Source organism: Umbribacter vaginalis, from assembly GCA_001552935.1.
Classification (GTDB): Bacteria; Actinomycetota; Coriobacteriia; order Coriobacteriales; family Eggerthellaceae; genus Berryella; species Berryella vaginalis.
Genome location: KQ959677.1, coordinates 88,094 through 145,764 on the forward strand (window position 1 = coordinate 88,094; position 57,671 = coordinate 145,764).

General features: G+C 45.5%; 52 protein-coding genes and 1 tRNA gene (1 of these 53 cut by a window edge). 32 read left to right on the forward strand and 21 right to left on the reverse strand.

The features are described 5' to 3' along the window. The 22 genes from HMPREF3190_RS02095 to holA all read left to right on the forward strand — a co-directional run. Positions 1-2,366 (forward strand): molybdopterin-containing oxidoreductase family protein (locus HMPREF3190_RS02095; RefSeq protein WP_066779900.1); only part of this gene is annotated, 2,366 nt, incomplete at its 5' end. A gap of 14 nt (positions 2,367-2,380) precedes the next feature. Then, positions 2,381-2,998, forward strand: a complete 618-nt coding sequence (locus HMPREF3190_RS02100; protein ID WP_066779903.1) for a 4Fe-4S dicluster domain-containing protein — start codon at positions 2,381-2,383, stop codon at positions 2,996-2,998. Between the two features lie 12 nt (positions 2,999-3,010). Further along, positions 3,011-4,219: an NrfD/PsrC family molybdoenzyme membrane anchor subunit gene (gene nrfD / locus HMPREF3190_RS02105; RefSeq protein ID WP_066779904.1), complete on the forward strand. Its 1,209-nt coding sequence runs from the start codon at positions 3,011-3,013 to the stop codon at positions 4,217-4,219. 4 nt (positions 4,220-4,223) lie between these two features. Beyond that, positions 4,224-5,003 (forward strand): molecular chaperone TorD family protein, encoded by a 780-nt coding sequence (locus HMPREF3190_RS02110; RefSeq protein ID WP_066779905.1) that lies wholly within the window; start codon positions 4,224-4,226, stop codon positions 5,001-5,003. Between the two features lie 192 nt (positions 5,004-5,195). Continuing rightward, positions 5,196-5,735 carry a peptide deformylase gene (gene def / locus HMPREF3190_RS02115; protein ID WP_449673965.1) on the forward strand — a complete coding sequence of 180 codons (540 nt, stop codon included), beginning with the start codon at positions 5,196-5,198 and terminating at the stop codon, positions 5,733-5,735. Next, positions 5,735-6,709: a methionyl-tRNA formyltransferase gene (gene fmt, locus HMPREF3190_RS02120; protein ID WP_066779907.1), complete on the forward strand. Its 975-nt coding sequence runs from the start codon at positions 5,735-5,737 to the stop codon at positions 6,707-6,709. Before def ends, fmt begins: the two co-directional genes overlap by 1 nt. Continuing rightward, positions 6,706-8,751: a transcription antitermination factor NusB gene (locus HMPREF3190_RS02125; protein ID WP_066779909.1), complete on the forward strand. Its 2,046-nt coding sequence runs from the start codon at positions 6,706-6,708 to the stop codon at positions 8,749-8,751. Before fmt ends, HMPREF3190_RS02125 begins: the two co-directional genes overlap by 4 nt. Before the next feature lie 228 nt (positions 8,752-8,979). Then, positions 8,980-9,930, forward strand: coding sequence for a class II fructose-bisphosphatase (glpX, locus tag HMPREF3190_RS02130; protein WP_066779911.1), 951 nt, complete (start codon positions 8,980-8,982; stop codon positions 9,928-9,930). A gap of 17 nt (positions 9,931-9,947) precedes the next feature. After that, a complete protein-coding gene (locus HMPREF3190_RS02135; RefSeq protein WP_066779916.1) occupies positions 9,948-11,318 on the forward strand; it encodes a glycosyltransferase family 4 protein in 1,371 nt (456 codons plus the stop codon). A gap of 374 nt (positions 11,319-11,692) precedes the next feature. Next, positions 11,693-12,322, forward strand: a complete 630-nt coding sequence (pyrR, locus tag HMPREF3190_RS02140) for a bifunctional pyr operon transcriptional regulator/uracil phosphoribosyltransferase PyrR (RefSeq protein ID WP_066779920.1) — start codon at positions 11,693-11,695, stop codon at positions 12,320-12,322. A 44-nt stretch (positions 12,323-12,366) separates the two neighbouring features. Further along, positions 12,367-13,311, forward strand: coding sequence for an aspartate carbamoyltransferase catalytic subunit (locus tag HMPREF3190_RS02145; RefSeq protein WP_066779922.1), 945 nt, complete (start codon positions 12,367-12,369; stop codon positions 13,309-13,311). Continuing rightward, the gene (locus HMPREF3190_RS02150) at positions 13,292-14,614 is read left to right on the forward strand and encodes a dihydroorotase (protein WP_066779925.1); all 1,323 of its coding nucleotides are present in this window, start codon (positions 13,292-13,294) and stop codon (positions 14,612-14,614) included. The genes HMPREF3190_RS02145 and HMPREF3190_RS02150 overlap by 20 nt, the downstream gene beginning before the upstream one ends. A 23-nt stretch (positions 14,615-14,637) precedes the next feature. Then, positions 14,638-15,447 carry a dihydroorotate dehydrogenase electron transfer subunit gene (locus tag HMPREF3190_RS02155; protein ID WP_066779927.1) on the forward strand — a complete coding sequence of 270 codons (810 nt, stop codon included), beginning with the start codon at positions 14,638-14,640 and terminating at the stop codon, positions 15,445-15,447. A 108-nt stretch (positions 15,448-15,555) separates the two neighbouring features. After that, entirely contained in the window at positions 15,556-16,494 is a 939-nt protein-coding gene (locus HMPREF3190_RS02160; RefSeq protein ID WP_449676026.1) for a dihydroorotate dehydrogenase, read from the forward strand. Continuing rightward, positions 16,488-17,213, forward strand: a complete 726-nt coding sequence (pyrF, locus tag HMPREF3190_RS02165; protein ID WP_066779930.1) for an orotidine-5'-phosphate decarboxylase — start codon at positions 16,488-16,490, stop codon at positions 17,211-17,213. The genes HMPREF3190_RS02160 and pyrF overlap by 7 nt, the downstream gene beginning before the upstream one ends. 200 nt (positions 17,214-17,413) lie before the next feature. Further along, a complete protein-coding gene (mihF, locus tag HMPREF3190_RS02170; protein WP_066779932.1) occupies positions 17,414-17,722 on the forward strand; it encodes an integration host factor, actinobacterial type in 309 nt (102 codons plus the stop codon). Between the two features lie 9 nt (positions 17,723-17,731). After that, positions 17,732-18,292, forward strand: coding sequence for a guanylate kinase (gene gmk / locus HMPREF3190_RS02175; RefSeq protein ID WP_066779936.1), 561 nt, complete (start codon positions 17,732-17,734; stop codon positions 18,290-18,292). An 18-nt stretch (positions 18,293-18,310) separates the two neighbouring features. After that, positions 18,311-18,571, forward strand: coding sequence for a DNA-directed RNA polymerase subunit omega (locus tag HMPREF3190_RS02180; protein WP_066779939.1), 261 nt, complete (start codon positions 18,311-18,313; stop codon positions 18,569-18,571). 12 nt (positions 18,572-18,583) lie between these two features. Further along, positions 18,584-19,795: a tRNA uracil 4-sulfurtransferase ThiI gene (thiI, locus tag HMPREF3190_RS02185; RefSeq protein WP_066779941.1), complete on the forward strand. Its 1,212-nt coding sequence runs from the start codon at positions 18,584-18,586 to the stop codon at positions 19,793-19,795. A 305-nt stretch (positions 19,796-20,100) separates the two neighbouring features. Then, positions 20,101-20,961 carry a helix-hairpin-helix domain-containing protein gene (locus tag HMPREF3190_RS02190; RefSeq protein ID WP_066779942.1) on the forward strand — a complete coding sequence of 287 codons (861 nt, stop codon included), beginning with the start codon at positions 20,101-20,103 and terminating at the stop codon, positions 20,959-20,961. A 9-nt stretch (positions 20,962-20,970) separates the two neighbouring features. Then, complete coding sequence (locus HMPREF3190_RS02195) at positions 20,971-23,814, forward strand: ComEC/Rec2 family competence protein (protein WP_066779944.1); 2,844 nt, start codon at positions 20,971-20,973, stop codon at positions 23,812-23,814. A gap of 215 nt (positions 23,815-24,029) precedes the next feature. Next, the gene (holA, locus tag HMPREF3190_RS02200) at positions 24,030-25,034 is read left to right on the forward strand and encodes a DNA polymerase III subunit delta (RefSeq protein ID WP_066779946.1); all 1,005 of its coding nucleotides are present in this window, start codon (positions 24,030-24,032) and stop codon (positions 25,032-25,034) included. On the opposite strand, the gene HMPREF3190_RS02205 is transcribed toward holA, so the two are convergent. Further along, positions 24,992-25,909 (reverse strand): DegV family protein, encoded by a 918-nt coding sequence (locus HMPREF3190_RS02205; RefSeq protein ID WP_066779949.1) that lies wholly within the window; start codon positions 25,907-25,909, stop codon positions 24,992-24,994. The two genes, holA and HMPREF3190_RS02205, sit on opposite strands and share 43 nt — an antisense overlap. A 373-nt stretch (positions 25,910-26,282) precedes the next feature. Here HMPREF3190_RS02205 and ileS point away from each other — a divergent pair, with 373 nt between their 5' ends. The 5 genes from ileS to coaBC are packed head-to-tail and all read left to right on the forward strand — an operon-like array spanning position 26,283 to position 33,437. Continuing rightward, positions 26,283-29,141: an isoleucine--tRNA ligase gene (gene ileS / locus HMPREF3190_RS02210; protein ID WP_066779952.1), complete on the forward strand. Its 2,859-nt coding sequence runs from the start codon at positions 26,283-26,285 to the stop codon at positions 29,139-29,141. Between the two features lie 10 nt (positions 29,142-29,151). Beyond that, the gene (gene lspA, locus HMPREF3190_RS02215; protein ID WP_066779954.1) at positions 29,152-29,736 is read left to right on the forward strand and encodes a signal peptidase II; all 585 of its coding nucleotides are present in this window, start codon (positions 29,152-29,154) and stop codon (positions 29,734-29,736) included. Continuing rightward, a complete protein-coding gene (locus HMPREF3190_RS02220) occupies positions 29,733-30,803 on the forward strand; it encodes an RluA family pseudouridine synthase (RefSeq protein WP_066779956.1) in 1,071 nt (356 codons plus the stop codon). Before lspA ends, HMPREF3190_RS02220 begins: the two co-directional genes overlap by 4 nt. An 11-nt stretch (positions 30,804-30,814) precedes the next feature. Further along, a complete protein-coding gene (hemH, locus tag HMPREF3190_RS02225) occupies positions 30,815-31,951 on the forward strand; it encodes a ferrochelatase (RefSeq protein WP_066779958.1) in 1,137 nt (378 codons plus the stop codon). 4 nt (positions 31,952-31,955) lie between these two features. Further along, the gene (gene coaBC / locus HMPREF3190_RS02230) at positions 31,956-33,437 is read left to right on the forward strand and encodes a bifunctional phosphopantothenoylcysteine decarboxylase/phosphopantothenate--cysteine ligase CoaBC (protein WP_449676031.1); all 1,482 of its coding nucleotides are present in this window, start codon (positions 31,956-31,958) and stop codon (positions 33,435-33,437) included. 89 nt (positions 33,438-33,526) lie between these two features. Here the strand turns inward: coaBC and HMPREF3190_RS02235 are convergent. After that, positions 33,527-33,603 (reverse strand) — tRNA-Pro (locus tag HMPREF3190_RS02235). A 480-nt stretch (positions 33,604-34,083) separates the two neighbouring features. Between HMPREF3190_RS02235 and HMPREF3190_RS02240 the strand changes: the two genes are divergently transcribed. From HMPREF3190_RS02240 to HMPREF3190_RS02250, 3 genes are all read left to right on the forward strand, one after another. Then, entirely contained in the window at positions 34,084-34,791 is a 708-nt protein-coding gene (locus HMPREF3190_RS02240) for a CDP-alcohol phosphatidyltransferase family protein (RefSeq protein ID WP_082715094.1), read from the forward strand. Positions 34,792-34,930: 139 nt separating this feature from the next. Beyond that, positions 34,931-36,568 (forward strand): D-alanyl-D-alanine carboxypeptidase family protein, encoded by a 1,638-nt coding sequence (locus HMPREF3190_RS02245; RefSeq protein ID WP_449676034.1) that lies wholly within the window; start codon positions 34,931-34,933, stop codon positions 36,566-36,568. Between the two features lie 129 nt (positions 36,569-36,697). Continuing rightward, complete coding sequence (locus HMPREF3190_RS02250) at positions 36,698-37,138, forward strand: FHA domain-containing protein (RefSeq protein ID WP_066779965.1); 441 nt, start codon at positions 36,698-36,700, stop codon at positions 37,136-37,138. 147 nt (positions 37,139-37,285) lie between these two features. Here HMPREF3190_RS02250 and HMPREF3190_RS02255 read toward each other — a convergent pair whose 3' ends face one another. Beyond that, positions 37,286-38,320 (reverse strand): prenyltransferase, encoded by a 1,035-nt coding sequence (locus HMPREF3190_RS02255; RefSeq protein WP_066779966.1) that lies wholly within the window; start codon positions 38,318-38,320, stop codon positions 37,286-37,288. 246 nt (positions 38,321-38,566) lie between these two features. On the opposite strand from HMPREF3190_RS02255, the gene HMPREF3190_RS02260 reads away from it, so the two are divergent. Beyond that, complete coding sequence (locus tag HMPREF3190_RS02260) at positions 38,567-39,001, forward strand: acyl-CoA thioesterase (protein ID WP_066779967.1); 435 nt, start codon at positions 38,567-38,569, stop codon at positions 38,999-39,001. A 414-nt stretch (positions 39,002-39,415) separates the two neighbouring features. Here HMPREF3190_RS02260 and HMPREF3190_RS02265 read toward each other — a convergent pair whose 3' ends face one another. The 4 genes from HMPREF3190_RS02265 to HMPREF3190_RS02280 form a co-directional block, all read right to left on the reverse strand. Further along, positions 39,416-40,195 (reverse strand): hypothetical protein, encoded by a 780-nt coding sequence (locus tag HMPREF3190_RS02265; RefSeq protein WP_066779968.1) that lies wholly within the window; start codon positions 40,193-40,195, stop codon positions 39,416-39,418. Beyond that, positions 40,192-40,641 (reverse strand): dUTP diphosphatase, encoded by a 450-nt coding sequence (dut, locus tag HMPREF3190_RS02270; RefSeq protein WP_066779970.1) that lies wholly within the window; start codon positions 40,639-40,641, stop codon positions 40,192-40,194. The genes HMPREF3190_RS02265 and dut overlap by 4 nt, the downstream gene beginning before the upstream one ends. Beyond that, a complete protein-coding gene (gene nrdR, locus HMPREF3190_RS02275; protein ID WP_066779972.1) occupies positions 40,638-41,087 on the reverse strand; it encodes a transcriptional regulator NrdR in 450 nt (149 codons plus the stop codon). The genes dut and nrdR overlap by 4 nt, the downstream gene beginning before the upstream one ends. Positions 41,088-41,226: 139 nt before the next feature. Further along, complete coding sequence (locus tag HMPREF3190_RS02280; protein ID WP_066779975.1) at positions 41,227-41,793, reverse strand: hypothetical protein; 567 nt, start codon at positions 41,791-41,793, stop codon at positions 41,227-41,229. A 104-nt stretch (positions 41,794-41,897) separates the two neighbouring features. Here HMPREF3190_RS02280 and lexA point away from each other — a divergent pair, with 104 nt between their 5' ends. Continuing rightward, positions 41,898-42,551, forward strand: coding sequence for a transcriptional repressor LexA (gene lexA, locus HMPREF3190_RS02285; RefSeq protein WP_066779977.1), 654 nt, complete (start codon positions 41,898-41,900; stop codon positions 42,549-42,551). Positions 42,552-42,945: 394 nt separating this feature from the next. Here lexA and HMPREF3190_RS02295 read toward each other — a convergent pair whose 3' ends face one another. The 14 genes from HMPREF3190_RS02295 to recA all read right to left on the reverse strand — a co-directional run. After that, positions 42,946-44,277 (reverse strand): sensor histidine kinase, encoded by a 1,332-nt coding sequence (locus HMPREF3190_RS02295; RefSeq protein ID WP_066779981.1) that lies wholly within the window; start codon positions 44,275-44,277, stop codon positions 42,946-42,948. Positions 44,278-44,304: 27 nt separating this feature from the next. Next, positions 44,305-44,994 (reverse strand): response regulator transcription factor, encoded by a 690-nt coding sequence (locus HMPREF3190_RS02300; RefSeq protein ID WP_066779983.1) that lies wholly within the window; start codon positions 44,992-44,994, stop codon positions 44,305-44,307. Positions 44,995-45,064: 70 nt separating this feature from the next. Continuing rightward, entirely contained in the window at positions 45,065-45,826 is a 762-nt protein-coding gene (gene pstB, locus HMPREF3190_RS02305; RefSeq protein WP_066779985.1) for a phosphate ABC transporter ATP-binding protein PstB, read from the reverse strand. Then, entirely contained in the window at positions 45,823-46,710 is an 888-nt protein-coding gene (gene pstA / locus HMPREF3190_RS02310; protein ID WP_066779987.1) for a phosphate ABC transporter permease PstA, read from the reverse strand. The genes pstB and pstA overlap by 4 nt, the downstream gene beginning before the upstream one ends. Continuing rightward, positions 46,700-47,611, reverse strand: a complete 912-nt coding sequence (gene pstC, locus HMPREF3190_RS02315) for a phosphate ABC transporter permease subunit PstC (protein WP_066779988.1) — start codon at positions 47,609-47,611, stop codon at positions 46,700-46,702. The genes pstA and pstC overlap by 11 nt, the downstream gene beginning before the upstream one ends. Positions 47,612-47,620: 9 nt before the next feature. After that, positions 47,621-48,526 (reverse strand): phosphate ABC transporter substrate-binding protein, encoded by a 906-nt coding sequence (locus HMPREF3190_RS02320; protein ID WP_066779990.1) that lies wholly within the window; start codon positions 48,524-48,526, stop codon positions 47,621-47,623. A gap of 355 nt (positions 48,527-48,881) precedes the next feature. Further along, positions 48,882-50,039 (reverse strand): LL-diaminopimelate aminotransferase, encoded by a 1,158-nt coding sequence (locus HMPREF3190_RS02325; RefSeq protein ID WP_066779992.1) that lies wholly within the window; start codon positions 50,037-50,039, stop codon positions 48,882-48,884. A 15-nt stretch (positions 50,040-50,054) separates the two neighbouring features. Beyond that, entirely contained in the window at positions 50,055-51,002 is a 948-nt protein-coding gene (gene dapF, locus HMPREF3190_RS02330; protein WP_066779994.1) for a diaminopimelate epimerase, read from the reverse strand. Between the two features lie 14 nt (positions 51,003-51,016). Continuing rightward, positions 51,017-51,994: a tRNA (adenosine(37)-N6)-dimethylallyltransferase MiaA gene (gene miaA, locus HMPREF3190_RS02335; RefSeq protein WP_066779996.1), complete on the reverse strand. Its 978-nt coding sequence runs from the start codon at positions 51,992-51,994 to the stop codon at positions 51,017-51,019. A gap of 80 nt (positions 51,995-52,074) precedes the next feature. Continuing rightward, the gene (gene miaB, locus HMPREF3190_RS02340; RefSeq protein ID WP_066779998.1) at positions 52,075-53,442 is read right to left on the reverse strand and encodes a tRNA (N6-isopentenyl adenosine(37)-C2)-methylthiotransferase MiaB; all 1,368 of its coding nucleotides are present in this window, start codon (positions 53,440-53,442) and stop codon (positions 52,075-52,077) included. 37 nt (positions 53,443-53,479) lie between these two features. Continuing rightward, positions 53,480-54,760: an ATP-binding protein gene (locus HMPREF3190_RS02345; protein WP_066780000.1), complete on the reverse strand. Its 1,281-nt coding sequence runs from the start codon at positions 54,758-54,760 to the stop codon at positions 53,480-53,482. 1 nt (position 54,761) lies between these two features. Further along, positions 54,762-56,372, reverse strand: coding sequence for a ribonuclease Y (gene rny, locus HMPREF3190_RS02350; protein WP_066780002.1), 1,611 nt, complete (start codon positions 56,370-56,372; stop codon positions 54,762-54,764). A 450-nt stretch (positions 56,373-56,822) separates the two neighbouring features. Next, on the reverse strand, positions 56,823-57,407 hold the full coding sequence (locus HMPREF3190_RS02360; RefSeq protein WP_066780007.1) for a regulatory protein RecX: 585 nt from the start codon (positions 57,405-57,407) through the stop codon (positions 56,823-56,825). 34 nt (positions 57,408-57,441) lie between these two features. Further along, positions 57,442-57,671 carry the 3' portion of a recombinase RecA gene (recA, locus tag HMPREF3190_RS02365; protein ID WP_066780009.1) on the reverse strand. 811 nt of this gene lie beyond the right edge of the window, so the window shows 230 of its 1,041 coding nt (coding positions 812-1,041); the start codon falls outside the window, past its right edge; its stop codon occupies positions 57,442-57,444.

The following is a 57,671-nucleotide window of genomic DNA, read 5'->3' on the forward strand; positions in this document are numbered from 1 at the left end:
CCCGCCGCTCCCTTTTAAAAGCAGGGGGAGTTTTGGGTTTATTTGCACTTGCAGGTGGTGCTACTTCATGTTCTTTCTTAGGTGCGCACGTAGAAAAACCGCAGCATACTGAAACAGTGGGATATACCTATCATCAGGGACATTGCGGTGGGATGTGCCCGCTTAAGTGCACTGTTCGTGATGGACGCTTGGTTTTGGTTGAACCCAATACATGTTGTCACGATCGTTATGAAACTATTTGCTTGAAAGGCATATCGGAAATTCAGCACATTTATGGAGCAGGACGTGTACAAACTCCTCTTAAACGTGTTGGTAAGCGCGGTGAAAACAAATTCGTTTCCGTGTCGTGGGAAGAAGCGCTTGACGATATTGTTGCAAAATTACAAGCTATTCGCTCGCAATACGGTAATAAAGCAGTGTATGTGCGTACATGCGATGAAACGGGTCCTATCTTTTTGAAAGATATGCTGCAAGCACAAGGCTCAGGAAATACGGGTATTGATGTTGGTAATGGTAACGGACTTGACCCTGCTATTGGGCTTGGTGGCGGATATGCAACCGCAACTGCTGAGGCGCGCGACTGGGTAAATTCGCGTTTAGTTCTTACGGTTGGAAGCAATTTCTGTGAGTCAACACTGCCACAAGTGCGTTTGTTTTTTGAAGCTAAAGAAGCGGGCGCGCGTATGATTACGGTGGATCCGCATTTCTCAACAACAGCAGGTAAATCTGACGAGTGGATTCCTATTGAGCCTGGTACTGATGCTGCGCTTTTCCTCGGTATGATTGTTCATATTCTGGATAAGGGCTTAACCGATCAGCAATTTATGAAGCTGCACACATCGTTTCCGTATTTAGTAGATATATCTACGGGAAAATTGTTGCGTCATCATGAACCTGATCTGAATGCCAAAAAGCCTGAAAAAGGCGATACGAACCCCTTTTATGTATGTGATGCGAACACGTCTGCGCCATGCGCCTATACTCAATGCGCTAACCCTGATCTAAACGCTACGATAACTTTCCAAAATAAAACCTACACCACGGTGTTTAATCTGCTGAAACAAACACTGAAATCGTTTAGCGTTGCCGAAGCAGCGCGCATTACGCATATTCCAGAAAAGAAAATCTGCGAACTTGCAGCCTTATATGCCCAAGGCCCTTCGTCACTGGCGCTTGGTTGGGGCGGAAACGATAAGATGGCAAATGCAGATATTGCTGGCCATGCAGCTGCTGTTTTGACAGCGCTTACCGGGAATGTTGGAAAACCTGGAGCTGGCGTTGGTGTGTATGTTGGAGGCAGTTTTGGTACGGGTTATTCCGCTAAATTCGGCTCGTGGTCGCTGCCATCGTATATGAAGGCTTCAAAAAATGAAATGGCTGCGTACGATTTTCGCACTAAGCCAAATAGTGTTCGTGCTGCTATCGTCTTTGGCGATGATACTGCACAGCACTTCGGAAATATGAATGTTACCAAAGCGTGGTATGAAAAACTCGATTTGGTGGTGCAACTTGATCCGTACTTCACAGAAGCGTGCAAGTGGTCTGATTATGTTTTGCCACTCACAACTCGTTTTGAAAATGACTGTGCATTTTCCAATATCAAAACGGGATATAACAATATTGTCATGCAAAACAAAATCATCGATCCACTGTTTGAAGCAAAAACCGACTTGTGGGTCCAGCAAGAAATCGCGCGCCGTTTAGGATGTGCTGACGTGCTTCCGAAAACAGGTGAAGATTATGTTCGCCAATTGCTTAAAGGATCAAAAGACCCCTCAATCAATACGCTTACACCTGAAAAAATTAACGAAGCGTTTGGTGTGTGGCCTATCAAAGGAAACGAAAAAATTAAACGCTGTTTTGAAGATGGTAAATTTTCCACACCATCGGGCAGAATGGATGTTTATTACGAAGACATGCTGGCATTTAATCAGCAATTACCCTTATGGGAAGCGCCTCTTGAAGCCTACGAAGATAATCCGTTGCGCGAGCGTTTTCCTTTGCAATTTGCAAACACGCGTACACGCTTTAGAATTCACAATCAGTTTAACGATGCTCAATGGCTTCAAAGTATCTATGTGCCAACTATTGCTGTTAATCCAGCCGATTTGGAAAAGCGTGGCATCAAAAATGGCGATGTCGTACGCGTGAAAAACGACCGCGGCCTTATTAAAGTGCATGTACAAGCAAATGAAGCCATTCGTCCTGGTTGTGCACGTTTGTATGAAGGAGCAACGGCTGACTTCACGATTGAAGGTAACATGCAAGAGCTCACCAACGATGCGTATGTTCCCCGTGGTGAAAAATTGATGGTTGGGCCTGTTATTCCATTTTCAGATACCTTAGTTGAAGTTGAGAAAGCGTAAAGGAGGATCGTATCATGACACGTTATGCTCTCGCTATTAGTCAAGCGCGCTGTGTTGGATGTCACACCTGTTCACTAGCGTGTAAAATGCAAAATAATATACCCGATGGTATGTTATGGAATAGAATTTTAACTGAAAATGCCGATGTAATTGATGGTGCACAAGGTACGTATCCGCAGCTTTCACGTGCGTATCTTCCTATGTCGTGCCAACATTGTGCTAAGCCTGCGTGCCAAAAAGTATGTCCAACAGGCGCCACGTATAAAGACGATAAAGGGCGCGTGGAAATTAACTACGATAAATGTATTGGATGCCGTATGTGCATGGCAGCATGTCCCTATAATGCACGTGTGTTTAACTGGGAAGAGCCTGCTCGTGCTACAGGATTCAACTATGGAAGCTCAGACGTTCCTGTGCGCAATAAAGGCGTTATGGAAAAATGCACCTTATGCAAAGAGCGCACCGATAAAGGTGAGTTGCCTATGTGTGTTCGTACTTGTCCTGCTCGCGCCCGTGTTTTTGGCGATCTTGACGATCCGAATAGCGAAATTTCTAAACTGCGCGCCCAAGGCAATGTTCGTACGCTGCTTGAAGATATGGGCACCGAGCCGCAAGTGTTCTATTTGGTGTAAGGAGAAACGGTTATGATTGCTAACGTAATACGTCGTATGGAGCTTAATACCTTACATACATCAACGAAAGTTGTTGCGCTTGTTTCTGTACTTGGAGTGCTTTTTGGGCTTATAAGCTGGGTGTATCAGCAGTGGTTTGGCCTTGGTGCAACGGGCATGAACAATGGAACATCGTGGGGCTTGTACATTGCCGATTTTATGTACTTTGTAGGATTATCGGCAGGAGCACAAGCAATTGCGTGTGCTGGATACGCTTTCAATATTAAATCACTGCGTTCTATTTCGATTCCGAGTGCCATTGTTGCGCTTGTTATGCTTTGCATGGGCGGACTTTCTGTATTAGTTGATCTTGGTGGTATCGAGCGCGTGTTTCATATGTTTTTGAGCCCTAATTTTGCTTCTCCTTTAGTTTGGGATATGACAGCTATTAGCGTATGTCTTATTCTTGACGTGTTGTTTTTAGCGTTTTTGCTCCTGAAAAAAGAGCGTCAAGCAATACTGTTAGCCCGTATTTTAGTGCTTTCATTTTTTGGCTTGCTGTCGGTTGATGCGTGGATTTTTGGTCTTGAAAATGCAAAAGAGGGATGGAACAGCGCTATCCTTGCACCCATCTTTATCTGTTCAGCGCTCGATTCAGGTGCTGCATGTGTAGCTTTGTGTCTTGCCTATCTTGAAAAGCAGCAGCATGTTCGCGTTGAAAAACATATCTATCCAACGCTCGCTTTGATCATGGTGGTTGCAGTAGTATTTGAGTTCTATTTTATCATGTGTGAAGTAGTTACTACCGCTTACGCCCATACTGCAACAGGAACCTTTATTTTAGGTCAAATGTTTGTTGGTTCTACGGCACCGTTTTTTTGGTTTGAAATTATCGGTGGTTTAGTAATTCCATTTTTCTTGATGATTTCTACAAAACGCCGCGCGTCAAAACGCTTCTTTTTCACAGCGGGAGTATTGGTAATGCTTGGTGTATTTTGTAAGCGCATCTGGTTGTTGCTATCGTCATTCGTGAAGCCAAATGTGTATGGTGCACCTGGATTGACGAGCGGTTCTGTAGAAACACAAGGAGTGCACAGCATTGGTATGTGGTCTCCGTTAAGCTATTATGCACCGAGCATTTCAGAAATTGGCGTTACGTGTGCTATGGTTGGAATTGCACTGTTAGCATTAATTATATTGTTTAAGCTTTGTGTGCCATTACATGAACCTATCAAGGACTAATGATATGGAACAGCGCCTTTCATTGCAGCATGTGTCTGCCAACAATAACGATGCTTCCTTAGGTATGCCGCATTCGGCATATCGATGGAGTGTCTATGCAGGCTTGCTTAATTTGCTTGGAAGTTTGCTTATTACGACACCGAATAGACTACCTGCTTCATTATTTGATCCAGAAGCATGGCATGCGAGCGACACGCTTGGTAATGCCTGCTTGCATGATGCGTTTGATCATTTTGCCGCATATCTTGAACAGCTTCAACGTACGCACGGAAGCGCTGCGCTTACTGAAGCAGCCTGTGAGCAAACTGCACTATTTATTGGCCCTCCCAAACCTACCTGTCCACCGTGGGAGGGCTTTTATGCCGAGCAACATAATGAAGTCGGCTATGGCCGCTGTGCTCTTGAAATGCTTCATGCATTGCAGGATGCGCACCTTACGATTGAGGGATCAAATAGGCAATATGCCGACCATATTGGTATTGAGTGCATGTATGCGGCTACTTTAGCGCAGCGTATTGCTGATGCCTTTGACCATACTACTGAGCAGAATAGTAACAAGCATCAGAATACTGACGAGGAGCAGAATACTGGCGATGTGTATACGTCCATGTGCACTTTGAAAGCTTTTCTTGCTGATCATCCGTGTGCATGGATCGATGCCTTGTATGAGCGTGTACAACACCATGCTCCTGATGCGTATTGCGCACATCTGCTTGAACTGGTGCGTGCTGTGCTTAATAATCCGCCGTATGATGAAAACAATATTATAGACGAGTTTAGCTGAGTATACACAGAGTTACACCATGGGATTGGAAATGCTTTTTGTGTCAGCTGTTTCATTGCAGTTATGCTACAGTTTATAAGATGTAACAGGGTCAAGCGCTGTTTTGTCATATACTAGCATAGACAAAGAAAACAAAATCTATACATCAAGCGTAGGTTTTGTAGTGCATTTTGAAATGTAAGGATGGTTTTTATGTTGAAGATCGTACGATCTCCCGATCCATTGCTCAATACGGTGTGTGACGCTGCTTCATTTGACGATAAAAGTCTTAAACGTTTATCAACACAAATGGCACAAACGATGTATAAAAATAATGGTGTAGGTCTTGCTGCACCGCAGGTAGGTGTTCTGAAACGTCTGATTGTTGTCGATTGCGATTGGCCTGATGGTGTAAAAGATCCGCTCGTGCTTCTTAATCCAGAAATTATTGAATTGCAAGGCGATCCTGTTATCGATTATGAGGGCTGCTTGTCGGTACCAGGAGTAAGCGCACCTGTTTCGCGGCCACCGTGGGCGCATGTTCGTTATTTCGACTTAAAAGGCGAAGAGTGGGAAATTGAAAGCGACGGCCTGCTTGGTCGTTGTTTACAGCATGAAATTGACCACCTCAACGGCATCACCTTGTTTGAAAGCTGTGTTCCTACGTACAAATTGAAACTGCTCGATGCGTATGCAAAAGCACGCGCAGCAGGTGCGATGCCTGGTGACGTTTCAATCGAAAGCGCTTCATAATGCGCATTGTTTTTATGGGAACGCCGGCGTTTGCGGCAACTATCCTCAAGCACCTGCTTGCAAGCAAAATGCATGACGTATGCGCTGTTTTTACAGCGCCTGATGCCGTGCGTTCGCGTGGATCGCACCTTGAGACGTCTGCGGTTGGATGTATTGCGCGCGATGCCGATGTGCCGTTGTATCAGCCAGCTTCCTGTAAAAACCCCCAGCTTATCGATACGCTTGCCGCGCTACAGCCCGACGTGATTTGCGTTGCTGCGTATGGAATGTTGCTTCCCGAAGCGCTGCTTAACGTTGCGCGCTATGGCGCCATTAACGTGCATGCGTCGCTTCTTCCGCGCTGGCGTGGAGCAGCTCCGATCGAACGTGCTATTTTAGCGGGCGATACGTATGCTGGCGTGTGTAGTATGCGCATGACAGCAGCTCTTGATGCGGGCGATTTCTGCTTTCCGAAACGCGTTGCGCTGGGCGAACTTTCCTATGACGAACTCAGCGAACAGCTGGCGTGTTTAGGCGCGCAATCACTACTTGAATGTTTAGATGCGCTTGCTCAAAATTCAGTTGAATGGCAAGTGCAAGATCACACGCTTGTTACGTATGCACATAAGCTCACCAAAGATGAGTTGTATCTTTCTCCTGATGACACGGCACTTCAAGCCTGCAGAAAGGTTCATGCTTCAAGCAATGCGCACCCTGCACGCGCGCTGCTTGCTGGGCGTTCTGTTCGCGTAATGAACGCTTCAGTGCTTGATGACGTGGCGCTTAACAGCCCTTTATTGCATGAACGTCTTAACTCGCTTTGCGCAGGTGATATGTGTTTTCATGCAAAACGTCTGTTTCTTGCTTGTAAATCTGGTATCCTTGAAATTCATAGCCTTATTCCCAGTGGAAAACGCGCTATGGATTCTTGCGCATTTGCGTCAGGGATACAAGGAATAAAACATGCTACCTTAGTTTGGGAGAGCGCAAAATGACAGAACAGGCAGGCCAGAGACCTAACAAACCCTCACGTGTACGACAGGCAGCACATCACGCATCGCACACATCTTCGCGAACGCACCAATCAAAACAATCATCTGCATCCGCACAGCACAAATCATTTTCACGAAAAACTTCATCGTTTGCGCATAAGAAAGCCTCATCTGGTTCACACACGGGCGCTCCTGCACACAAGAATTTTACGCCTGCTCATAAAAAAGCAGCATCCTCGCACTCATCTGCGCCGTTTTCACGCAAGAAACCGCATACCGATCGCGCGAAGTCAACTTCTTTTGCATCAGCTACATCTGATCGCATGAAAGCAAAATCCTCGCACCCATCTTCCCGCACGTCTTCGGAAGCTGCCTCACATGATAGTGCATATGCTCGCAAGAAAGCAGCAAGTTCACGTGCACGTGTTACTTCCAGCGAAAAGCACCAGCAAGGATACCGCCCACGCACTATGAAAAGTGTTCGGGCGCGGGAAATTAAACGTATTACGTCAGATACAACGCTTGCTTACAACGGCGAGCTGGATCCAAAAGCAGGAAAGCGCAGCGCTATAGCTCCAGGCAATATTACGCGTGAAAAAAATCGTCGAGAACGTGAGCTTAAGCGCGCAACATCTCACATGGACGACAGCGCCCGCGCACGTGAAAGCAAGCATGTTTCAGGTGACTTTTATCCAAATAAAGCATCCGATGCGCGACTTTTAGCACTTCGTGTAACGCGCTTGGTACGCCTGCGAAAAGCCTATACGCAAGATATTTTGAACGCTCACCTTGATAAGTGCAGCTTATCTTCAAGCGATAAATCGTTTGCAGCGCTGCTTGCATTAGGTGTTGCTACGTGTTATGGCACGCTTGATGAAATTATTGATCGCGCATTGGAAAAACCAGCCGATGCGTTTGAAGATATTCGTGATGCGTTGCGCATCTCAACCTATGAGCTTATGTTCCTGAATAAAGAGGCTCATGCTGCTATTGACCAGGGAGTAGAATTAGTGCGTGCGGTAAGCCCGTGTGCAAGTGGTTTAGGAAATGCCATTTTGCATCGCGTTGAGCGCTCACGCGCATCGTTTCCTTATGGTGACCCGAAGCGCGATACAGCAGCGCTTGCGCGCACTTATGGTTTCCCAAAATGGCTCTGTGAGCGGCTTATTGCCGACATGGGAGCTCAAAATGCCGCACATTTTATGAAAGCAAGTAATGCGCCTGCTCCTTTATATATTGCCATTAATAGTATTAAAAGCAGTATCGAAGAGGTACAATCTGCCTTTGAAAGTGCTGGTAGTAGGCTTTGTGATGTAACGGTCAATGATATGTCTGTTGCCTTGTGTAAGCGCGTTATTAACCCTCAAAGCATTCTTCATCCCAGCATAAAAGCACTTTTTGATGAGGGTAAGATTTTCGTATCTGATGCGTGTGCTCAACATATCGCTCTGCAAGCTGCCTTGTTGCTCAAAGGAGAGAAGTTGCTTGAAATTGGCTGTGGTCGTGGTAGCAAAACACTGTTACTACAAAGTCATTATTATGCAGCTCACAATAAGCAAGCTCAGCTTGATGCTGTTGACTTGCATTCGTATAAACTTGACATTGTGCGCGAGCGTACAAAGTGCTACGGCGTAAACGTTCGTGAATTTTATTGTGGAAACGCAACGCGTCTTTCAAGCTTTGTTCCTGCGAACAGTTACGATGTAGTGTTTGTCGATGCTCCGTGCTCGGGGCTTGGAACACTGCGCCGTCATCCTGAAATTCGCTGGCGTTTAAGTGCTGAGGCTATTGAAGAGATTGCCCAGCTTGAATTGGATATGCTTGCATCTGCTGGCGCCTATGTTGCAGTTGGTGGGTCACTGGTATATTCAACATGTACAATTACGTATGCGGAAAATAACAATGTTGTAAAGCAGTTTTTAGAATCACAGCAAGGCGCGTCATTTGTACTTGCTCCTTTTGGTTCACAATCGTGCATTTCAGTTCAGCTGAATGCCGATGGAGCTGATGCTCATTTTGCTGTTCGCTTTAAACGCATACGTTAAGCATAGCTTTCTTTGCCGGAACGCTTTTTTGTGCTGCGCTGCTCGGTGCGCTTTTTACTTGAAGCTGTTCGTGCACTTTCATGCAGGCTTTGTTCGTGTGCTCTTTACTCATTACTGCTTTGTGTGCCGTTTACTATGCAATTTAGTGCTCTCTGGATATTTTCATACACAAAGGGCTTATACCATGGTAAAACAGTACAAGACCATTCAACAGAAAGAAGGCGTGTTATGAATTCAGCTCGCGTTTTTGAAGTCGTAGAAGTTGCTGAAAAAGCCGCTATTGCATCCGCTGCCTTTAACGGGCGCGGCGATAAAGTTGCGGCAGATCAAGCAGCCACTACTGCTATGCGTGATGCATTTAATGCTATGAACTTTTCTGGGAGGGTTGTTATCGGAGAAGGCGAGCGCGATGAAGCTCCTATGCTTTTCATTGGTGAAGAGCTTGGGCGTGGTGGCGAAGAGATAGATATTGCGGTTGACCCGCTTGAAGGCACAAATTTGTGTGCTGCCAATGCAGCAAACGCTCTCTGCACCATTGCTATTGCCCCACGTGGCGCTCTGCTTTTTGCCCCTGATACGTATATGCAAAAAATTGCAGCAGGCCCGCAAGCTCGCGATGCAATCGACATTGATGCTCCTGTTGCCGATAATATTCATCATGTTGCAGAATCGCTTGGAAAACCGGTATCTGAGATGTGTGTTTGTGTTCTTGAACGCGAGCGCCATACTAAACTCATTGCAGACATTCGCAAAACAGGTGCACGTATCCGCTTAATTGGTGATGGTGATGTATACGGAGCGCTTGCAACAGCGCTGCCTCATACTGGTATCGATTTATATATGGGCTCGGGTGGAGCTCCTGAGGGTGTTCTTGCGTGCTGTGCGCTTAAGGCAGTAGGCGGTGCATTTATGGGTCGTTTGCGTTTTGACTTGGATGTTCATGGTAAAGAAAAACGAGAACGCGCACTGAAAACTGCCCAGCTCGATTTGGATGCACCACTCACGATGGATATGCTCGTGCGCTCTGATGATGCGGCATTTATTGCAAGTGGTGTTACGCATGGCGAATTGCTTGACGGTGTTCGCTTTGACGAAACCAGCGTTACCACATCAAGCATTCTTATGCGTGCGTGCGATCATTCGGTGCGCTTTATTACCACTCAGCATCAACGCAGCTAGAAAGCACATTGCCGTTCGTGAGAATTTTATCGATTACAGCGCAAAAACCCGATTCAACAGGCAGTGGAATTTATCTGAGCCATTTGCAGCATGCGTTTGAAAAAGCAGGGCACGATGTAGCGCTTATCTATGGCTGTGATGTTCACGATGCGTATACCTTTACATACCCTACGTTTCCTGTGGTATTTAATACCTCACGCGTGAACTTTCCTGTTGTTGGCATGAGCGATACGATGCCGTACACTTCAAGCATCTATCGAAATTTAACTCCTGTTCAGCTAGATGTTTTTGAACATGAATTTAGACGTGTGCTTTTGACAGCGCGCAAGGAATTTAAGCCTGATGTTGTTATTTGTCATCATTTGTATGGTGTTATGACGCTTGCTTACGACGTGTTTAAAGCCTGCTCTGCAAGCGCTCCCAGCACTGCGGGTTGTGATGATACGTATGAAACCATGTCAGGTACGCCACACATACCGCATATGATTGCTATTTGTCATGGAAGCGATTTACGGCAATTGCGAACACATCATCTGTTTTATGAACGTGTACGTGCGTGCCTCTCCAAGTTTGATGCTGTTATCGCACTTCATGAGAACCAAAAAATACAGATCACAAGTTTATTTCCTGAAGCTTGCAAATGCGTGTATGCGCTTGGTGCAGCATTTGACAGTGCTCTGTTTCGGTATTCAGACACTCTTCAAGCAGTGCTATCAAGCTCAACGGGTAATTCGCTTTCAGTACACGCTGCGCACCAGCAGCACAGTTCAGGCATAAAACCGCGTACGTTTAACTTGTGCTATGTTGGCAAAATATCCTATAAAAAAGGAGTTCACAGCTTACTTCGATCACTTGCGATAGACGATACATCGCGCATCGCTAAGCTTTCACTTATTGGTGGCAGTGGTAGTACTGACGAATGGCGCCAAGCACGTAATCTTGCGCACTGCTTGCCGTTTCCGGTTCATATGCTAGGAGCGCTCTCTCAAGAACAGGTAGCGTTACACTATCAGTCAAGCGATATCTTTGTACTTGCATCATACTATGAAGGATTACCGCTGTGCGTGATTGAAGCGCTCGCGTGTGGTTGTGCTGTTGTATGCAGCAATACAGCAGGTTTGTATGATTGGATTACGCATCATATTCCGCATGCGCTGTGTTACTTCGTTGATTTACCTGCAGAACGTGAAGTAGGCGTACCAGTGTGCAGTGAACTTCCTGGCTATGAGGTACGTTTCAAAGATGCCATCGATGCTATGATTGACACACTTTTGAACGAAACAGATACTCAGCGCATTCAACGTCTGCACTACACCCAGCAAGAACTTTCTGCTCTTACGTGGGATGCGCTCGCTAAGCGTATTCTCGATGCAGGCAGATGTAAGTGATATTTCGTGTATATTTCATGCGATGGCTCCACATATTCTCGACGCAGGTGGATGTGAGACATCAGCAATCTTCGATGCAGATGTTCGCACAATAATCAGTGGTTGGCATTTAGTTGAACTGCAGTTTCTTTGGTTTTTCGTCGCTTTAGCATTCTTCAAAATAGTAGTTGATAAATCGCTTTCAGCATGGTATAGTTCGTTTAGTCCTTTAAGGCGGTACCGAGAGACCGACAAGGCAAACATACAAGCGAATTTATGTTGTCACCTGTCTTAAAGCTGGTGGCATTTTTTTTGCTGCCGCGCATGTGACATTCGCTTCGTGTAACCTGTCGCTCTCACCTTACGATACGTAGTTATTGAGAAAGGAGAGATGCATGGCAACACGCACGCAGCAATCAAACGACGAAGTGCAATCATCCATCAAGCATGTATGTATGGATGCGCAGGATATCGATCGTTCAATTAACCGTATCGCCCATGAAATTTTAGAGAAAAACTCGGGCTCTGAAAACATGGTCGTTATCGGAATTTTGACACGTGGTGACGTTTTGGCGCATCGGCTGGTTAAAAGCATCCAGGCAATCGAAGGCAAAACGCTTCCTTTAGGCAGCCTTGATATCAGTTTTTATCGCGATGACGTTCTGCACCACATTTCGCCAGAAATTCACTCAACGAATATCCCTTTTTCTATTGAAGATGCAACGGTCATCTTAGTTGATGACGTGCTGTATACCGGCAGAACAGTACGTTGCGCTCTTGATGCGCTTATGGATTTGGGGCGCCCGCGCTGCATTCAATTTGCAGCACTTGTCGATCGTGGGCATCGTGAACTTCCCATTCGCCCCGATTATGTAGGCAAAAATGTTCCCACATCCGATGAAGAAAACGTAATAGTGCTTTTGGATGAAAGCGACGGCAGTTCGTGTGTAGAAATAGTTGCGCTCGACAAAGATGCTCACAAAGGAGCGTTGCCACTGCAAAATACCACTACAGAGCAGGCATAACGCCTCTTATACGTATCAGAAGCTACTAAAGAAAGGGGAGAGTAATGGCTTTTCAACATAAGCATCTTATTGATATACGCGAATACAGCAGCGAAGACATTCAAACAATTCTTCATACAGCCGACAAGTTCCGTGCAGTAAACGAGCGTCGCATTAAAAAAGTGCCTGCATTGCGTGGATTTACGGTTGTAAATATGTTTAACGAACCATCGACTCGCACGCGTTCGTCCTTCGAGCTAGCAGAAAAGCGCCTTTCGTGCGACAGCTTGAATTTTGGCGGATCGTCAACGTCTACCGTTAAAGGCGAAAGCCTGGAAGATACCGTAAAAACGCTGTGCGCCTACAAAATTGATATGATTATCGTGCGCGATAAGCGTGCAGGTGTTCCACGTAAAATTGCCGATATTTCGGGTGTGAGCGTTATCGATGCAGGCGATGGTAAGCATCAGCATCCCACACAAGCGCTGCTTGACCTGTACAGCATTTGGCGCCATTTTGGTACCTTATCGCATCTTAAAGTGGGAATTGTAGGCGATGTTGGACACTCGCGCGTGTGCGGATCTCTTGTTCCTGCACTGAAAATTATGGGTGCGCACGTAACACTTATTGCTCCAAAAACACTGCTTCCTGCGTATCCAGAAGCTTTAGGAGCCGATGAAGTTACCAGCTCTCTTGATGATGCGCTCGGTGATCTTGACGTTGTGTATATGTTGCGCATTCAGCGCGAACGCTTGGAAGGTGCGCCGTACCCCAGCTTGCGAGAGTACAACTTGCTTTACGGCCTTACGCGTGAGCGTGAACATTTCATGAAAGACACGGCGGTAATTTGCCATCCGGGTCCGATCAATCGTGGAGTTGAGCTGGACGATTATATGGCAGATCATCCACAACGTTCCCTTATTCTCGATCAGGTATATTCCGGTGTGTTAGTACGTATGGCTATGCTGTATCTGTTATTGGGAGGTAATGATGAATCAATTTCTCATTAAAAATGCGCATTTGGTTGACCCGCAAGTATCGCTTGACGAACAAGGCGATGTGCTGATAGAAAACGATGCGATTATCGCAGTTGGTAGTGCAACACAAGAACATGATACAAGTCATGCGCAGGTTATTGACGCAAGCGGAAAAGTGCTGGTTCCAGGCCTTGTGGATATTCATGTGCATTTTCGCGACCCAGGTTTTGAGTACAAAGAAGACATTGTGTCGGGTTCGCGCGCGGCGCTCAAAGGCGGGTTTAGCGACGTGTGCTGCATGGCGAATACCGATCCTGTTATCGATAATGCTGCTGTGTTGCGTGCTGTTATGAGTAAGGCTCACCATCAGGCGTTTTGTAAGGTGCATGCCGCTGGTGCGTGCACGAAAGGCCTCAAAGGTGAAGCGCTTGCCGATATTGGTGAGATGTCTGCGTTAGGCGCTGTTGCGTTTACCGACGATGGTCATGGTGTGCAGTCAAGCTCAATGATGCGTCGCGTTATGGATTACGCGCACCCGTTCAACAAGGTAATTATGAGTCACTGCCAAGACGAAGACCTTGTTGACGCAGGTCAGATTAACGAAGGAGCTGTCTCAACGCGCCTCGGTTTACTCGGCTGGCCTGCTGCTGGTGAAGAAATTCAAATTTCTCGCGATATGCAATTGGCGCAGCTTACACAAACACCGCTTCACATTCAACACCTTACCAGTGCTGCTGGTGTAGAACAGTTGCGTGCAGCAAAGGCGCAAGGCGTGCCTGTTACCTGCGAAGTTACTCCTCATCACCTGTTCTTGCACGACAGCGACATCGATGAGAGTTACAACACTAATTTTAAAGTAAATCCGCCGCTGCGCACACAAGCCGACTCTGATGCGCTGGTGCAAGGCCTGCTTGATGGAACAATTGATTGCATTGTTACCGATCACGCGCCTCATGCTGCCTACGAAAAAGCACGCGAATTTGAGCTAGCACCGTTTGGCATGATTGGGCTTGAAACGTCGCTTGCGCTTATGATTACACACCTTGTAGCACCTGGAAAACTTTCATGGTCGCAGCTTGTAAGTTTAATGGCTGTAAATCCACGCGCTATTTTGCGCCTCGATCCGGTGCGTATTGCGCCTCAATCGCGCGCAAGCTTAACGCTTATCGACCCTAATGCGTCGTGGGATGTAACAGAGCAAGAATTTGAATCGAAGTCGAGCAATTCTGCATTTTTAGGCGCTCATCTGCAAGGACGCGCCTGCGATGTATTTATTGACGGCAAGCATATGTTGATTGATGGCACGCTGGCACACCAGCCGCTTTCACAGCAATAATACGTAAATTACCAGGGGGATGTATGTCAAAGCTTGCGCTTTATAATGCTGAGTTTGTATCAAATGAGCATGTTGGTGGTAACATTTATCTTATGAAACTTGTTTGTGCGCCGCTTGCAAGCAGCATAAAGGCAGGTCAGTTTGTACATTTACAGCTTCCTTGTGCTTCAGAACACCTGTTGCGCCGCCCGTTTTCTGTGTATCGAAGCGATCCGCAAACAGGCGTTCTGGAGATTTTATATGCGCAGATAGGAGAGGGAACGCGCCTGCTTGCCCAGCTTGATGCGCGTCATGTTGACACCATCAACATGATTGGTGCTATTGGGAACAGCTGGCAAGATATGCATCCTGTGTGTGAACGCGATCGCGTGTTGCTGGTAGGAGCTGGACTTGGCAGTGCGCCATTATACATGTGGGCTCGCTATTTGCACGAGCACTCCATACCTTGCGACGCTATTCTTGCGGCGCGCAACGCTGAGTATCTATGTACGCGTTTGGATTATCAGCGCATTGTATCGTCGCTTACCTGCACAACCGATGATGGTTCTTTTGGTATTCCAGGTACTTGTATTCCCGTAGTTGAGCGCCTGATAAAAGAGGCACAAGATCAAGGGACACCCTACACCTGTATCAGCGTCTGTGGCCCGAGTATTGTAATGAAGCTGGTAAGCAATCTTGCACATGATTTTGGTATTTTTTGTCAGGTTTCACTTGAGCGTTCAATGGCATGTGGTATTGGGGCGTGTTTATCATGTACGGCTGATACGCACTGTGGAAAGAAGCGCGTCTGTATTGATGGCCCCGTCTTTGACGCAAGCGAATTAGTATGGTAGCGCTTGCTCGGTTGTGCTTGTGCAGTAAGGTTTCAGTAGGAAAGAGAGGAATGTGGAGTGCACGCTAACTTCAAGAATACGCACGTCACGAACACGCACGAATGTCAATTGGTTGCGCACAGAGATGCACAAAACGATGTTGACATGCGCGTTTCGCTTGCTTCTCTGAGCATGAAAAATCCGCTCACGGTTGCGTCAGGCACCTTTGCCAGCGGGCGCGAGTATGCCGATTTCATTGATATATCACGTTTGGGTGCCATTACTACCAAAGGAGTATCTGCGTGTGCGTGGGAAGGAAACGATCAGGGACGTTTAGCGGAAACGCCCAGCGGTATTCTTAATTCTATTGGGTTACAAAATAAAGGCGCCAAGCACTTCATAGAAAACGATCTTGCCTGGCTAAAACAGCAGCAAACGCGCGTTATCGTGAATGTGTGCGGTCATTCATATGACGAATACTTCCAAGCACTTGACGCGCTTGAACAAGCAAGTGGCATTGATGCGTATGAGATTAATATTTCGTGTCCTAATGTAGATGCAGGTGGAATGGCACTTGGCACACAGCCGAACGCTGTTGAGCGCATTGTGTCGCTTCTGCGTGAGCGCACGTGCAAAACACTTATTATCAAGCTTACTCCCAATGTAACTGATATTGCAGAAATTGCGCGCGCTGCTGAAAGCGCCGGTGCTGATGCGCTTTCGCTTATCAACACCTTGCTTGGCATGGCAATTGACGCACATCGCCGCCGTCCTATCTTATCGCGCGTGGTAGGGGGATTGTCGGGTCCTGCCATTAAGCCTGTTGCGCTGCGTTGCGTATGGCAAGTTCACAAAGCGGTCAACATTCCCATTCTTGGTATGGGTGGCGTTGCGAGCGGTACCGATGTTGCCGAGTTTATGCTTGCTGGGGCAAGCGCTGTTGCCATAGGCACCGAGAATTTTGTTGATCCTTGCGCAACAATGCGCATTCTTGATGAGTTGTATACGTATGCACGCGAACAACATATTACCCATATCTCAGAGTTAATAGGAGGCTTAGAGTGCTAAGAAATTTTAACGATCAACCCTGCTCTGAGCGCGTTATTGTAGCGCTTGACTGCCCGCATGCTCAGGCGCTGAATTTGGCGCGCCAGCTTGCAGGATATGCCAGCTGGGTTAAAGTGGGAATGACGCTGTATTACGAAGCGGGGCCTGCAATTGTAAAGGAACTTAAAGCGCTTGGTTTTAAGGTTTTTCTCGATTTAAAAATGCATGATATACCGCATCAAGTTGAAGGTGGCGCCTTGAGTGCTGCGCAAACGGGTGCTGATATGCTTACGTTTCATTGTCTCGGTGGAAAAACAATGCTTGAAGCGGCGTGTCGTGGTTTAGAACAAGCACATGAGTTGGATGCAAATATTATGTGTGCTAGTTTAGGTATCACTATTCTTACGAGTCATTCACAAGCCGATTTAGAACAGATAGGTCTTACTGGTTCGGTTTCAACGCGCGTAAGTGCACTGGCACAGCTTGCGTGTGACGCTGGCTTAACAGGCGTTGTTGCTTCACCTTTTGAAGCGCAACAATTGCGAAGTGAACTGGGAGAAGAAGCTTTTATTGTAACGCCTGGCATCCGTTTGCACGCCGCCCAAAATGACGACCAAAAACGCATTGCAACACCGCGGATGGCTTTCGAGGCGGGAGCCTCTCACATTGTGGTAGGTCGCCCGATTACACAGGCAGAAAATCCTGTAAGCGCCTTTAAAAATATCTGCGTTGATATATAGACTTTTTCCAGATAATTAGCTAAGATATTTTTGAACGCGATGCTTATGTGTGCATATTTCATCGTGAAACTTACATAAAGAGTTTGCAATATGGAAGCTAACACGTATAATGGCTTCGACAGTTTATTGAACTTTTTAGGTAAGCACCCCTGCACCTGCGTTCAATAGGTAATCATTCGATTCAACTTAAGGAGATCACGATGGCTATTCCTCAGCTCAGCCCAGAAGAGCGTAAGGCCGCCCTCGAAAAGGCCAAGGCTGCTCGTATTAAGCGTGCAGAAGTTCGCGAAAAGCTTAAAGCAGGAGCGCTTTCAGTGAAGCAAATTCTCGATATGAAAGACGATCCTATCATTGGTCGTATGAAAGTTTCAACGCTTATTGAAACTCTTCCTGGTTATGGCAAAGCTAAGTCAGAAAAGATTATGAATGAGCTGCAAATTGCCGATAGCCGTCGTCTTCGTGGTCTTGGCGAGCGTCAGCTTGCTGCTTTGCTAGAGCGTCTTGTGTAACGTTTGTTTATGCGCAAAGGTAATTTATTTGTATTATCGGGTCCATCAGGTGCTGGTAAAGGCACATTGGTGGCCCGATTACTTTCTGTAATGCCACATTTGTGGCTTTCTGTTTCTGCTACAACCCGTAACCCCCGACCAGGGGAGCGCGATGGAGTTTCCTATTATTTCTTCGATAAAGAGCAATTTCAGCATGCGATAGATCACGATGAAATGCTTGAATGGGCATCGTATGCAGGTAATTTTTATGGCACGCCTCGTGCGTCAGTAGAAGAAAAACGCTCACGTGGCATTGATGTATTACTTGAAATTGAAGTGCAGGGAGCGCTTCAAATTAAGAAAAAGTGTCCTGATGCACACCTTATTTTTGTAGAAACGCCATCGCTATCGGTTTTAGAAGCTCGTTTGCGAGCACGCAATACCGAAGATGAAGAAGCAATATGCAAGCGATTAGCGCAGGCAGAACTTGAACTTAGCTTAAAAAAAGAGTACAATTACGTTTTAGTCAATGACGACCTGGACACTGCACTACACCAGCTTGTTGACTATATAACCAGTTCATCACATTAAAAGCGAGGACAAACAAACATGAGCATCATTGATCCAAAAATTGATGTTTTACTTGAAAAAACTGATAACGACCGCTTTTTGCTATGCTCACTTGCATCGAAGCGTGCACGTGACATTAACGATATGATGCATGGCCAGCGCGAACGCGCTCTTCAGCTACAAACAGCGGTAGATATTGCGCGCGCATCGCATGCAAAGCCGCTTTCTATTGCCTTTGAAGAAATTGCACGTGGCGATATTTCGTATGATCCTTCTTCAATCGATATTAAAAATCACTAGTCAAGGTTTATTATGAGCGACGCTTACCAGCGCATTTGTTTACTCCACTATCATGAAATTGGTCTTAAAGGCCACAATCGTGCATCATTTGAATTGCGTTTGCTGCACAATGCAGAAGCTTTGCTTAAAGATTTTCCGCTCGTAGCGATTCATCGAGTATCAGGTCGCTTGGTGTGTTTCTTTAAAGAAAAAACTGACCGTGATACCGTGTTACGTGCAGCTGAACTTCTTAAAATTATCCCTGGTGTTGCTCGTGTGTCAAGCGGCTTTAAATGCCCTCGTATTCTTGATGTGATGGGCAACGTTGCATGCTGTGCACTTGAAGAAGTACCGCACTTTGAAACATTTAAAGTGCAAGCACGACGCAATCATACCGATTTTCCAACAAATTCTATGGAACTTAATCAACGTATAGGTTCCGTATTGTGTGAACATTTTCCCGATAAGCGTGTTTTGATGAAGTCGCCTGATGTTGTTGTGGGCATCGAAGTTGTGCAAAATGCTGTGTATGTGTACGCGCACAGTGAACGTGGTATTGGTGGTTTGCCGGTAGGGTCGTCAGGCAGGGTAGTGTGCTTGCTTTCAAGCGGTATTGATTCTCCTGTTGCCTTGTGGCGTATGGCCAGACGAGGGGCAATTTGTATCGGTTTGCATTTTTCAGGTCGCCCTCAAACGAGCGATTCAAGTGAGTATCTGGTGGATGATATTGCGCACGTTCTTGAGCGCTCAGGTTGTATTGCGCGTGTGTATGTTGTACCATTTGGCAACTATCAAAAAGAAATCGCGCTCAGTGTTCCCCCTGCTTATCGCGTTATTATGTATCGGCGCCTTATGATGAAAGTGGCGCAGCGTGTAGCGTTGCGTGAAGGAGCAGGTGCGCTCGTTACGGGAGAGTCGCTTGGTCAAGTTGCCTCACAAACGCTTGAAAATCTGCAATGCACCAACGATGCTACAACGCTTCCTGTTTTTAGGCCTTTGATCGGCTGTGATAAACAGGAAATTATTGCTGATGCTGAGAAACTTACCACCTTTGAAATATCCTCGCAAGACGCATCCGATTGCTGTACGCTTTTTATGCCACGTAATCCAGAAACACACGGATCACTCGATCAAGTGCATGAAAGCGAAGCTGTTTTGCCTCTTGAACGCTGGATTGATGAAATTATGAGTGCTCTAGAAGTGCATGATTATAACTGTCCTGCGTATAAAAAACCAAAGAAGTAGCATAGCTTTGCAAAATTGCTACATTGCAACATGGTACTGTTGTAGCGTTGGAGTGCGGTTTTGGTATGTTGCTTTGCCGTTATAGCAGGTATTGCTTTATTTTTGTTGCTCTATTCATCTTCTGTTCGTTGCTGCATAGCAACTTTTAAGCACCTCTGTTAACAGCTCATTGGCAGCTTTTCGCACCTCTTTTAGCGGCTTTTTCGCGTATTTATAAGAGCTTTTTACCTGCAAAATATCATATAAATGGCGTCTTTTTGCCGTATTTTCTTTACTATGCTTGCTTTGCGATTAAGGAGCAAGCTATGGATACGCAAAGCATTAAGCGCTGCATTAATAACGTGCAGCATCATAAAAAATTGATGTCGCTTATAGGTTTATTGCTCTTGATTACTCTTGCACTACTGTGTAAATTTGTGCTGTTTAGTAGCTATTCTCCCTTTAGCGAAAAAACGTTAAGCTACCACCATTCAGCTTCAAGTAAACCATCTTTCAAAGCATCTCCGAGCTCAACGGATTACGCACGTACTTACAATATGCATGGCAGTGATACGGGTATAAGCGCGTCACATTCAAAAGGTGTATCTGCTCAGCACAAAACGCAGTCGTCAGGAAGTAAGAACGCTCAGTACAACGTTCCTTCTGCTGGTGCTACTTTGCCTGCGGATTGTGATATTACGGTTTATGTCAGCGGTGCTGTAACTACTCCTGGTATGTATACGCTTAAAACGCCTGCGCGTATTGATGCTGCGCTTGCTCAAGCAGGAGGTTTTAGTGATGCTGCTGATCGTGATAGAGTAAATTTAGCTCAGAAGCTCAGCGATGGTCAGCATGTCTATATTCCACGTATAGGGGAGCGTGCATCTGTTGATATGTCGCGTACACACGCGCGGAGTTCACGTCCGCAATCGCGGCGTCAATCGTCCAACGCTTCTTCATCATATCCTGTACCGACTGATGAAATAAGCGCAGATAATCCACTTAACCTTAACACAGCATCCAAAGAGGAATTGATGCAACTTAAAGGTGTGGGCGCATCGCTTGCCAAGCGCATTCTTGACTATCGCAGCATGCGTGGATCGTTCCAATCAAAAGAAGAACTTCTTATGATTGCCGGCATCGGTGAAAAATTGTATGCGCAGATAGAAAGCTTAATTTATTTGTAAAAGGCGTTGATGATAGCAATGCGCGGCACTTCACACAACATATCTGCACCGCTTTGCAATGCACTGCCATCTTTATGCTGGAGCGCGTTTAGTTTGTGGTTGTGCTGCGCATGCATACTTTCACATGGCTTTTCACTGCCGTTCTCAAAGCTAACGGAGCTTAATACCTTCGAAGTGTGTGAACAGGTACTATGCAGCCCGTCTGTTATGCTTCTTATCGGTGTGATTGGCGCAAGTGGTGTTATTCTTGCACTCATGCACACAAAAGCAGTGTGGTTTTTCATTGTTGGAAGCATTCTTGCGTTTGTGTTCTCGCTTTTCTCACTTGTACTGTATGCACAGTCACTTCATCAGCTTGCTGATGTTCCTTGGGACGCAACGGAAAATTATGTCGTTCATGTTGAGAAAGATGCGCAAACAAAAGGCGCTCAAGCACGCACACTCGTCACGCTTTATAACGAAGATGGAACACTTGTACTGCCATCAGGCTTAAAGTGCGTGTGCGATATGCCCGTACTTGATGCGCTTGTGCTTACGCAAAGTAGCATGACCGTGAAAGGTACGCTTCGTGCGCTGAAACCGAATGAATACCAGCGTTTTATTTCATCGCATGTGGTGGCGCGTCTTACCGTAACGCATGCCGATACACCACGATATCGTGGTTTGTGGGCACCGCTTTTTATGCTTCGCGAACAGCTTATTGACAAGCTTGTGAAGCGCCAAACGCCAGAAAGTTCACTTATTGCAGTAATTACGTGTGGTTTTCGCAATTCACTTGCAAACTTTGATACCTATGATGTCTTCAAGCAATCAGGGCTCGCACATCTTATTGCGGTATCAGGTGCTCACATGAGTTTGCTGTGCGGTTTTATATCTTCTGTATTGGGCAAATTTCACGTTGCAAAACGTATGGTATGTACGCTGATGATAAGTTTTATGGGCATGTATTTACTCATTGCAGGATTTCCAATTTCTGCTTTACGGGCTGCAGCAATGAGCTGCCTTGCGCTTGGCGCTTATTTTGCAAAACGACGTTCAAATGCCCTTCAGGCGCTGTGTATTTGCATTATCGTTTTTCTTGTGTGCGATACTACCTGCGCTCTGTCTCTTTCATTTGCGCTTTCAGCGTTAGCAACAGCTGGCATACTGATGTTTTCGCGCCTTTTTGAGTGGCTTATAAAGCGATACGTGCCATTTTTGAAGTGTATTGCAAGCATACTGAGCGTGTCGGTTGCTGCTCTCATACCTACCCAAGCACTTTCGTGTGCATTTTTTGAAACACTGTCGCTGTATAGTTTATGTGCCAATATACTTGCTGCTCCTTTTTTTATAATCCTGTGCTGTGGTGGAATATTATCACTCTTGCTATCATGCTGTGCGCCTTTTATAGCTGATTTTGTTTTTATAGGTGTTGAAGCGTGTGCTTTTGTGTTAGTAAGCAGCCTGAAAGTGCTCAATACTGCGCCCTTTGCGTGTGTGCACGTGAGCATATCAGTACCTGGAGCTCTTGCTTGTAGCGTTTGTGTATCGGGAATTATATATGCCGTATGGTATATAAAGACAAACCCGCATGCGCAAAATCGGCTCCGTTGTTGTTCAAATAAGCAGATGAATGGTGTGTTTTCGCGTGTTGCTCACGTGGACTTGTTAAGCACATTACTATCGAGGGTGCACGCAGGTGTAAAGAAAAGTGAACATATGCTTCCCTCTAAGCACTCCACATTGCGCATGCGAATTATGGTAGCTGCAATATGCTGTTTTGTATGGAGCGTGTGTGCAGTTTATGTTTGTAACAGAGAGCCTCCATTGTATCGTTTAACAGCCTTTAGTTACGACAAGCAATGCTGTTATTTGCTTACATCGCAAAGCGAACAAACGCTTATCAATGTTACGTCGCCCGTAGCGCCGCTTATTGACTTTTTGAAACGGCATAATGTAGAAATGCTCGATTATGTGGTGCTTTCAGATGATAATCCTGCTCACTATAGCGCGCTGTTAGAGCTGTATGATGCGATACCATACCAAGCGCTTGCAAGTTTTGTAGAAAACCCCGAACAGATGCAGCACGCTGACACGTTTGCAAGTTTTCTAGGACATCGCGATACGCAGTACCAGGTCAACAAAGTATCGGCAGATTTTTCTACGCCAATGCGTGTGTATCGCGCACGAGATGATACAACTAACAAGGTTTCTTTTACGTCATCCAACCTACTCACGTTTTCAAATGTGATAGCGTACGTAAAAACAAGGGGAGTGACGTACCAACATCTGCGCTATGACGATACGCTGAGGTGTGGAAATGCCGAATTGCGTGTGGTATGGCCTCATCGCGTTCATGAGACATACCGTAATAGCGATACCTTAGCGCTGACACTTCGCTTATTGACAGATGCAGAAAAATCTTCTCTACCAGCGCAAACGAGCAACGCAAACCATTCACCAGCAAAAACGCACGATACAATCTCCCCATCAGCAAAAACGAATATGGCAGGTACGCACGCGCTTGCTTCTCGTGACGCACACGTTTCAACGCCAGTACATATGGGCAAGCATGTAAGCTTGATTGCGCCGTTTCTTTCCTTTGAAGAAATTACCGACATTTTGCTTGAACGAAATAGCTATGATATGGAGCTTGCGTGCATTGCTCCAGGTGTATGTGACGACCCTTTTACAGCAGGTGAGCTGCATGCACGTGTGTATGTTTTGAGTCCACCTCAAACGCCCTTAGACTCTTCTACAAACAAAAATTCGCAGAGCCAGTACACTCCTACCAGCTATGATATGCAACTCGTAAGAGAGGTATCTGTCAGTTTCACGAAAAATTCCATGCGTGTTGACCATGCGCCACCGTAAGAAACGCTGTAGAGCTTCTGAGCATTTCGTGTGCATGCGTGCTAAATACGTTATCATAAACAGCAGCGTAGCGCGTTGTGTGGGGGCGCCATAAGGCTGTATGTTCATCACAAGCTATGTGTAATTGGCGTAACGTGGTGGTGCGGGTGGTGGTGGCTTGCTTGCAGTGTCGCGTTACATTCAACAAGGAGAGTTTTCATACAAAGGAGCACAGCGTGGATGTTTCACAAGCACCATTATCATCAGGCACAACACAGCACACTGCGCAAACTCCAACAGGCGTGTATTTAATTATGGGTCCTGATCGCTTTAAGCAAGCGTTCTATCTTAATTACTTTCGCACGTATTTTAAAAACCAACAACAAACGCCGAGCGGTCATGTCATTGAACGTTTCGATGCAAGTGAAACAGCGGTAAAAGATGTCGTTGCGTGCTGCGCAAGTTTTTCGCTTTTTAGCTCGTTGCGCCTGATAGAATGCCATAATGTTGATGCGTACAAAAAATCAGATATTGATACGTTGCTCGATTATTGTAAACAAGCTTCTCCCAGTAGTGTTTTGTTACTTGTGTCATCATCTATGATGAGTGCATCGCGCTTATGCAAAACGCTGCTTGCCCTTGATAAAAAACGCGTTATGCCATGTCCTGCACTCAGTAAAAAAGAGCTTGTGTCTTGGATTGCAACGCGAACACGTGCGCATGGCCTTGATTGCAGCGCATCGGTGTGTAATGCCATTATGGATGCGTGCGGCTCTGACACGGCGCATATCGATAGCGAAATTTCACGCATTGCGCTTAGCACATCCACAAAACAATTTCGCGATGTAGCAGATATGGCACCTTTTCTTCCGCAGATCGATGATAGTGGCTGGTGGATTTGCACTGATGCGCTTATGCAGCGCAACACTGCTCGTGCCCTTGCATATGTTCGCGCGCATCCTGAGAGCGTATTTAACGTGCTCCAACGCATACAAGAGCACCTTGAGAAGCTGCTCTATATTCACCACTGCACAAATACGCATACCACACCCAAACTCACTGAACAATTTGGCGGTTCGTCGTGGCAGTATCGATCGTATCCGCGCTTTGCGCAAAATTTTACGACAGGCGAGCTTGCACATCTGTACGTTCGTTCGTGTGAACTTGATGAAGTGATGAAATCAGGCAAAAACCCTGTTTATTCGTTCATGCTGTTTGTGTTGTTGTTCAAAGTAGGATAAGCACGCGACGTGCCATAATAGAAAAGCGTTAAGGTACCAGGGCCAGAGTGTGCGCCAATAACAGGATCAACGTATCCAATTAAGCAATCGTGTACTCCACATTGCTCACTTAACATTGTGGCAAGCTTTTGCGCATCTTCGATACAATCGCCATGGCTAATGATAACGTGCTGCTCAGCAAGTGGTTGCCATGCTGATTTTTTGAATTCGTCAATCATGGTTTGCATCGACTTTTTACGTCCGCGCACCTTTATTTGAGGAGCTAGCGCACCTGCGTCAGTTACATTGAGTACGGGCTTGATGTTAAGCATTTGACCTGCAAAACCTGCTGTACGGCTTACGCGCCCGCCACGTACCAAGTATTTCAGATCGTCAACGGTAAACCAGTGAATGACATTACGTTTGTGCTGTTCACACCACGCACGAACCTCCTCGATGCTGCGTCCTTCGCCACGTAATTCACACGCGCTGCGCACTAACAAGCCTTGACCGCCTGACGCGCACAGCGAATCAACATAGTAAATACTGCGCTCAGGATAGCTTTCTTTCAGCTGGTCAAGAAGCAGTGCAATAGCTTGAAACGTTCCCGAAAGTGCTGAGGAAAAGCCGATATACAGCAAATCTTTGCCGCTCTCGAGAATTTCGGTGCTTAAGTCTTTCGCGAATTCAAGCGAGGGGAGTGTTGTTGTAATAACTTTTCCATCACGCATCATGGTATAGAAGCGTTGAAGGTTGCTTGTTTGTCCTTTGAGATAGCTTTGATACGTTTCACCATCAACCATAAATCGTAAAGGAAGTATCTGTAGATCGTAAGTATCTATCACTTCATCTGGCAAATTACTACACGTATCGGTCATGATAGCAAATTCACTCATAGGTACTCCTTTTATTGGTACGGTTCTTGCTGGTGCGGTTCTTGCGCATTGCATTGTTACTATACACAGACAACGCCATAAATTCTCTCAAACGCACGTGCTGTCGCAATTGTATTGTATATGCCGCTGTAGTCTTTCAGTACGCATACGTTTAGGTGGGCGCAACGTGGCGCTGTTCTAACGCTATGCTTGCATTGGCGCTAAAGGTATTGGTAAATCCTTATGCCTACCATGTACGCTCCATGTTTCGATTGTTTTAATATTCTATACTTCTTAAGATATGCTCTCATTCGTAAAAAATTTCGCTATACTTACTATTCATAATTATACTTGTTTATTGCAAGAAATTGAGTATATAAAGAGGAGTGCTCGCGTGGGAAATTCATACAAATCAACCATGAACTTGCCAACAACAACGTTTTCGATGAAGGCAAACCTTGCTCAAAATGAGCCTAAACGTCTTGAGAAATGGGATGAGCAGCACATTTATGAGCAAATACTTGAAAAGAATAAAAATGGTAAGCCCTTCGTGTTACATGACGGGCCTCCGTATGCGAATGGGCCTATTCATATTGGGCATGCGTTTAACAAAATCCTGAAAGACTTCGTTATTAAAAGCCATGCTCAGCAGGGGTATTTCACGCCGTATGTACCTGGATGGGATTGCCATGGCCAACCTATCGAGCACATGGTTGAGCAAACGCTTGGCAAAGAAAAAATGGCACAGATCGATCAGGTAACGCTGCGTCGTTTGTGTCGCCAATGGGCTGAAAAATATGTCGATATTCAGCGCAAAGGCTTCAAGCGTCTCGGTGTAAATGCAGCGTGGGATACGCCGTATCTTACGTTTCAGCATAATTACGAATCAGGCAACGTTGAAATTTTCAAGAAAATGTATCTTGATGGCTCGGTGTATCGAGGTCGCAAGCCTATTCATTGGTGTAAAAATTGTCACACGGCACTTGCTGAAGCAGAAATTGAGTACTCAAATGAAACCTCAAGTTCGCTGTATGTTCGCTTTAAAATGGACAGCATTCCCGATGCGTTTGCACGTGCTGGATTGAAAGAAACCCTGTGGGTGCTGATCTGGACAACCACCGCGTGGACGCTTCCTGCAAATGCGGCAGTGTGTGTGGCTCCTCATGCGCGCTACGTATGCGTGCGTGCGCAAAATCATGCTATGCTGATGGCGCAAGAACTTGTTGAAAAAGTTGCACAGCTTCTTTCGTGGGATAACTACGAACTTTTGCGCGATTCAACAGGGGAAGTGGTGTCGCTAGAAGGCATTGAGCTTACGGGACTTACCTATGAGTGTCCAGTCATAAAAGAGCATCATGGCAGCTTTATTTATGGCGATCATGTAACACTTGACGATGGTACGGGTGTTGTTCATACCGCTCCTGGTCATGGTGTAGATGACTACCTCGTTGGATGCAAGTTTGATATTCCCGTGTACATGCCGGTAGATGATAACGGCAAACTTACCAAGGATGCAGGTGAGCGCTTCTGTGGCTACGATACTGATGATGTTGCGCCCGACATGATTGCTTACCTTAAAGAAGAAGGCACGCTTGCTGGTGCGCTTGAAATTACGCACAGCTATCCGCATTGTTGGCGCTGCCATCAGCCCGTCATCTTCCGCGCGACCGACCAGTGGTTTGTGTCGATGGACAAAACCAATTTGCGTAAAGCCGCACTTCACGCTATCGACAACGATGTGCAATGGGTGCCTGCGTGGGCAAAAAATCGTATTGGTGCAATGGTTAGCGAACGTCCCGATTGGTGTATTTCGCGCCAGCGCTCGTGGGGCGTTCCCATTCCTGTGTTTACCTGCAGTAAGTGCGGCGAAGTGGTTGCAACAGAGCAAACGTTCGATGCGGTTATTGCGCTCTTTGAAAAAGAAGGCGCTGATGCGTGGTTTAGCAAAAAACCAGAAGAATACCTGCCCGCCGACGTGTGCTGTGAGAAATGTGGCTGTCATACGCTTATTCCTGAAAAGGACATCTTGGATGTGTGGTGGGAATCGGGTGTGTCACACACCAGCGTGTTGAAGCATCGCAGTGCTGAGGGCCTGTATTTTCCTGCGGATATGTATCTGGAAGGCTCCGATCAGCATCGCGGTTGGTTCCAGTCGTCGCTGCTTACGAGCATTGGTGCGTATGGATGCGCGCCGTATAAATCGGTGATGCATTGCGGCTTTACCGTTGATGAAAACGGCGAAAAGATGAGCAAATCGAAGGGCAACGGCGTTGATCCTGCCGATGTAACCAGTACTTTTGGTGCTGACATTTTGCGTCTGTGGGTTGCAAGCGTTGATTATTCACAAGACGTTCGCGTGTCTGATTCCATATTAAATCAGGTAGCAGGAACGTATCGTCGTTTCAGAAACACGCTGCGCTTCATTTTGGGCTCGCTGGGCGATTTCGACTTCGATAGCGATGCCGTTTGCAACTTTGAGCAGCTTACCGCGCTTGATCAATGGATGCTCTGCTCGCTTCAAAACTTGCTTCATGCTGTTCAAGCAGCGTACGATTCCTACAAATTCCATACCGTGTATCGCTTGATTTACGACTTTATGGTTGGTGATTTATCGGCTGTGTATCTTGAAGCAATCAAGGATCGCTTGTATTCTGAAGCGCCGAACTCGCCGTTGCGCCGCAGTGCACAAACAACGCTTGCCAATGTACTTGAAGTGATGGTGCGCATTCTTTCGCCTATCATCACGTTTACTGCTGAAGAAGTGTGGGAGAACTACCCGCAATCGCATTTGCAACGCCCCGGGCGCCCCGAAAGCGTTCAGCTTGCAGGATGGCCTGATGACGCAAGTTTCTTCCCCGTGATTCCTGAAAATGCTCGCGAACGCATTGCTGCACGTTTTGAGCGTGTTTTTGAAGTGCGCGATGTTGTTCTTAAAGAGCTTGAAGAAAAGCGTGCAACAGGTGAGCTGGCGAAAGCACAGGAAGCAGCGGTACACATTTACGCGAATAGTGAGCATCTTGATGCTTTACGTGCGCTTGATGGAGCAGGCGTTGAGGAGCTTTTGGTGGTATCTGAAGTGCACTTACACGAAAGCGCCGATGACGCTATTACGGTTGAAATTCAGCATGCTCGTGGCGAGAAGTGTCCGCGTTGTTGGAATTATCGCAGTTTAGGTACGCAAAGCGACTATCCTGATGTGTGTGAGCGCTGTGCGCAGGTCCTTCGCGAAATTAACTATCACGCCGAGTGTTAGAGAGGAGCACGTGAAAACTTTGAGTTGCGATACCGTTCGTCATGCCAGTTCCTCTCAGCAACCAAAAGCACGCACGTACAAAGGTGCGCGCGTGCTTACTTTAGTGCTTATCAGTATTGCCGTATTGGTTATTGATGCATTTACGAAGCGCCTTGTTTCTCACGTGAGTGAAGGAACGCTTATTGTTGGTCCTTATCTGGGGATTTTCGATATTCGCTTTGTCAAAAACACCGGAGCAGCATGGGGAATTTTCAGCAACGCTACGTTTTTACTTGGTGTATTTTCAGTTGTGTTATGCACGGGCGTTTTTGTGTACTTTTTAACCACCCATCACCGTATGAACTGGGCAAAAACTATTGGTCTTGCACTTATTATCGGTGGAGGTTTTGGAAACGCAATTGATCGTTTTGCGCTTGGTTATGTGATTGATTTTATTGAAACAACGTTTATCAAATTCCCTATATTTAATGTAGCTGATATGGGTGTTACCTGCGGTATTGTTATTTTTTTGTGTGGACTCTTTGTGCAATCATCGCATCCGCATACCCATGAAGAAGCATCGCGCATACACGATGCACAAGAGTGTAGCGTATGAGTGCGACACGCTGTTATATCGTTCAAAAACCCTTTCACGGGATGCGTCTTGATGTGGTACTTGCACAAGCAGGTTTATTTGCGTCACGCTCTCAAGCGGCTTCGGTACTTGAGAATGGTGATGTGCTGGTAAACGGTAGCGCTCAACATAAAAAATACAACGTCAGCACAGGGGATGTTATTATTTATCCCGTTCTTAGTGATGCCCCGTGTGCAGTATCGTTGTACGGAGAAGATATTCCTCTTGATATTCGCTACGAAGATGATGATCTGATTGTTTTGTCAAAGCAAATCGGTTTAGTGTGTCATCCGTGCGACGATCATACGCACGGAACGCTTGTAAATGCACTTGTGTATCATTGTGGAGCTGAACATTTATGCAATTTGCAAGGCGAAAATGACAGGCTTGGTATTGTTCATCGCCTTGATATGAACACGTCTGGCCTGATGCTGGCGGCAAAAACGGATGTTGCTGGTGAAGCTTTGATGCACGCTATTGCTGCACGCAGTGTTGACCGTCACTATATGGCACTTGTGCATGGCATTATTCCACATGATACTGCACTTATTGATGCGCCGCTATCACGTGCTATCAATGATAGAAAGCGCATGTCAGTTCGTGATTGTCCACAGTCACGCAGCGCACTTACCTCGCTTACGGTTCTTCGCCGTTATGAAGCGGGTTCGTATGATGATGGTTTTACGCTTATCGACTGTAAATTATTTACGGGGCGCACGCATCAAATTCGTGTTCATTTAGAATTTGTTAAACACCCGCTGGTAGGCGAGCCGGTATATAATAATTTTGCGCCGTATAAAGGCAAAGAAAGCCTTGAGCTTCAACGGCAATTTTTACACTCGTATCGCATTGCGTTTACGCATCCACGGACCGAAGAACAGCTTTCCTTTATGGATAATCTTCCGCGAGATTTGCGCCGTGCGCTTACTGTATTGGAAAATCGTACGAGTAGCATAACTGATGCAGGACAACGTATTTTTACTGAACTTGAGCAAAGTCCGTGTCCTTCGGTTGAAGGCTTTGCGCTAAAGGACATTTCTAACGTATAAGGCGGTACATTATGTCGTGTATAAGTGATACTCAAACAGCAGCTAGAACTGGTATAACTCCAGATGCGGACGCAGATGCAGCACGCAGTAAGCAGCGCGTTGGTGTGTTGCTGGTAAACACTGGCTCACCTGACGCTCCCACACCGCCTGCCGTTCGTGCTTTTCTGAAAGACATGCTAAGCGATAAGCTCCTTATCCACAACGTGAACTGGTTTGTATGGCAATGTATTGTGCGCTTGTTTATTTTGCCACGTCGTGGAGTAACATCTGCTGAGCGTTATAAAAAAATCTGGACGGAGCAAGGCTCACCCTTAATTGACGCAATGAGCTCGCTTTGCAAGCAGCTATCAGCGCGTTTAACCACGTCAAACACGCAATGTACCTTTGCAATGGGTATGAATTATGGTAATCCGTCTATTCAATCGGCACTTGAACAACTGCAAGCAGTGCAAGTAAACAAACTGGTCGTGCTGCCTTTGTATCCGCAGTATGCGTTTTCAACAACAAAGTCGAGTTTTGTGCGCGTGCAATCGGCACTTAAAGCACTCAACTGGAATTGCGAATGGAGTTATATCGACAACTACCACGCCGATAGTACTTATATCAATGCGCTTGCACAGTCTATTCACGATGCTGGTTTTTCCAAAGAGCAAAATGATAGGTTGGTGTTTTCGTTTCATTCAATCCCTGTGCCCGATGTTGATGCAGGCGATCCGTATCAAAAGCAAACGCAAGAAACGGCGCGTGCAACAGCAGCGGCGCTCAATCTTACACCTGAACAATGGAATTTGTGCTATCAGAGCAAGTTTTCAAAATATTGCGAATGGCTTACTCCCTCAACACATGACACCATTATTCGCATCGCTCAACAAGGTCATGAACGGGTATTTTTTATCTGTCCAGGCTTTGCGGTTGATTGTCTTGAAACGCGCTACGATGTTTTTTATGACATTAAACCCACTTTTGATGAACATGCTGCAGCTGGAGAAGACGGCACCGCGCGCGAATTTATCTATGTTCCCTGTTTAGGAAAAAGTACGCTGCAATGCGACGTGTTAGCTCACGTGCTTGCGCCTTATATCGATGAGTGCAACGCGCTTGGTGCAAAGGCGTCTGCTCAGGAACATACGCCGCAAGAAATGAGATGATCGCATGACACGGCAACGCGACTATGAAGGTGAACATCTACCCGTAAGTATGGATATGGGTACGCGTGTGGACGCGGGCGAGAACGCTTGCACACGTGCGAGCCAATGTGCGGGCAATGACGTAAACGTCTATGCTCACGAACACGTTCACGCAAACGAACACACATTTGCGCCTGCGCAAAAAACGCAGAAGTGTGTGGTGCTTGGTGTAAGCGCGTGCGTTGCCATCTATAAAGCGTGCGAATTGATACGCCAACTGCAGAAACGCTCCTTCGATGTTCGCGTTGTGATGACGGAACACGCAACTCATTTTATCGACCCAACACTGTTTCGTGCGCTTACGAAACATCCTGTTGCCGTAGGACTTTTCGATAAGCCAAGTGATCCTATCCATCATATTTCGCTTGCGCGCATGGCTGACGTGTTTGTTATTGCACCAGCTACCATGAATGTTATCGCGAAATTGGCCGCCGGCATTGCCGACGACATACTTACTACGTCGGTGCTTGCTACGAGCGCTCCTCTTATCATTGCTCCAGCTGCAAACAGCGTGATGTATGAAGCGCCTGCATCGAAAGAAAACAGGCGCAAACTGGCAGCGCGTGGTGTTCGTTTTGTTGAAGCTGATGCCGGCGAGCTTGCTTGCGGAGAAGTAGGAAAAGGGCGCATGGCAGAGCCTGCAAGCATTGTTGAAGCGGTGTGTTTGTGCTTTGACGACGCGCATCACGCGAACGCCTTGCAGGGAGTCGACGCTTCTGCGCAGCTTGCGGGAAGCGTTGATGCGTCTTCGCAGCTTACCAGACAGCGCGTGGCGTCCAAAGCGCGTAAAGAACTCAGCGGCAAACGCGTTCTTATTACGGCTGGCCCAACGCATGAATACATTGATCCTGTACGATTTATTGGCAATCCATCATCAGGCAAAATGGGCTTTTGTTTAGCCCAAGCAGCGTGCCGCTTAGGAGCTCGTGTCGAGCTGGTATCAGGACCTACCAATCTTTCTGCACCCGAGGGCGTTCAACTTATACGTGTTACGTCAGCGCAAGAGATGTTTAAAGCAGTACAAGAGCGCTTTTCGAGCTGTGATGTTGCTTTATTTAGTGCTGCGGTAAGTGATTTTCGTCCGCTTGAATGCGCCGATCATAAACTGAAAAAAGCAAACAACTATAATAGTTTGACGCATATTGATTTGGTGGAAAACCCCGACATTCTTCAGCAGATGGGTGCAGCAAAAACGCACCAAATTGTGGTTGGTTTTGCAGCTGAAACAAGCAACGTGATACCGTATGCTCGCGAAAAACTTGTTGCAAAGCATGCCGATATGATTGTTGCGAACAAGGTAAGTGCAACGCAAGGTTTCGCGTGCGATACATCGCAAGCAACGCTGGTGTTGCCTCAGGAATGCATTGAATTGCCTGAAATGCCAAAAATCCAGTTAGCAGGAGAAATTTTTCATGTACTTGTGAAACGTTTATTGTCGTTTGCTTAATAGGAATTCCGTGCATAAAAAACGCACGAAAAACGGAGAAAACAGTGCATAAAAAAACATGCCAGAGAAGCTCTGGCATGATTACAATCTGGTCGGGTTGACAAGATTTGAACTTGCGACCCCTTGACCCCCAGTCAAGTGCGCTACCAAGCTGCGCCACAACCCGAATTACGAAGCTTTTAAGTACGATTGCGCTTGTTGTATTCGTGTACGGTACGTGCGCGTTTCGTTCTTAAGAGCCTATTTATAATACTTGCTTCGCGCACTAAATTCAAGACTTGCATTCGTATTTTTTTAGAATGCACGCGCATGTGTGGTTGCGCTCACACGTATTGCACGCGTTTGCCATCATGGAGTATGCGCACCATGCTTGTAGCTTCTTCGTACAGGCGCCATTCAAACGCTTGCGACAGTTCAGCGTAAATGCCACGTAACCAGGTGAAAATTCCAATACACACATCCAATTTCACGAGCTTAAGGCGCCGTTCTTATACGTCATGCTCTGAGGTACATTTTTGCTCAAAACATGCGATTTATTCAAGAATAGCTGCAATTACATAAGCGAACAGCTCAAAATTCTCTATAATAAGGAAGAGAGCTTACAGCCATAGTATCGATATACACTCGATTGCAAGGATAGACATGCATGGATAAACACCTCTACAATACCGCACGTAAACATCACGCATCTGCACATAATCTTGAAACTTGGGATAAATCAACTGATGCGGCAATCGACTCTATTGTTACTATTCCTAATCTTATTTCACTTATTCGCTTGTGCATGGCACCGTTGTTTCTTATCTTTTTATTTGGTGGAAATGATATTTTTGCCGCGGTCGTGTTTGCTCTTGCATCGGGAACCGATTTCCTTGATGGGCAAATTGCACGAAGAACAGGAACGGTGTCAAAATTAGGGCAAATTCTTGATCCAGCGGTCGATCGAGTGCTTATGGCATGCGCTGTGCTTGGATTATTCCTTGTGGGTCGCTTGCCGTTATGGCTGATAATTATCGTTATTGTACGCGATTTTGGACTGGTTATTGCAGGTGCTATCCTCCTGCAACGCTGGCATAAGCGCATCCCCGTTATTTATCCAGGTAAAATTGCTACAACGCTGCTTTTTATAGGTTTTGCTGGACTGTTGTTAAATGCGCCTCTTGTTCCAGGTTTAGCGATTATACCTTTTTCTGCGCTTCCAGGTTTTAATGCGGTATCGTGCTCGTGGGGAATTTGGTTTGTGTATGCTGGACTTATTTTGGGATTGCTGACTGCGCTGTACTATATTGTTGCAGGAATTAAAAGTATCAGTCATTGCATGAAAGATACCTCGAACAGCTCAGTATATAAATAACAGCGCACATGATTAGGAATATACTATGAAGCCTCACAACAATACATTTTTGCGTATACGTATGCATGCAGCGCATTCACAACGGCGCAGCTATGTGCAGCACGCGTACCAGAGACAGCAATTGCTTCAGATGCATCGAATGAATAGCCGTGTTTGTAAGTGTCTGCGCGCGCTTGCGTGTTTATTCCTTGCAAGCGTTTTATGCATAACGCTCAATAGTTCCTCATTAGGTGCCGTTCCTTTTACTATGCATACGTGGTGTTCAGGAAGCGGTATACCAACAGCCTACGCCGATGTGCGCAATACCGATCAAACGCAAGCAGGATCCGTCGGCAGTTTATCGATACCGGTTGATCAGTGTCCTTCTATTACAGCAGAAATGGCCATTGTTATGGATGAGCAGGGACGCGTTTTGTTTGCACGTGACGCGTATCAAGCTAATCCTATTGCATCGATTACAAAAGTTATGACAGCGCTTGTTGCCCTTGAAAACGCGCCGCTTACAACCCCTATAACAGTAACGCAAGAAGCGGCACGAGTAGGCGAGTCGAGCGCACACCTTAAAGCGGGCGATACGATGCCTCTCAGCGAAGCGCTCAAAGCGCTGCTTATTCCATCTGGAAATGATGCCGCCATCAGTATTGCTGAAAGCGTTGGGACACTTATTCTCCAAAAGCAAAAAGCTACAAGCACAACAGAAGGTTCGTCTCATGCGCACAACAAATCTGGGAATAAAAACACAAAAAAACAGCTCGATCCAACGTTACAAAATTCCACGTCAGCATTGACAGCCAACACGTCTACCACCGCGCCTACTTCAGCAAATCATTCAGCTGCTTATGAAGCATTTATACAAGAAATGAATGCCTATGCGTCACGTCTTGGATGCAGCAATACGCTCTATGAAAATCCTCACGGTTTAGATGATGGTGCTTTTGCAGGTAATTTACATAGTTGTGCGTACGATCAGGCACTTATTGCCCTTGAAGCAATGAAACATCCTGAACTTGAAAAAATCGTATCAACAGGCTCAACGAACATTCGCGTTAAACGCAATGGAATTGATACGTCGGTAGCACTCACATCGCATAATACTTTTATAAAAAATTACCATTTTGCGCGTGGAATTAAAACAGGAACAACTGATGCCGCAGGCTATGCGTTTATGGGTGCTGCGCGCGATGCACAAGGACGGCTGCTTGTTTCTGTTGTTCTAAAATCACGTTCTGATCAGGATAGATTTAAAGATACCCAAAAGCTTTTTGAATGGGCGTACGGGCATTTTGTTGAGTACCATTTCATTAATTGTTCTCAAGCAATACCCGATGAACAGGCTGCAAAGCTGTTAAACAAACTAAACGTTTCCGAAGATAAAATCGAGCAGCATAAGCTTCCTGTACTTGCACGATTATCGATTAGCAATGCAAATATTTCAGCGGATGTTACAACAACACATTTTCCTGTTCATCAAGTAAATATGTTTGGCGGTAACATTACGCAGCGTGTGGTGCTTACGCGCTCCATTTCGCATGCTCGATGTGGTGACGAGGTAGGCACCTTACAGTTCTATCAAAATAATGCTGTTATTGAAGAAGTGCCTCTTATTGTGTATCAGGCAAATTCAAAAACACACGATGAGGGTTTTTCGCTTGGGGGAGTATTTCATGCAATTGAGGAATTTCTAGGAAGACTGCTCCAAAACAATGCTGAAAGTGATGTTACAATCGAATTGTACAATACAGCGCACCTTATACACGATGCGCGTTCTCGTGTATAAGCTTGTGCGCGGCACAGAGCGATGAGTATTGATGATAGGTGTAGATAATTTATAACCGAGCGCGTTAACAATGTATCTCAATGCTCTAAGCTATAAATGAGAACCTGACAATAGAGTAGGGGTGTACTTATGACAAAAACATGTCCTGTTTGCACACAAGAATGTGATGCAAATTCAAACGAATGCCCTGCTTGTGGTTTTAGTTTTAATGGTGAAACCCGCGAATTTTCGCCGGTACATCTTCCGCTTAAAGGCGAAGATACACCCTTAACAAGCAACCGAGACTACGGTCAGTTCAAAATTATTCGCGGTCCTTATTCAGGCGCAATTATTGGCTTAACACCTGGTGAACTTACTATCGGTCGTGCTCCTACGTGCGAAATTTTCCTCAACGATATGACCGTATCGCGCAAACATGCTAAGTTGCAAGTGACAAAAGACGCAACGGTTCTTATTGATGAGCATTCTTTTAATGGCGTTTGGGTAAACGACAAGCTTATTGACACTATTACGCTTTCACCAGGTGATAAAATTCAAATCGGAGAATTTTGTCTGTACTTCACGCGCTAAGTGTATACTTCAAGAACTACGTGTGTTTTTTAAGAGCGTTTGTCATTGCGGTATAGTTCTTGGCAATATGTTATGGCTCTTCTATGCATTTATGCAGATAAGCTTACACGTAGCGCTACCGCTATGCCATGCTACTCGTGTGTACTGCTAATACATCATGCAACCAAGGCAGTAAAATACACCGCATATCACTACAAATGTTAGAATTTGCGGCATCGATTTTAGGCGCATTTCGGGTGTGATTGGATTGTGAATGAGTGCGCTTGCAAATGGCGCGACACATAACACAAACGCTACAACAACTACTACATCGGCACTTAAGATTGATTCAAGACAGAATATTTCGGCAACGATGGTAAGAATAACACCCACGACGTACAGTGTTTTTGCCTGCTCACGGCTCATAATGCCTGCCAGTGTGCGCCTGTGAGAGCTTAGGTCTTTTTCACGATCAGATAAGTTGTTAGTAAACATGATGAGTGCAACAAGCAAAATCAAAGGTATAAGGCTTAGTGCGAATGCACTGGAATAGCTTTGCGTTAAGCCATATGTCACTGCTGATGGGATAAGGCCACCCATGACAACGCCGCTTGACAATTCACCAAGTGGCAGATAGGAAAGGGGAGTTTTGCCAGCTGAATAAAACACGAGAACCAGCGCACCAATTATTCCAATGACCAGGGGAATTATGTCACTTTCATACACAATATATAAGCCTAAAATAAAGCTCATGACAACATACGCAATTGCTAGGCGCTTTACCGAGCGGGGATTTATGTGGTGATATACGAGAACAGCGTCACTTTCTTCCACAAAATCGGTTTTTGAATCGGCTCCTTTTTTATAGTCGAAATAATCGTTAAGCGTGTTTGCGGCTGATTGAAATAAAATAACAATTATCAACATTATACAAGCCGCTGGATAAGAAAGCTCATCAACGCTGCGAAACGATACGCAAAAGCCGTACAAGAAGGGGATAATTGCGGCAGGCCAGGTGTGTGGAGCGGCAAGCTGAAGTGCAAGTTTGAAGCTAAGTGGCGTCCAGGCGTTCTGCATTGCGGGTTCGGATTGAGTACTGGCCTTACAAGTCTCTTGCATACATGCTTGTGAAGCGTTAGTATTGTGTTGACACAAGGGCGTTTTATCAGGTTGAACTGGCGGTTGTAAGCGTTCATCAGTCATAGTGTTCGTTGTTCCTATCACGGTTGTTTCGTGTAACGCTCCTATTGTTGCACACCGTGATAAAAGATTGCTCCACAACGTAAAATGTAGGAAACTGTAACCTAGTTGCGAGTACATGTACGTGTGAGATGCTGTTGCCATGTAATATAGATGAGGTCTGTGCATCAGAGAGTGCTATCCGATGAAGCATTAACAGGCGAATACGTACAAACGACATTGCGCTTGTTATCGAAATAAGGTGAGTGTATGAAAAAAACTTACAACATTCCTATTCGTTATAGTGAAACCGATTGTATGGGTGTGGTATATCACGCTAATTATGCTTTATATTTTGAAGATGCGCGTTCGCGCTTTATAGCCGATTTGGGATTTCCTTATGCTGAACTGGAAAAACAGGGTGTTATGTCGCCCGTGGTTGACCTTCAAATTTCATACCACAAGCCTTTGCGCTATGGCGATACGGCAAGCGTAACCGTTTGGGTAAGCAAGCTGCGCGCAACGCGGATTACCTATGCGTTTGAAGTGCGCGCTGCCGCGGATGCACAGTGTGCGCATCCTTATACGACAGGCTCGGTAAGCGTTTGCATCGTGGACGCCCACACGTTTCGCCCGATTAGCATTAAGCACCGTTTGCCTGCGCTGTATCAGGCGTATGTAAGCGTTGCAGACGCAAACGAATAGTATCTTTTCGTAAAGGCTGTAGTGACGTGTGGATGTGTGAGTGTGTACAAATGCGGCGTTTCATGAGAGTAGAGAGTATAGCTCATTGATGGATTCAATATGTTCATACATTTTGTAAAACGCTACTTATGACTTGTTTTGTTATTTCCGTACTCTAGTTTACATAACTTATATTATATCTAATTTATATAACAAGAAAGACGTGCAAGAAAGTTGCACTCGTGACTGCCTATCTACCTAAATAAGTTACATATTCAAGTTCAAGCTGAATTTCAAGCTCGTATGCTGGTCAGGTATAACACCGCGTAAATCCACAATCTGTCAAGCACTTGGCGAATGGTTATTCTAAGCGCAACGGCATTCCGACACGCACTACAACACGAATACCACACATCTATGATACTCAGTAACTGCTTAACCCCATGTAGTGCTTCCAGGTTGAGGCGCGGCTTGTGTTCCTGGCGATACCGTATTCGTTGCCGTGCCAGAATTAAACAATGCTGACATCTGACCCGTTTCTACAGCCTCTAAAATGCGTGGATATTCAACGTATAAAAACGCTGCGTTGATAATAAGCGCTAGAACGGCCATTAAGAGCGCAATTTTGACGGGACGTATAAATAGTCGATAATCATTAAGATCGAGCTCTCTGTGGCGTTTTAAGACCTTCGTAATTTTTAGATACGAAATAATTGCGCATATGAGCGATATTCCGCTTAAGAGAACGCCTCCAATAAGGAGAGACACGGGTGCTGCAACGCGCGTAAATGATATTAGCTTTCTGCCGCTTTCTAACTGCGAAAGCTCAGCAGCTGTTGTATTTTTAAGTCTAATATATCTGCGTGAAGGTTTACCATGAGCGTTTTGTTGTTCTGAACCAGAAACATCGTTGTTTGCTGAGTGGTCTGATGGCTCATTTTCAAATGATGTCGCATGTGTGGTATCCGCCGACGTATTTTGCGTTTTGGTGTCAAGTTCTGTTTCGTGCTGCGGATTGCTCATTTCTTGAGAAGCACTTGCTGGGAGATCATTATGAGTCAGATCAGGTTTATTATGCAGCTCAGGAGCATTATTAGATGCGTTTACTGTTGTGTCAGCAAATGATGTTTGCTCATCCTCTGACATAGGTATTTTACCTGTTGACATGCTAATACCCTTGTTGTTGGTAGTATCGTGCGAAACAGAATTGCTCATGCACGTACTCCGCTCGAACCAAAACCGCCCTCGCCTCTTTGAGTTTCTGTTAATTCATTGCATACAACCAAATTAACTTGTGGTACAGGTACAACAACAAGCTGTGCAATTCTATCGCCTTTTTCAATAACAAACGTACTATCTGTACTGGTGTTTAGAAGCGACACTTTGATTTCACCGCGATAGCCGCTATCGATAAGCCCTGGTGCATTAGTAACCGTTATGCCATGTTTAACCGCAAGTCCACTGCGAGGCACTACCAAGCCGGCATACCCACTTGGAAGCGCTATGGCAAAGCCGGTTGATATTAAAACTCGTTGTGATGGCTCGATTGTGTAACACTCCGCCGAGCGTAAATCTAAACCGGCATCTCCCGCATACGCATACGATGGTAATTCAATATCGTTTCGCAGTGCCTTAATTGGTAATGTTATATCCTCACTCACGAAGACAACCCTTTCACTATGTCGGAAAACTCCTGTATACTGTCGAATTTCTTATACACACTCGCAAAGCGAATATAGGCAACAACGTCAATCTTAGCAAGATGTTGCATAACTAATGAGCCAATTTCACGTGAACTAATTTCGTTTTTAGTGTTATTACGAGCGCTATTTTCAATTTCATCAGCAATTTGTTCAAGTTGAGATGGTGCAATATGGCGCTTTGCGCACGCAATGATCAGGCCATGCATAAGTTTTGTACGATCAAAAACTTCTGATGAGTTATCCGCCTTGGTAACCATAAGCGGACAGTCGGTCATACGCTCATACGTAGTAAAGCGATGACCACATGCAAGACACTCACGCCGCCTACGTATAGAGCTATTATCTTCTGAGGGTCGAGAATCAATTACTTTAGATTCTAAATTTCCACACGCTGTACAACGCATACGACTCCTTTAACATGGATAAATGCTTATACGAAAGACACGTGCCTTCTACACACTATCTCTTTTTCTTACTACCATAGCATAACATGAAATAGGACGCTTATTTGATAATATTACCTGCCTTCTATTTCAGAGCTTGCTATTGCATAAGTGCAATATATAAGGAAACACTACTGGCAAGTAAAAATGCTATTCCCCACCATGCACTTGCAGCATCGAAGCTATGTTCAAACGGTATACCACGAGCATCATTATAAATGACATCGTATATTACAACGCTTTTATCGGACAGACGTTTAACGACACGCTCAAAACTCTGTATAAGGCTTTTTGTGGTTCGCGTAAGAAAAGTTTTTAAGGAGATAACTAAAGCAAAGGCGGCAGAGCAAAACGTATATTTCGTATGGGTATCAGATGTATGCTGCGTGCCTTTTTGCGATATTGTATGAATGGATAAAGAAGCTTTTGTAGGTATGGCATGCTGTGTAGTTGATGTGTTACGAGCAACCTTTTGATACGAAATATGTTTATCGAACACTTGTTCATGACAAGGCATTATATTCATAGGTACAACAAGATGTATACACGCACGATTATATGCGCTACTTGTTTGTTTTACATAACGATACTGCAGGTAAGAGCCAGTTTTCTTGCTTGTTTTTAATGCGCTTGTACCATAGGTTAAGGTTTTTTCAGAATTTCTCATTTTCGTTACCGTTTCTCTCTTGCATAGAACCTTTGTTCGATATTATAATAAGGCGCAGCAAAATTGTTGTCAAACATTTTTTCGAAAAAATGAAAGGAGTTTAGATGATTCCTATTAAGCCTATAACGAAGAAGCAAAAGGTTGTTCTTGAGTGTATTGCGAAATACTACACTTCAAAAGGCTACGTACCATCAGTGCGTGAGATATGTGATTTTGTCCATTTATCGTCACCCTCAACTGTGCATTCGCATATTGATAGTCTTGAGCAAAAGGGTTACTTACAGCGTGATAGATTTAAATCGCGCTCGTTTTCGTTGACGCGTAAAGCGTGGGAAGATCTGGGGTATCGCTCCCCTCGTCGTCCTGGGTTTTTACCTACTGATGTAGTATCTATTCCTTTAGTGGGTGAAGTGGCTGCTGGTACTCCTATTCTTGCAGAAGAAAATATAACCGATCATATTTCGATGCCCATTGAAATTGTTGGAGATACGCCATCGTTTATGCTTACGGTACGTGGTGAAAGTATGATAGAAGCAGGCATTAACAATGGCGATTATGTTGTTGTTAAAGAACAAAACGTAGCTAATAATGGCGAGATTGTAGTTGCCCTTATTGATGACGGTGCAACAGTAAAGCGCTTCTTCAAAGAAGCAGATTGTATACGTTTGCAACCTGAAAATAGTGCTATGGATCCTATTTTAACGCGCGATTGTACTATTTTAGGAAAAGTAGTTGCTGTATTTAGGCGCGTTTACTAAAACCATGTGAAGTGCAGACACAGGTGCATTGCTTTCGATGCGCATTGTATTGGTATTAGTTGCATGGGTGCAGGAGTGTTGCGTGGCTAAAGAACAGCGTGGTACACGGATGAATGTTGCACAGGCTAAGAAACAGCGTGGTACACGGACGAATGTTGCACGCGAGCGGAAGCAATTGTGGCTTCATCAGTGCAGGTACCTCATATATGCTTGTACGATAGCTGAATGTAATTGCGTAGCGTGTCATTCATCAGTATAGATACGAGGCAAACACCTTATGGTTGGATATTCTCGTGCATTGCCTCGCTTGAACGCTTGTTTATACATCTGCGAGAGCGAATACTTGCGCGTATATAGAACTGTGAACGTATTGCCGCATAAGATATGGGGTCCTTTAAAATTGCACGCGAAATTCACTCCCTTTATTAAGTGCGCTTATAACGTCAATATGCGCTGAGTGAATATCAGCAATATGCTTAACGATAGCAAGCCCTAAGCCTGTTCCGCCGGTTTGACGTGAACGTCCTTTGTCGACGCGATAAAAGCGCTCAAAAATATGTGCTTGTTGATCAGTTGAAATACCAATGCCTGTATCTTTTACTATAAGCGTAGGACGCCCTTCTGTTCGCTGCACACAAACGCATACAACGCCACCAGCTTTATTGTAGGTGATCGCGTTTTGAATAAGATTTTCTATCATCTCGCGCAATAAACTAGCATCCCCTGTAACACACAGTGCTTCACCTTCACAGCTGAGCGTAATATTCTTACTTCGCGCGACACTCTCGAGCGTATTACACGCTTCACGGGCAAGGCAATAAAGATCTACGTTTTCAAAATGGTGTGGCAACTCTTGATGATCCAATTCAGAAAGCTGAATAATGTCGCATACGAGCGTTAGTAAACGGGCGGCACTTTTACGAATTTGGGCAGCTAGTCGCTGTGTTTCTGACTGTGAGACGATGTTGTTTTCTATAAGTTCAGCATAGCCGCTAATAGCGGTAATAGGAGTTTTTAATTCATGCGTTACATTAGCGGTAAAATCTTGACGACTGGTAGCAGCAGACAGAATTTTTTCGTGTTGTGTGCGAAGCATCTGCATAACAGGTTCGAGTTCTTTATAGCGCACCTTATGCAACGAATTATCGTAATTCTGCGCAACGGCGGTAAGTGGTTTGAGCAATTCACGCGTGAGAACGTTGCCTACCCACACGCACACAAGGAATATCAACACTAAAATACCAATAATTACAGGGATAATGCTAATGAAAACATCACGCAGCGTTTGAATGTGCATTGACACGCGTACGATAGTGCCATTATCAAGCACAACAGCATGGTAATACGTGTCATATTGCGATGTTTGTGAGTGGCGCGTACTTGAACCTTCTCCTGTTTTGAGCGCTTGTTGTATCTCTGGGCGATTAAGGTGATTTTGCATTTCAAGTTCGTTGGTATCGTTGTCGAACAGCACATCCCCATTAGCATTGATCCAGGTAAGACGCAGTGCATCGTCATCAAGCGAGCCATACATGGCGCTTACATGTGAGGTATCATATGGATTACTAAACGCCATACTGTTACGTATAAGGTGCGTGTCCGTTGTTACTTCATGTTTAATTTGTTCAAAACATACCTGATAAAAAACAAGCGTCATTGCGATTGCACTGCTAATAAGCGCAATACAAGAAATAAGCGCAAGATGAAGAATAATTTTTCGTTTCACACGTATCCTTACTGCTTGTATGCTACGTTATCTTGAATCAGGCTTACGTAGACAGTAGCCAACTCCTCGAATTGTTTGTATATAACACGAAGCTTCTCCTAATTTTTGGCGCAAGGTTTTTATATGCATATCAACGGTACGGCTTTCACCTTCAAAATCGAAACCCCATACAGCTTGCATGAGTGCTTCACGTGTTAATACCAGCGATTCATGGCTCATTAAATAACGCAGCATATCGTATTCTTTCAGCGTAAGCACTACGTGCTTGCCTTCCACATCAACGCTATGACGAGCATGGTCAAGCTTTATCGCGCCAACAGTATACTGTTCGTGTGTATGATCATCGTGCTGAGAGCGCCGTAGTACCGCACGCATACGCGATAATAATTCCATTACAGAAAACGGCTTGCAAATATAATCGTCAGCACCGTTATCTAAGCCACGAATCATATCGATTTCCGCTGTTTTAGCAGTAAGCATGATAATGGGAATATGTGCCGTTTGTGGATTTGATCGTAACGTGCGCGTGATAGCATACCCGTCATTGTCAGGAAGCATAATATCCAAGAGCACTAACTGTGGCACCCGTTCATGCAAAGCTGCAAAAAAATCAGCAGCACACGTAAATGCTTCAACATCATAGTTGCTATTTTTAAGCGCGATAGTTTCAATTTCTTGGATACTGAGATCATCTTCAACTATATAGACAAGCTCCATGTGACGCTCCCCTTGCACCCGTACGCTTTTTGCATATTCAAAGCTACTAAGCGTATTGTACTACCGAGCGTTATCCAAAACGTCCCATAACATAATCGGCACATCGTTTATCGCGCGGTGCGTGAAAGATATCGTAAGTCGCTCCAACTTCAACCAGTTCTCCTAAAAGAAAAAACGCTGTTGTGTCAGCAATACGTGCTGCTTGCTGCATATTATGCGTAACAATGACCACGGTATAGTGCTCTTTGAGTTGAACTATGAGCTCTTCAATCTTCGCCATGGAAAGCGGATCAAGCGCGCTTGTTGGCTCATCCATTAAAAGGACGTCAGGTTCAACAGCCAGCGCGCGTGCAATACATAAACGTTGTTGTTGGCCTCCTGATAAACCGAGTGCAGAAGTTTTGAGCCTGTCTTTCACTTCGTCAAAAAGAGCTGCATTGGTAAGGCTTTTTTCAACAATGGTATCGAGTTCGGCTTTACGTTTAATGCCATGTAAACGCGGTCCATACGCTATATTGTCGTATATGCTTAACGGGAAGGGATTTGCTTGCTGAAATACCATTCCGACACGTTTGCGCAGAAGCATGGTATTTACCTGCGGTGCATAAATATCCTGCCCGTCTAACAACACTTTCCCGCTTACTTTGGTACGAGGTACTAAATCGTTCATCCTATTTAAGCAGCGTAAAAATGAACTTTTCCCACAACCGGATGGACCAATAAGCGCAAGCGCTTCGTGTCGTTTAATATCAAGAGATATATCGTTAAGTGCGTGCGTCGTTTCGTAATATAAATTCATATGCTGTATTTGTAATGCAACATCAGACATCATGAACAGCCTTTCTTTTGAATTGCAAAGCGAGAAATGATAAATCGCGTCAGTGTGTTGATAATAAAAGTGAGGACTAATAAAAGTAACGCTATACCAAACGCAGTTTTAAAATCACCTTGACTTGTTGCGCTTAGATACAGTTGCACGGTAAGGGTGCCGCCCGAGTCAAAAATTTTGAATAGGTAGTCACTGAACTCGTGAGGAAGCATGCCTGCACTGCCGGCAGTAAACAGCAGCGCTGCCGATTCAGCAACAATGCGCCCCAGTGCCAGCACAATGCCTGTGATAATAGCGGGCGTTGCCGATGGTAACACGACGGTACGTGTGGTATGCCATACCCCTGCACCAAGACTTAAAGCGCCTTGTCGGTATCCACAAGGAACGGATTTAAGCGCTTCGTGGGTATTGCACACAATTAAAGGCAATATCATTAAGCAAAGTGTTAATGCCCCACATAAAAGGCTATATCCTAGGCCAAGCGTTTGGCCAAAACAAAGCATGCCAAACAAGCCAAAAATGATTGATGGAATGCCAGCGAGCACTTGAAGTGCGCATTCAATAACTGCTACCACATGGGAATTGCGCGCATATTCGTTGAGATACACCGCTGCACCGACACCCAAAGGAGTTGCTATGACAAGCGTTAGGATGACAATGAATATGGTATTTACCGTATTGCCAGCGATTCCAATAATGCCTTTACGAAATGACGATACACTCGTAAGAAATTCAACGCTAATAGCTGGTAAACCGGAAGAACATACCGCAATAATAATTGCGCCAAGCAGCACAACCGAGCACAGAGCAGCAGCGCCAAGCACGGCATATATCAGCTTTTCACGAGCGTTTTGGACCATAGATTTGCTCCATACCTTAGGCAGCATATACCCTCTTTTTCCTGCGCATAAAGGCTAACAGTACATTTATGGCAATGATAAACAGATACAACACTAAACCAACAGCAAACAGCGCTTCTCGATGGAGACCTTGCGCATAACCCATCTCGCTTACCAACTGAGTAGTAAGGAGGCGAACCGAATCGAACGGAAGCGGCATTTGCACTACCCCGCCAGCAACCATACTTATTGCCATAGCTTCGCCTAAGGCACGCCCAATAGCTAGTATAATACCTGTACAGATACCTGATTTTGCAGCTGGTAACACAATTTTGAAGATCGTTTGTAAACGCGTTGCGCCAAGTGCGTAGGATGCGTTGCGTAAATTATCAGAAACTGCCTGAAGAGCGGTAACGCTTACGCTTACCATCGTTGGTAAAATCATCACAACAAGCACACACACGCAGGCAAGCATATTTGAACCGCCACTAAAGTTGTGTGTGGTGCTGCCAGCAAATAATACTTTTTCAAGCGAATAAAGAAGTGGGCATATATAGACCATTCCAAGCAAGCCATATATAACAGACGGAATTCCAGCTAAAAGTTCAATAGCAGACGAAACAATGCGCGAAAGCGGAGCTGGGGCAATTTCTGTAAGAAAAAGCGATGTTAAGATGCTCAGTGGCAAACCAATAGCTACGCTGCACGTCGCTGCAAGCAACGAAGCAGCAATAACATACAAAATGCCAAAGGATGGCACGTGCGCTGTGGGTGCCCAAATGGTGTTAGTTACCATATTCCCAACACCGATACGTAAAAGGGCAGGTAAACCGCTTATGATGCAATACGCACTTATAGAGATTACCGCTAAAAGCGCTACGCATGCACACGCAGCACACACGTAGCGCGCTATAAGCTCATGAACTGATGTGCGCAATGAGAGGTTCATCTACATCACCTATGCTGCGCCACTTGGTAAAATTAAGCCAGATGCTTTTATAATTTCTTTGCCTTCTTGAGAATTTATATAGTTAAACCATGCTTGGACAAGAGGCGTTTGTGAAGATATTTCTCCCTTTGTTGCCATAATAAAGGGACGGACCAAAGAATAACGTTTTTGCGCTATCGCATCGCTTGTAGGCTGTATACCATCAAGTGCAACCGCATGGACGCGATCATTCATTACATCAAGAGATATATATCCAATTCCACCGGGTGTTGCTGCAACTTTTGCAAGGACTGCCCCCGTAGAATCAAGCTCTTGCGCGTAGCGAGCACTGTCTTTAAGCGACAGCAATTCTTCAAACGCGCTACGTGAACCCGAACCATTCTCACGTCCTATCGCAATGATAGATTCCTCTGAACCACCGCAGTCTTTCCATGAGCGAATTTGACCTTTGTAAATAGATTTCAACTGCTCGGTAGTTAATGAAGTAATAGGATTAGCGGGGTTCAATATTATAGCCAGTGCATCAATAGCAATAACATTTGGAAGAAGTCCAGCTTGAAGTTCTGCTGCTTTAAGTTCACGAGAACTGTTAGCAATATCGCATCGTTTTGCATTCAGCGCTTCAATACCTGCGCTTGACCCCGTGTATTCAACCGAAACGCGCACATTGGGGTACTTTTCCATAAATGTTTCGCGCAGCGCTTCACAGACTTTTTGCATAGAGGTAGAACCTGCTAGACTAAGCGAGCCGCGCAGATTTTTCTGAGACGAATCATGCGCTGCATCCGTATTGCTTGTACCTGCATGTGAACAAGCACTTAAGGTCAGGAGCGCAGCACCACCCGCTGTAGCAAGAAACGCCCGTCGTGTTAGATTTTTCGTTTCACTGCTTGTTAGTTCGTTCGTAGCCTTCAATGACCATTCATCTCCTTTTTATTGGCATTTTTGTTAGAGCATGTTTATGCTCTACGACTATGCTAAAAAATGGATGTAAGAAGGAGTGGTGGTATTGAGTAAAATTTGTGTAAAGAGAAATGTGTATAAAGACGACACACAGCCAGCGTAGATACTCTACGTCTGGCTGTGTGATGTGCAATATATGAAAGGAGCGTCCTATATGCGCCTTACGATGGTTGAAGAAGTGCTGTTGCACATGTTACGCTTAGCAGCGTTTAACTCAAGCTATCGCACAAGTCACGCGCTATAAGGCACGCAACGCAAAACGAATAAGCAACAATGTTTAATAGGGCGTGACGTGTATGGTAAAGCGCTACAACAGCGACTTCATGCGATCGAGCGCTTCTACAAGACGGTCGTCAGGTGTCGTAAGTGACATTCTAAAGAAACCTTCTCCATCAGGGCCGTAACCATTGCCTGGCGTAATAATAACATGAGCGCGCTCAAGCACCTTCGTTGCGAACGATTCAGATGTTTCACCTGCAGGAACGGGAGCCCAAATGTAGATTGATGCCTTGGATGGCGTAAGTGAAATGCCTAGGTCGGCAAGTGTTGAAAGCACTAAATCGCGGCGTTTTTGATACAGTTTAGAAATCGAGCGACAGAAGCTTAAATCGCTGGTAAGAGCAACAGCAGCAGCTTCTTGCGTGGCGGTAAATTGACCCGAATCCATGTTGTTCTTAACGGTGCCAAGCGCTTTTATTGCCTGCGCGTTGCCAACAGCAAACGCGATACGCCAACCAGTCATGTTAAACGACTTCGACAGCGAGAAAAACTCAATGCAGCATTCCTTTGCGCGCGGACGCTGCAAAATAGATGGAGCAACGTAATCATCAAAACAAATATCGCAATATGCGTTATCGTGGCACAGCAAAATATCGTGCTTAATACAGAAATCAATTGCCTTGTCGAAATACTCAACAGGCGCAACAGCACCCGTTGGATTGTTAGGATAACCTAAAAACATAATCTTTGCTTTTTTGAGAACATCTTCAGGAATATGGTCAAAATCAGCAAGAAAATGATTGGCCGCATTCGTGGGCATGAAGTACGTGTTCGCGTTGTTAAGAACTGCTCCACCCGAATACACGGGATAGCAAATTGATGGCGCTAACACGTATTCACCAGGATCAACAAAGGCTGTGTGCAAATGTGCAAGCCCTTCCTTTGAGCCGATAAGTGCAAGTGCTTCAGTTTTAGGGTCAATCGACACGCCAAAACGATTATTCATGTACGTAGCTACTGCTTCACGGTAGTGCAAAGAGCCTGCATAATCGGGGTATTGGTGGTTTTTTGGATCGCGTATAGCACGCTGCATTGCCTCTACCACAAAATCGGGAGTTGGAGTATCAGGGTCCCCTATACCAAGCGAGATGACATCTATCCCCTTTTCTGTAAGGGCAGCTTTTTTTTCGTCAATGCGGGCAAATAAGTACGGGGGTAAATTGTTCAAACACGATGCTCGTCTCATGATACTTCCTCTCGTTTACAGTAGGTGAATAGTTCCGCTATAAACCTGCGTTGCAGGGCCTTGCATATATACAACACCTGATGGATCCCATGAAATATGGAGAACACCACCACGAAGATGCACATCAACTTCTTGTTCAGTGTATCCCGCGATCACACTAGCAACACCAACAGCGCACGCTCCTGTGCCGCACGCAAGCGTTTCACCGCACCCGCGCTCAAACACGCGCATGGAAACACTTCCCTGCTGAGCGTGCGAAACGTCAACAAACTCGATGTTTGCATGCTGAGGAAACGCAGCGTGAGATTCAAAGAACGCACCAACACTGTCAACGCGCAATGTTTCAAGGCACTTGTTCTGCGGGTCGCTAAAAGCACTATCGTAAAGGTCGTTCCACGAAGTGACAAAACACACAGCATGCGGATTTCCCATAGAAACACACGTAAACGTAAAGTTTCCAAAGGGTGATTTCAACAAAACATCAGCAACAACATCGATTGCACAGGCTGAACCTGTGCGCTCAAAACGGCGGTTTGGATGCAAAATCGTGGGAATTTTTTGGGATTCAAGCTGGGCTTTTCCCATATTCACACAGCAGCTTTCAAAACGCTTGTGCACATCGTAGTGAATATCGACGTCTTTTATGCCAGCGCGCGTATCGATAGCAAAATGCGTACACGATGCATCGATGTAGTTATTGTCGATAAGCCAACGTGCTGTACAGCGCAGCCCGTTGCCGCACATTTCAGCAAGGCTACCATCAGCGTTGATGTAATTCATGAAGGCGGCAGTGTTAGACGTTTTCCCAGGTTCAACTAAAATAACACCATCTGCACCCACGCCGAAGTGGCGATCACATAAAAAAGAAACGTGATCTTTGGTAAGGGAAAGCGCCGAGCTCATGTTATCAATCATAACGAAATCGTTTCCCAAACCATGGTACTTTTGAAATGAAAGCTCCATTGAACGCCTTTCTGTTAGCTTACTGGTAGTGTAGCGTATTTTGCTTGTATAAATGCGCAGGCTTCATCACTATTAACAGTATCGTAATCGATCCACTGGATGCGTGTGTCCTGGCGAAAATAGGTACGCTGGCGCTTCGCATAGCGGTGCGTGGCAGTTTTCATTGCCTCGCGCGCACTTTCAAGGCTGATAGTTCCGTCCAAATACGCAACAAGTTCTTTATAGCCAATGGCACTTGGCGCGCACAATCCCTTGCGAAAGCCCTGCCGAAGAAGGCTTTCAACCTCGTGCACAAAGCCCTGCTCAAACATTGCATCGATCCGTGCGTCAATACGTTTGCGCAGTACATCAGGCGACACACGCAAGCCAAACAAAACAGCAGGAACGTAAGGTTCAATGTGCTTAAGCGCAACTTTTCGCACGGCGTAGGATTCTCCCTGTTCGTGCAGCTCAAGTGCACGAATGATGCGCTTCGTGTCGTTGACAGGGATAATCTGCGCGCTGGCACTATCAAGCGCGTGCAAGGTGCGCCACAAGGCTTGCGCGCCTTCCTTCGCAAGAAAGCGCTGGTAAAACTCACGCACCTCGTTGTGTTCCTGCTCGCCTTCTGCAAAGTTGAACGCATCGATTGCCGCACGGATATAAAAGCCCGTGCCGCCGCATAAAATTGACCGCTTGTGCTGAGCGGCAAGCTGCGCAAAGACACGGCGCGCGTCGCGTTGAAACAGGGCAGCTGAATAGGACGCTCCAGGGTCAACGATGTCGAGCAAATGGTGAGGAACAAGGCGCTCATCAGCGGTTACTTTCCCCGTTCCAATATCCATACCACGATAGATTTGCATAGAATCGGCGTTGATCACTTCCCCGCGTATGCGCAGCGCAAGCTGTTGGGCAAGATCCGACTTGCCCGATGCCGTAGGTCCAAGAATGACAATGACTGGTTCATGGGCGCTTGGCACAACATTAGTGCTTGAGTGGAGGTGTGCTGTCATAACAAACGCTCATGCTCCTTTCAATAAACCATGCAGTGGGTGTGGTGGTGAAACCCCAGCTATTCAGGCGCACCATCAGGCTATTGCCCAATGAGGTGCCCCTTCAAATACCACGTTTTTGCTTCGTCAATGTGCACATTAACAATAGTACCAAGAAAATCATCAAGTGTTTTGTTCTCTGGCAGTGGAAAATGAGTTGTATGGTTGTGAGGCGTTTTGCCAACAAGCATTCGCTCGTCGCGCTTCGAAGTACCTTCAACTAAAACCAGCTGGTCAGTATCCTGCGCTGTTTGATTGCTTGCGTGTGCACCACGCGCCACCGCTTCAAGCAAGCGATCAAAGCGCGCGTGGATTACGTCGTGAGGCGTCGGGTCATCCCAGCGTGCAGCAGGCGTTCCTTCGCGTTTTGAGTAAATAAAGCTGAACACTTGGTTGTATTTCATTTCATCGATAAGATCGTACGTTGCTTGGAAATCTTCTTCTGTTTCGCCTGGAAAACCCACAATAATATCCGTTGAAAGCGCAATGCCGGGGCACGCTTGCTTTACTTTAGCAATAAGCTCGCGATAATGCTCGATGGTATAGCTGCGATTCATGCGTTTAAGAACGCGATTCGAGCCCGATTGCGCAGGTAAATGCAAGTACGGCATCAAGTTTTCCAAATGCGCAAACTTATCAATGACGCCATCCGTCAAATCTTTTGGATGACTGGTAGCAAAACGCAAGCGCTCGATGCCTGTTTGCGCAACCGCTTCCAAAATGTCATCAAAGCGCGGCTTGCCGTATAAATCGCGCCCGTACGAGTTGACATTTTGCCCCAGCAGTGTAATTTCCTTTACTCCGGCATCAACGTAGTGCTGCGCTTCTTTTACGATATCTTCCATTGCGCGCGAGCGTTCTTTGCCGCGAACATGAGGAACAATGCAATACGTGCAGTAATTGTTGCAGCCAACGGTAATGGGAAGCCATGCTGCCCAAAAATGTTCGCGCGTTGTGGGCAATGTTGAAGAAAAGTCATCGGAGGTTTTAAGGATTTCGCCTTGTTGGGTGCCCTCGTTATACGATGCAAGCAGCAAGGTTGGAAGCGAAGCGAGGTTTTGCGTGCCAAACACTACATTGAGATGCGGAAGCGCTTCAAACAGCTTTTCGCCATCGCGCTGACCAATGCAGCCTCCAACTGCAACGATGCGCTTGTGCAAGGGCGAGCCTTCACGCATGGGAAGATTTTTCATCGATGCCACTTGACCATACAAGCGCACGTCAGCAGCCTCGCGAACGCAACATGTCATAAAGATAACAACGTCGGCCTGTTCGATAGTATCAACGGCCGTTGCACCCATGTTCTCTAAAACGCCATAAACGCGCTCGGAGTCGTGCTTGTTCATTTGGCAGCCATACGTTTGAACATGAAACGTTAAATCCATAAATGGTGTTTGTGAATGAGGCATACGATAAAATCCTTACAATAACGGGTTACTAACAGGGTTACAACAAGCTTGTTTGTGTATTTGACGTGCAACTTAGAGCGGTTTCAGACGCATCGCGCAAAGGGATGCTGATGCGTAATTCATTTTTTGCGCACTGCACGTGAATGGGTGGCTGTTCGTAGAGGTAGTAGCGCGGTGCTAACTGGGCAAAACTGGATGCTATCTGCGCTTGAAAGTCGAGCAAATCGGCTTTGTCAAACGTAACTACACGCCCAAGCGCAGCGTTGCTGCGAACAGATCCAAATGTTCCTGAGTGTTCAGGTACGCTCGAGGCCGTGGTCTTTGAGCCAGCATCGAAAAGAGTTTGGTGGTGCTGTTGGTTTATACGTGTGGTATCTGAGTGTGTATCTGCTGATGATGCATGGTATAGTGAGTGATTTTGTGTCTGTTCATGAGATGTGTCCATAAGCGCTAACGCACGTTGCAAAATATCACTCTGAGGCGTAAGCGTGTTATCAAATACGCGCCGTGCTGTGCGAAGCGATACATCAAATCCGAGAGCTTGTGCCTTTGTATGAAGCGAGGAGACACTTTTAGCTTGAGCAAGTGAAGCGATTAGTGCTGATGAAACACATGCTTGTTGATTTTCTTCGCAAGGTGTGGGCGATTGCGTGGTCGCGCTTGTATGCGAGCACGCGTGTGCATATACGTGATAGATTGTCGTAAGCATTTCAGTTGGAGTTCCAACAAAAATGTGGCAACGCGGTTGCGCGTAGAGTGCAAATTCTAAACAACATCGATATATATTGCGTGCACCACGCACATGAAGAGAATCATTGCGGTATTCAAGTGTTGGAAAGCTTGATTGATCTGCTTTTTCACTTATCGTGCTTAAGCTGCACTGTACTGCTATTACACTACCCGCTTGCAGCTTTGATGTGACAACACGTGCGCTGTTCGATTGCTGCGCAATGCTATAAAGCGCCATTCCCCTGCCATGCATGCCCCACAAATCAGGATGAAAGCTTGCTTGTTTGCTGGTAACACGAGGTTCAAAAATACGGCTCCACAACTGTTGTGGAATACCATGCCCATCATCGAGTACCAATAACGAGCGCATATTGTTGGAACTGCTCAATGCAATAAAAATGTTATGAGCATCAGCGTCATACGCATTGCGTAAAAGTTCACGCGCAATGTCTTCAACGCTGCGAATGTCTTGCTGAGCTTGGCGTGCGTGCGCCTCACCTATTGAAAGACGCACATAGCCTTGCCCTAAATCTTCCTCGATAACAGGAACACCTGTTGAAGATGTATGCAACACATCCGCAGATGCCATCTTATTTCGCAACTCCAACCGCTCTGCTCTCACGAATAACAACTACTTTAACTTGACCTGGATATTGCATTTCGTTTTCAACGCGCTGTGCAATATCGTGCGCTAACACAACAGTTTGATCTTCACTTACCTGAGCAGGCTCAACCATAACACGAACTTCTCTACCAGCTTGAATAGCGTATGTTCGGTTAACGCCTTCGTATGAATTAGCAATTTCTTCAAGCTTTTCAAGGCGCTTGATATATGCTTCAAGCGTTTCGCGACGTGCACCTGGTCGCGCTGCAGAAATTGCATCTGCAGCTTGCACTAATACATCTAAAACAGTATCAGGCTCAATTTCATTATGATGCGCCTCAATAGCATGTACGATGTTGTCTTTTTCACCAAAGCGACGTGCGAGTTCCCCACCGAGCAATGCGTGAGAACCTTCTTGTTCCCTATCAATAGCTTTACCAATATCATGTAATAATCCAGCGCGGCGCGCATTTGAAGGATCAAGGCCTAGTTCAGAGGCTAAAATGCCACAAAGATACGAAACCTCAAGTGAATGGTTTAATACATTTTGACCATATGATGTGCGATACCGTAATTTACCGAGCGTATGTACCAGTTCAGGATGCAAATCGTGAATACCAACATCAAAAACTGCTTGTTCACCTGCTTCAATAACGCGCTGATTTACTAACTCTTGTGCTTTTTCGTACATCTCTTCAATACGTGCAGGGTGAATACGACCATCTGCAATAAGATTTTCCATCGTTACACGGCCACTTTCTCGCCGTACTGGTTCAAAGCACGAAATAGTAACACATTCAGGCGTGTCATCAATAATTAAATTAGTACCCGTAAGTGTTTCGAAAGCACGAATATTTCGTCCTTCACGTCCAATAATTCGACCTTTGACATCATCTGATGGTATGTGAATAATAGAAACAGTATTTTCTACCGTATGCTCAGCTGCCATACGTTGAATTGCTACGCTCAAGATTGCACGCGCTTGTTTATCGGCTTCAAGCTTAGCTTTTTCTTCAGCGCTGCGAATAATTTGAGCACTTTCATGAGCTACATCATCTTTGAGTGACGCTAAAAGTTCCTCTTTAGCTTGTTGAGCACTCATGCCAGCGATGTCAACCAAACGCTGCTCTACTTCTTCTTGAACTTTATCTAAGTCATTTTTACGCTTGTCAAGAGATCGCTGTGTTGATGATATTTGATGTTCACGCTCATCAAGAGAATCTCCACGTCTATCAAGTGATTCTTCACGCTGTGCAATGCGCATTTCTGCTTCACGTATATCTTGTTGGCGCTCCCGACGCTCATCTTCAATTTGCGCGCGCATGCGCAAAGCTTCATCCTTAGCTTCAATTTCAGCATCACGCTTTATAGATGCTGCTTCGCGTTTAATAGAGTCGGCGTCTTTTTTGGCGCTTGATATAAGTCCTTCTGCTTGGCTTTTAATAAGCTGTGCCTCTTGTTGAGCTTGTTGTATGATATTGCTTGCCTCAGCAGCTCGTTGTTTATTCTTAGCATTATGAATAATCGTAAACAAAAGCGTACCGAAGGCAATTCCAATAATGATGCATACAACGCCAATAATAAATTGTGCAGGCATCAATAACCCTCCCGTTCAAATTCAAAAGTAAAATACAATAAAACATAAGGTAATGAGAGCTTATACACTCAAGATTTTAGCTATTCATTTAGAGTAATATCAATAAACCCACAGGGCATAAATTCTCATGTAGCTTTATTGTACCGATAAGTACGCTCAATGCCTAGAACAATACCAAGAATCGCTTAAAAGAATTAAACTTTTCTATAACCATGACGCGCATGCGTACGTAAAACACAAACTAACGCTTCAGTTTTGCAACGATAGCAATAATTGCCTGCGTATGGTGGTGTCATCGCCTTCGTCAAGTATTTGCGTTTTGCAACGATAGCAATAAGTGCCTCTTCGTATGGAACGTACACAAACACCACGCAATGCAAATATACAGCACGTACCACGGTCTAATGCGAGATAGCCATGAGTAAGCACGCAGCATGCAATACCGTTACACTACAAGCAGGTATTGGAAGAAGTATGAGTATCTTCGTACCATTTCGATACACGATACGCAATATCGTGCGAATATCCGCTTGCTATGAGCTTGCGAAATGCAGCTTGACGCTTGTTTTTTGCATAAAAATGCTGAGATTCCAACAAGCGTTGCGCGCGCTGCTCTTCAGAACACGCAACACTACTTTCATTATCTATAAACTGATCAATATCGATATGCTCAAGGTGATGTTGACGTAATTCACGCTTAATACCATCAATTGCTCTACCTTGAGAGAGACGACTCTTTACAAGCATTTCTACAAACCGAGTATCATCAATAATGCCACAGATACATGCATACTCAAGTGCAGCGCTAACGTCATGAGCAGTACAGTCTTCTTTCAATAAACGTTGCCGCACTTCATAACTCGATCGCTCACGATAGCTTGCCAAGCGAACAATTTTATCAAAAAGTATACGCTGTTCAGACGACAAAGTATCAGATACGCACGATGTGTCATGCATAATATGCAAGTCTTGTACTCTTCGTGCTGCTGCATTATTGACTGCGCATGCATTAAAGTTGTTGTGCTTTGTAGACATATTCGCATCTCACATCAATCAAACGCATCATAAGCTACTTTTTACTGGTTTTTGTTTCAGCTTTAGTGTTGGATTGAGTGGTAAGCGGAATCTGGTAAAATTCACGCACTTTAGTTTCAATTTCATCGCGTAGTTGAGGATGAGCTTGCAAGGTATCTTTCGCAGCATCACGTCCCTGACCAAGCCGTTCATCGCCATAGGTGTACCACGAACCACTTCTGCTAACAATTTTAGCTTCAGTAGCCATATCAAGAATGCACCCTT

Excerpts from the sequence above, each read along its gene's own strand:
- HMPREF3190_RS02100 (WP_066779903.1), top strand. The coding sequence starts at position 2,381 with ATGACACGTTATGCTCTCGCTATTAGTCAAGCGCGCTGTGTTGGATGT.
- nrfD (WP_066779904.1), top strand. The coding sequence starts at position 3,011 with ATGATTGCTAACGTAATACGTCGTATGGAGCTTAATACCTTACATACA.
- HMPREF3190_RS02110 (WP_066779905.1), top strand. The coding sequence starts at position 4,224 with ATGGAACAGCGCCTTTCATTGCAGCATGTGTCTGCCAACAATAACGAT.
- def (WP_449673965.1), top strand. The coding sequence starts at position 5,196 with ATGTTGAAGATCGTACGATCTCCCGATCCATTGCTCAATACGGTGTGT.
- fmt (WP_066779907.1), top strand. The coding sequence starts at position 5,735 with ATGCGCATTGTTTTTATGGGAACGCCGGCGTTTGCGGCAACTATCCTC.
- HMPREF3190_RS02125 (WP_066779909.1), top strand. The coding sequence starts at position 6,706 with ATGACAGAACAGGCAGGCCAGAGACCTAACAAACCCTCACGTGTACGA.
- glpX (WP_066779911.1), top strand. The coding sequence starts at position 8,980 with ATGAATTCAGCTCGCGTTTTTGAAGTCGTAGAAGTTGCTGAAAAAGCC.
- pyrR (WP_066779920.1), top strand. The coding sequence starts at position 11,693 with ATGGCAACACGCACGCAGCAATCAAACGACGAAGTGCAATCATCCATC.
- HMPREF3190_RS02145 (WP_066779922.1), top strand. The coding sequence starts at position 12,367 with ATGGCTTTTCAACATAAGCATCTTATTGATATACGCGAATACAGCAGC.
- HMPREF3190_RS02150 (WP_066779925.1), top strand. The coding sequence starts at position 13,292 with ATGAATCAATTTCTCATTAAAAATGCGCATTTGGTTGACCCGCAAGTA.
- HMPREF3190_RS02155 (WP_066779927.1), top strand. The coding sequence starts at position 14,638 with ATGTCAAAGCTTGCGCTTTATAATGCTGAGTTTGTATCAAATGAGCAT.
- mihF (WP_066779932.1), top strand. The coding sequence starts at position 17,414 with ATGGCTATTCCTCAGCTCAGCCCAGAAGAGCGTAAGGCCGCCCTCGAA.
- gmk (WP_066779936.1), top strand. The coding sequence starts at position 17,732 with ATGCGCAAAGGTAATTTATTTGTATTATCGGGTCCATCAGGTGCTGGT.
- HMPREF3190_RS02180 (WP_066779939.1), top strand. The coding sequence starts at position 18,311 with ATGAGCATCATTGATCCAAAAATTGATGTTTTACTTGAAAAAACTGAT.
- thiI (WP_066779941.1), top strand. The coding sequence starts at position 18,584 with ATGAGCGACGCTTACCAGCGCATTTGTTTACTCCACTATCATGAAATT.
- HMPREF3190_RS02190 (WP_066779942.1), top strand. The coding sequence starts at position 20,101 with ATGGATACGCAAAGCATTAAGCGCTGCATTAATAACGTGCAGCATCAT.
- HMPREF3190_RS02195 (WP_066779944.1), top strand. The coding sequence starts at position 20,971 with ATGATAGCAATGCGCGGCACTTCACACAACATATCTGCACCGCTTTGC.
- HMPREF3190_RS02205 (WP_066779949.1), bottom strand. The coding sequence starts at position 25,909 with ATGAGTGAATTTGCTATCATGACCGATACGTGTAGTAATTTGCCAGAT.
- HMPREF3190_RS02220 (WP_066779956.1), top strand. The coding sequence starts at position 29,733 with ATGAGTGCGACACGCTGTTATATCGTTCAAAAACCCTTTCACGGGATG.
- hemH (WP_066779958.1), top strand. The coding sequence starts at position 30,815 with ATGTCGTGTATAAGTGATACTCAAACAGCAGCTAGAACTGGTATAACT.
- coaBC (WP_449676031.1), top strand. The coding sequence starts at position 31,956 with ATGACACGGCAACGCGACTATGAAGGTGAACATCTACCCGTAAGTATG.
- HMPREF3190_RS02240 (WP_082715094.1), top strand. The coding sequence starts at position 34,084 with ATGGATAAACACCTCTACAATACCGCACGTAAACATCACGCATCTGCA.
- HMPREF3190_RS02245 (WP_449676034.1), top strand. The coding sequence starts at position 34,931 with ATGAATAGCCGTGTTTGTAAGTGTCTGCGCGCGCTTGCGTGTTTATTC.
- HMPREF3190_RS02250 (WP_066779965.1), top strand. The coding sequence starts at position 36,698 with ATGACAAAAACATGTCCTGTTTGCACACAAGAATGTGATGCAAATTCA.
- HMPREF3190_RS02255 (WP_066779966.1), bottom strand. The coding sequence starts at position 38,320 with ATGACTGATGAACGCTTACAACCGCCAGTTCAACCTGATAAAACGCCC.
- HMPREF3190_RS02260 (WP_066779967.1), top strand. The coding sequence starts at position 38,567 with ATGAAAAAAACTTACAACATTCCTATTCGTTATAGTGAAACCGATTGT.
- HMPREF3190_RS02265 (WP_066779968.1), bottom strand. The coding sequence starts at position 40,195 with ATGAGCAATTCTGTTTCGCACGATACTACCAACAACAAGGGTATTAGC.
- nrdR (WP_066779972.1), bottom strand. The coding sequence starts at position 41,087 with ATGCGTTGTACAGCGTGTGGAAATTTAGAATCTAAAGTAATTGATTCT.
- HMPREF3190_RS02280 (WP_066779975.1), bottom strand. The coding sequence starts at position 41,793 with ATGAGAAATTCTGAAAAAACCTTAACCTATGGTACAAGCGCATTAAAA.
- lexA (WP_066779977.1), top strand. The coding sequence starts at position 41,898 with ATGATTCCTATTAAGCCTATAACGAAGAAGCAAAAGGTTGTTCTTGAG.
- HMPREF3190_RS02300 (WP_066779983.1), bottom strand. The coding sequence starts at position 44,994 with ATGGAGCTTGTCTATATAGTTGAAGATGATCTCAGTATCCAAGAAATT.
- pstB (WP_066779985.1), bottom strand. The coding sequence starts at position 45,826 with ATGATGTCTGATGTTGCATTACAAATACAGCATATGAATTTATATTAC.
- pstA (WP_066779987.1), bottom strand. The coding sequence starts at position 46,710 with ATGCTGCCTAAGGTATGGAGCAAATCTATGGTCCAAAACGCTCGTGAA.
- pstC (WP_066779988.1), bottom strand. The coding sequence starts at position 47,611 with ATGAACCTCTCATTGCGCACATCAGTTCATGAGCTTATAGCGCGCTAC.
- HMPREF3190_RS02325 (WP_066779992.1), bottom strand. The coding sequence starts at position 50,039 with ATGAGACGAGCATCGTGTTTGAACAATTTACCCCCGTACTTATTTGCC.
- dapF (WP_066779994.1), bottom strand. The coding sequence starts at position 51,002 with ATGGAGCTTTCATTTCAAAAGTACCATGGTTTGGGAAACGATTTCGTT.
- miaA (WP_066779996.1), bottom strand. The coding sequence starts at position 51,994 with ATGACAGCACACCTCCACTCAAGCACTAATGTTGTGCCAAGCGCCCAT.
- miaB (WP_066779998.1), bottom strand. The coding sequence starts at position 53,442 with ATGCCTCATTCACAAACACCATTTATGGATTTAACGTTTCATGTTCAA.
- HMPREF3190_RS02345 (WP_066780000.1), bottom strand. The coding sequence starts at position 54,760 with ATGGCATCTGCGGATGTGTTGCATACATCTTCAACAGGTGTTCCTGTT.
- rny (WP_066780002.1), bottom strand. The coding sequence starts at position 56,372 with ATGCCTGCACAATTTATTATTGGCGTTGTATGCATCATTATTGGAATT.
- HMPREF3190_RS02360 (WP_066780007.1), bottom strand. The coding sequence starts at position 57,407 with ATGTCTACAAAGCACAACAACTTTAATGCATGCGCAGTCAATAATGCA.